Here is a 52,983-nt window from a genome sequence, read left to right as displayed (position 1 = left end):
CCCATCCCACAAGAAAAAATCACTCTTGTGGGATGGGCCGGAGAGCCCGTCCTAATTATTTTTGCAAGAGGTCTAATTATTAAGGCGGATGCTGCAAATTGGTCGCGAAGAGAAATTAAATGCGATCGTCGGCTACATTCTCACTAGCAACTACAAGATGCAGAGCCTCTGTGAAAAACTAGGATTTTAACTGAAACCAGAGCAAGGCGAAGGAATGTTGAAAGCTGTTTTTATCTACTAACAGCAAGTTTTGTTAAATAATTCTCATTCATCACAACTAAAGTCCTCACTACAAACCTATAAAGTTTGTAGTGAGGACTTTAGTCCTCAAACTCAGATGCTACTAAGCCGCAGCCAAATTTGCTGCTGCGAAATCCCAGTTAGCCAAATTATCCAAGAAATTAGTAATGTAGTCGGGACGGCGGTTTTGGAAATCCAAATAATAAGCGTGTTCCCACACATCCAAAGTCAACAACGGAGTTTGCCCGTGTGCAACCGGGGTGTCAGCGTTGGCAGTTTTGGTAACTTTCAAAGTGCCGTTGTCCACAACCAGCCAAGCCCAGCCACTACCGAACTGAGTTGTCGCAGCAGTCTTGAATTCTTCTTTGAATTTGTCGAAGCTGCCGAAGTCGGCATTGATTTTGTCAGCTAAAGCTCCTGTCGGAGTGCCGCCGCCGCCCGGTTTGAGGGAATTCCAAAAGAAATTGTGGTTCCAAACTTGACCTGCATTGTTAAAAATGCCTGCTTTGGATGGGTCTTTAGCAGATTCCTTGACAATTTCTTCAAGGGATTTGCTCGCCATTTCAGTCCCTTCAATCAGTTTATTCAGATTGGTGACGTAAGCAGCGTGGTGCTTGTCGTGGTGGAAGGAAAACGTGTTGGCCGACATATGAGCTGGCTCTAGGGCGTCAGCGGCAAAGGGTAATGGTGCGAGTTCAAATGCCATTGTGTTCAATCCTCTCTGGATTACTTTGGGTTTTTCGGCTGACTTTCTGGCTTTTGTATGATTAAAGCCGAGAGTCACTAGCTTGAGTTTATCAAGCTGTGGTAAATAATTCTTTACAATTTTCCTATTTTATAGCAGTTGCAGCATTTTAGCATTCCGACTTCTATTTTTTAGATATCAAAGCTACTTATTGCCGGATTCAATTAGCATAAAGCATCACTAAATGTCAAGCCACCTGGGAGACAAATAAAAGTGTGTGTGAAATTGTCAACCGCTCGAAATTTTATGAGACTGATAAATAGATTAAACCTGTAAATTGTCAAAGATTAACCTAAGTTCAATTAAGCTGTAAGAAAGTCAAATAAATTGCAGGAGCTGTCAATGGAAAAGCGTTTAAACAACTCGTCCAGTAACCCCGCTCAATGGTTGAATCTGCAATTAATCGTCACCGCTCTGGAAACAGTCCAAGACTTAATTGTAATTTCCCTATGTATTGGTTTGTTTTGTTTCATGGTAATCGAACTGCGAGAAATGTTCTTCTCGCTGCTACCTCCTTTGAATTTCCAGGAAGTCACTGCAGACATTCTATTTTTATTAGTTTTAGTGGAATTATTTCGGTTGCTAATTATTTACTTGCAAGAACAAAGAGTTTCGATAGGCGTAGCTGTGGAAGTTTGTATTGTATCAGTTTTGCGAGAAGTGATAGTGCGGGGAGTGCTAGAAACTCCCTGGGTTCAAATATTATCAACTGGCGCATTTTTGCTGGTTTTGGGAGTGTTGTTGGTAGTCCGAGTTTGGTTGCCACCAACCTTCGAGGGAATTGACCCGGAACGCCGCCTTACTAACAGAAATAGAAAAATTTCCGATCCGGAATCTTCTTCCGATTCTGTTGCAGTCAATAGCCAGTTTAAGTCTCACTGAGTATGGGGCGCGATTTTAGATTTTAGATTTACTATGATATTGCTTGTCACGTTACCAGCCATCATTTCCCGTAAAACTGAGATGTTGCACCATTGTCAAGAACGGGCAAGATGCCCGTTCCACAAAGAGTAGATTTTCTTGTGGGGTGGGCATCCTGCCCGCCCAAAAGATGATTATTGAGAATGGTGCAAGATGTGAGGTCAAATCAACCTGATAACGTTTGTAGTGAGGACTAAAATCCTCTGAAAATACCGAGGAATGTAGTCCTCACTACACATACAAGCTTGATCAGCCATTGCCAGTTACTCAAATCTCAAATCTCAAATCTCAAATCTCAAATGGTATTACCCGTTAGCCTGTAATTCCCCCAAACGAGCCAACACTTCTTTGGAGTGAATCGCCGGATTAATCTTCACAAAAGTTTCGCGCAAAATTCCTTCATTGTCAATAATAAAACTGTGTCGCGCCGAGATAAAACTCATCCAAGAACCGTAAGCTTTACTCACTTTACCATCCGTATCAGCTAACAGCGGAAACTTCAAACCTTCGGAATCGCAAAATTCCGCATGGGAATCGACATCATCAGCGCTAATGCCGATAATTTGAGTATTCTTTGCCAAGTATTTCGGCAAGTCTTGCTGAAATCTCCGCGCTTCGATGGTACAACCTGATGTAAAGTCTTTCGGATAAAAATAGACTACCAGCCACTTACCGCGATAATCAGACAGGGACACTTGTCCGTCGCCGCTGTTTGTCGGCAAACTAAAATCCGGTGCGGCTTGATTCACCGTCGGAAGCTTGCCACCGAGGGCAAATGCAGGTGTGGCAAAATTGAAACTTAGAAAAACTAGACAAATTGCCAATAAAGTGCTAAAAAACTTGCGACGGGACATCATAAATTTAGAAGTAGAACTGTACTTAAGACAAGTTTACAGTTTTCTGATTAAATGGGTAGGGGCAATTCGCGGATTGCTTCTAAAACCCAAAGATCACTCACTCAAATAGCAATTTACCCATGAGCGCTGCACTCCCGTTAACAGGCAAAGCTATAGTAGTCCAGGTAATTAACGGTCAACCCGTTACGATCGAAGTAGACGGCACTAATGCCCCGATTACTGGGGGAAATTTTGTTGACTTAGTTGAACGCGGCATTTACGACGGGGTGATGTTTCACCGAGTTGTGCGCCAGCCAGAGCCTTTTGTGGTGCAAGGAGGCGATCCGCGCAGCAGAGATACGACAATTCCAGCAAGTCAATTGGGAACGGGTAATTTTATTGACCCGGATACTAATCAGGGGCGTTTTATTCCTTTGGAAATTAAGCCGCAAGGCGCCGCGCAACCTGTTTACAACCAAGTTGTAACCCAGACGCCGCAGTTGCAACACACTCGCGGGGCTGTGGCAATGGCTCGTTCTAATGCTTTGAATTCGGCTTCTTCGCAGTTTTATTTTGCTTTGGATGATTTGCCATTTTTGGATGGTAATTATGCTGTTTTTGGCAACGTTATTCAAGGTTTTGAAACGGTTAATGCCGTGCAGCAGGGCGATCGCATTTCTACCGCAAAAGTCGTTCAAGGAATCGTCCCCAGTAGGGTTTCTAGCATCATTACCGATGTTAATCTCCTCAACGATTTAATTAATAGTACCAATTTCGTAAATCTATCTTTGCGATCGCTCAGATTGCCTGATGCCCCGAACAACTATCAAGTCACTCCCCAAGACTCTCAGCAAAATCCCAGCGGTGTAGTGGGAGGTAGCGGCAACGATCGCATAACTGGTTCACCGACGGATGATGCAATTAATGGCAGCCAAGGCAACGATACCATCAGTGGCGAAGCGGGTGACGACTTTTTGCGAGGTGGTAAAGGTAACGACTTAATTACGGGTGGTGTTGGTAACGATATTTTGATTGGAAATCTCGGCGACGATAATCTCGATGGCGGTGCTGGTAACGACTTTTTGCGAGGCGGCAAAGGAAATGATGTTTTAACAGGTGGTGATGGCAATGATGTTTTAGTTAACGATGATGGCAATGACACTTTCACTGGCGGTAGCGGTGCAGACACTTTTGTTGTAAGTACCTCGGACATAACTACGCTGTTGTTGCAGGATGACAACGATATAATTCTTGATTTCAAACCGGAAGAGGGCGATCGCATTGGCATTAGTGCCAGCAATTTATCAAATGTTTCATTCATTGCGTCTGGAAGCAACACTATCATTCCATTGGTAGGTGGTGGAAGGGTTGTGGTTCAAAATGTCCTCCCTGCAGTAGTTCAAAATGCTACTTTTGCAATTACGGCTAGTAATTCTTCCCCGTTTGATGGCTTGATACCAGGAGATCCCATATTGAGAATTGGCTAATTTAGCCACAATTAGCTCTCGGACTTTTTTAAGAAGTCCGGGATCTGAGGAAATTTATTACCATAACTGTTTGACTTTAGCAACTGCATCGTAATGCTCTTCTATTTTACCCTGCTGTTTAAAAAGTTCTGATGCTTTCTGAAAATCCTCAAATCCCCCTTGAACATCTCTCAACTTATATTTAGTTATACCTCGATTGAAATAAGCTTTGCCAAAGTCAGGGTTGATGCGAATAGCTGACTCAAAATCAGCCATTGCTGCCACTAAATCATCTATTTTTAAGTTGATAGTGCCACGTTTGAAGTAAGTTTTAGCTAAATTGGGGTTGAGCAGCAGTGCCGAGTTGTAATCGGCGATGGCCGCAGTATAATCTTTTAAACGAGTCAGCATAAACCCCCGATTGCTGTAATATTTGGCTCGGTAAGGATTGAGTTCGATGGCTGTAGTTAAATCTTCGATCGCCGATTGCTTGTAGCCTAATTTGTAGCGGGCAACACCGCGATCGTTGTAAGCTGACGCGAATTGCGGATTAATGTTAATTGTGGCAGTAAAATTTTTAATAGCGCCGTGCAAGTCTTGTTGTTCGAGATTTTTTAAACCCTGAGTGTAAAACTTTTTGGTACTAACTTTTAAATTTGCCTCTTGTCGGGATTCAGCTTGCTCCCCCGAAAATACGCCGGCAATATTAGTGAATCCCAAAGATTCGATCGAATTGAAAATAGTTGTGACAACTAATTGAGTTGGGAGAAGGGGGATAGTAGGCATGGGAGAAGTGCTGTTTAACTGTATGCTCTTATCTTCCTCCATAGTTGAGCTATTGACAGTGATATCCGTAGTCTCAGGAACGTGATAAGTTTGATGAGATTTGGTGATGCTGGGGCATTGACTTGTGTGATGAAAGTTCGGCTTAGTTAGTGATGACGATCGCAATTAACAAAAATTACCTCTACAACCCTTTAAATATAAGGCTTTCAGCCGAGACTAGCGGTTTCTTGATTCCCATATTGAGCAGTTTATATCAGGATTGTTTGCAGATATGCCCCTGGGGGAGCGATCGCAACTGCCTGCTGCAAGTATTACTTTGTAGCGATATTGCACTGGCAAATCCCGATCGAACTTGCGGTCATCTTATACCAGGTTTTTAGGAAAAATATTAGTTTTGCAGCGAGGCATCTGTGAAGCAACCGGGTTTCTAGCTCAAAGCGCCTCTAAGACTGGCTGAGTTAAGTTTGTGCCTGCACCAACCCTGATCAACCTTTCACTACACTAATATTTTTGAGTGATCTTGCTGAGGGAAGTTGCAGATTATTTGCTATGCTTTGATTAGACATCAATAATTTATGGCGCAAATTAGGGTCAATGAAAAGAGTTATGAGGTTGAAAACTTTCTTCGCCGCGGTGTTGGCGATCGTCCTGTTCACTCTCTACTTAACTCCTCCTGTGATGGCCGCGAATGGGGAGGATTTGAGTCACCTATTAAATGATAATTGGTGCGTCAGCTTTCTGTGGAAGCAATGCGATTTGAGCGCTGTCGATTTGCGGGGCGCTAATCTCCAAGAAGCCAATTTGAGCGGCGCTAATTTGTCCGGTGCTAATTTGTCCGGTGCTAACTTAAAAAATGCGGATCTTTCTGACGCAGACCTCACCGGCGCTAATTTAGCAAATGCTGATATTTTAGGCACGGATCTCAGTCGAGCCAATTTGACAGAAGCTAATTTCAACTCCACGAATTTGTGGGATGCTAATCTGACTTTGGCAAATCTGAGCCGCGCCAATTTACAAGATGCTAATGTCTTAGACTCTCGACTTTGGGGAAGCAATCTTACCCAAGCTAATTTAAGGGATGCGACGCTGCACGGTGCTGACTTGCAATATGCTAATTTAGCCGACACTAATTTAACAGGTGCTGACTTGCACAGCTTCTTTTTCCGAGGTTCCAAACAAGTCACAAATTTGAGCAATGCTAATTTAGAAGGCGCTATTTTAACGGGAGCAAATCTCAGAGGTGCGGTGCTGGCAGGGGCAATAATGCCGGACGGGTCTATTAATGAAGAAAGTGGCTTTAATTTAAAGTAGAGTAAAATTAAAGTCTGCTTGAATAATTTCAACAACAGCCTTTCGGGCCGATTTCGCAGTCAATGAATTATCGGGTGTAGCTGCGCCCGTTGCCAACAGCTTGTTGAGGATGCTGTCAAGATATTAATTTAAACCAGGGTGCGATCGACCTTTTAACTCCTAACCAGTAAATATTGCTAAAATCTTAAATCTCAAACCGAACCTGCCCGCATCTGTTACAATTTTCAACAAAGCCAGAACAGCCCCGAACCTGAAGTCACCTGCCTAGGGATACAAGCCCCCGACAGGAGTCGTGAAGAGCAAAAAAATTAGATATTTAGTTTAAACTCCCAGATTCATCTGTAGAGTCAATCTAAAATCTAAAATCTAAAATCTAAAATCGCTAGACTGTGGAGTCAATCTAAAATCTAAAATCTAAAATCGCTAGACTGTGGAGTCAATCTAAAATCTAAAACCTAAAATCTAAAATCTAAAATCGCTAGACTGTGGAGTCAATCTAAAATCTAAAATCTAAAATCGACTGATGGAAACCCTGCAAACTCAACTTTACGAACTCGCACAATTTGCTAATAATTTAGTAAATACTCAACTGACAAACCTCAGTTTAGTCAGCGTCGGAGTCATCTTTCTGGCAGGGTTGCTAACGAGCTTAACGCCCTGTATGCTTTCAATGTTGCCGATCACGATCGGCTACATCGGTGGATACGAAGCAAAAAGTCGCCTGCAAGCTGCAGCCCAGTCTGCGTGGTTTTCCCTGGGATTAGCCACCACCCTTGCGGGTTTAGGTATTGTAGCATCATTTGCCGGACAAGTTTACGGCAAAATTGGCCTGGGTTTGCCGATTCTTGTCAGCATTATTGCTATTCTAATGGGGCTGAATTTACTCGAAGCTTTACCCTTACAAATGCCGTCTTTCGACGCTGTGGGGTGGGTGCCGAAAGATTTGCCGGCGGGCGTGCGATCGTACTTATTGGGCTTAACTTTTGGTTTGGTAGCGTCTCCCTGCAGCACGCCGGTTTTAGCTACACTCTTAGCTTGGGTTTCCAAAACGGGAGATACAGTTTTAGGTGGTGTGTTGCTGCTGTTTTATGCTGCTGGCTACGTCGCTCCGCTGATTATAGCAGGTACTTTCACTGCTAGCATTAAAAAGTTGTTAGAATTACGTCGGTGGTCGAGTTGGATTACGCCTGTTAGCGGCGTTTTGCTAGTAGGATTTGGCGTTTTCTCTCTGCTTTCCCGCATCCTTCCCGCTTAAGTTTAGTAGTAAGGACTTCAGTCTTTATTTAAAGATATAGCAATCTCTACTGAATGCGTGAATTAAGTTGTTTTTAACGAACCGCGAAGACGCGAACAACACGAAGGAAGAAAGAAAGAAAAGAGAAAGACTTCAAAATTGATTGAGACTTTTTCAATAAAAATAATAATATTTTGTTCATCTTTTGTTTTTCCCTCCTCTTTCTTCCTTCTCCCTTCTTCCATCCGTTACATCCGTTACCGAACTTCCTTCCTTCGATCCGTTACATCCGTTACACAATCCGTTGCCGAACTTCCTTCATAATTACCAATGACATCAAAAGAAGTATTTCTATCTAAACTATCAAACTGGGCGACTGCCCCTCAAAGGTTTTTCAAGGGAGAAATCTTGCCGGTGCTAGCAGATTTGCGGCTGGCAATTATCTTGCTACTGACGATCGCATTTTTCAGCATTTCCGGCACTGTCATCGAACAAGGCCAATCAGTACCCTTTTACCAATCTAACTATCCAGAACACCCCGCTTTGTTCGGCTTCCTAACTTGGAAAGTTGTACTAATTGCAGGACTAGACCACGTATACCGCACTTGGTGGTTTTTGTCCATCCTAATTTTGTTCGGCAGCAGCTTGACGGCTTGCACTTTTACCAGACAATTTCCGGCGCTAAAAGCTGCCCGCCGCTGGAAATTTTATGAAGAACCAAAGCAGTTTGAAAAATTAGCTCTCAGTGCGGAATTAGAAACAGTTGCTTTAAGTTCGTTAGAACCACTTTTGCAGCAAAAAAACTACCGCATATTTCGAGAAGGCGAAAAAGTTTATGCCCGCAAGGGAATAATTGGCAAAATCGGCCCGATTATTGTTCACGCCAGTATGCTAATTATTTTAGCTGGGTCGATGTGGGGCGCGATGACGGGATTTCTCGGTCAAGAAATGGTTCCCAGCGGCGAAACTTTTCAGGTGCAGAATATCCTGGATGCAGGGCCTTGGGCCCGGCCGCAAATACCGAAGGATTGGTCGATGCGAGTTAATCGGTTCTGGATTGATTATACTCCCGAGGGCGGCATCGACCAATTTTACTCTGATCTGTCAGTTTTGGACAAAACAGGCCAAGAGGTCGATCGCAAAACCATTCACGTTAACGAGCCCCTGAGATACCGGGGAGTGACATTTTATCAAGCAGATTGGGCAATAGCCGCCGTGCGAGTTCGCCTCAACAAAAGCCCGGTTTTGCAACTACCAATGGCTCAGTTAGATACTCAAGGTAAAGGCCGAATTTGGGGTGCTTGGATTCCGACCAAACCAGATTTGAGTGCGGGAGTTTCTTTGCTAGCAAAAGACTTGCAAGGAACGATGTTAGTTTACGGTACGGATGGCAAATTATTAACTACAGTTCGCGCGGGCACGGCGGTGGAAGTTAACGGAGTCATGCTATCAATTGATGAACTTGTTGGCAGCACTGGCTTGCAAATTAAAGCCGATCCGGGAATTCCGCTCGTTTATACTGGCTTCGGGTTGCTAATGCTCAGCGTGCTGATGAGCTATCTGTCTCACTCGCAGATTTGGGCTTTGGAAAAGGACGGCAAACTCTATGTCGGCGGCCGCACTAATCGCGCTCAGGTGACTTTTGAAAGAGAGGTTGTCGAGATTTTGGACAAGTTGGCAGAATCGAAAACAGCAGAGGAAAAAAGTGCGATCGCCCCGACTTCTGTTGCAAGTCAAAGCTAACCGTAGGGTGCGCTAGGCGCACCTTACACCAATCGATAAATATCAAAAAGATTAGTTGAGTTTGTAGGGTGCGCCTTGCCAGATTTGTCGAACTGGTTAATTTGAACCGGAGAAAAAGCATAAAACCGCTATTTCACGTTCTAATTTTTCAAATTTCAAGCAATGAAAATTGCTATACGGAAATTGGTTTCAAAATAAAACGCTGAAACGCCTGTCAATCGGTACTCTCCGGTGGGCGACAAACTCAACCGATGCCCAGCGCACACCCTACAAACTACGAGATTTTAAGCGTTTGAGGAACTTTTTTACTACTTTGAGAGGGCTGCCCTGACGCACCCTACAATTATAGGACTTACGCAATCATCCCAGGTATGGGGGCAACCACGGGGGGTTTGCCCCTACAAAACACTATATATTGAGGCTGTGCGTAAGTCCTGAATTACTTACTAATTTTATTAACAATCCTATTTCTTAAAACTATTGTGGGGCGTTGCTCCGACGCCGCCCCACAATTAAATCTCAATGACACACCAGCTTAATACCCGCCCTACTTCTGATGCGACACCTCAATCACGGTGTGGACGTTCCCCCGCGGCGAAAAATCGCCCTTCACCGTCGCTTCCAGCGGCGCGCAAGCTGCCACAAAATCGTCTAAAATTTGATTGATAGATTCTTCGTGAGAAATGTAGCGATCGCGGTAACTATTAACGTACAGTTTCAGCGCCTTTAATTCTACCACCCGCTCGTCGGGCACATAAGTAACGTGAATTGTCGCAAAATCGGGATAGCCAGAAAATGGGCACTTGCAAGTAAACTCCGGCAAAGTAATGTTAATCGTATAGCGCCGCCCGACTCGCGGATTGGGGAATGTAATTAACTGCCCGTCCAAAATCTCGCGCTCGCCGTATTTCATTTCTTCGGTACTTGACTTTTGCGACATACTCTGTTGGGTTTGGTGGTGATTCATGGCGATCGACTAAAAATTTATAACATTTAACTAAACTCACTATTAATATTTTTAACAAATATCTTGACGAATTGTATTGCGATCGATCTAATTGCAAATACTCTCAGGCTAAACTAAAAAAAGTTCACCCTCGCCATCTACAATTATGCAAAATACTACCTTATCTGACAATACATCCCCTGAAAACTCCAATAGTTACTCTCCATCAGTACCGATTTCGCTCTATCGAGAAGTCACCGCCGAATTGCAAGCCGCCCAAGCCATGCTTGATTCCCTCAAAACCCACAATCAGCAATTAGTCCAACAAAATCAACAACTGCGACGAGAAGTAGAAACAGTAGTTCAAGTATCCCAACAGTTACAGCAAGTAGTCAACTCGGCTCAGAGCATCACCCAGACAGGGATGCCGCAAATGCCATCTGTCAAATTCAATTTCAGCGTTGAACCTCCGCCCCCACCACCTGTAACCTTGCAGACTAACTCTGCCGTACCTCAACCACCTCAGACAGTGGCTTTCCCCTTCCCACTACCGGAACCGGAGCCAACAGCCGCCTCGATGCCGCAGCCACTTCCCGAAAAATTATTTACAGAGGTGCCGGAAACTCCTTACCGTGTGCGACCTCAACTCAAAAAAACCTCAGACTTAAGTGGATTGTGGTTGGCGATCGCAATTTTTCTGATTGTGATTGCAGCTTTCGGTGCAGGTTATTTAGTTGTCCGCCCTTTATTAATGAAAAAGTAAATTCCAACAAGAATCCCACGGTTCGATCCGTGGGATTTTAAACAAAACCTAGCATAAATTGTTCAAAGTTACGCTAATTGGCTATCATCCTCTGGCGGCACTCGTTTCTACTGAACGAGGGGCATACTGCTCTTCACAAGCAGAACCTACAATGCCCACCCCTGGCTCGAAACCGCGCGTGAACTCAGTGAGTTTTACCTGTTTAGCTTCCAAAGCTGTCTGTAGCACCTTCATGGCTCGGTGAGGGTCGCCGGCTCCGCAGAAAAATAAGTCTGCAGCAAAATAACCGTGTTCAGGCCAAGTATGGATTGCTATATGAGACTCTGCCAAAGTAGCAGTAGCTGTCACTCCGTGAGGACTAAACTGGTGTACGCACAAATCGATGAGAGTAGCTCCTCCGGCTTCGATCGCATCGAGAATAGCGCGGCGGATACGTTCAGGATCGTTGAGCAGGTCTCCAGGAGACTGCCAAGCATCAGCGACCAGATGGGTTCCCAATTGTTTCATTCTGCGGGGTTTTACCTCTATTGATGTTAAGTCTCAAACCTTTTAACGTTAGCACGGTGTCAAAAATTTTGCAAGTATGTTTCACAAAGAAAGATGAAGATTAGGAGGATGGAGCCCTAAGTCGTAAATTTGGGGGTTTGGGACTTGGGCTGGCGATCGCGCGTCAAATTGTAATTGTGGAACTGCACGGCGATCGCCCTGACTGCCTATGCTGGAGACTTTAATCAGAAACAAGCTCTTGCTGCTGGGTTTCAACATCATGTTGCAAAACCTGTCGAAGCGAATTAGTTAGTCAAAGCAATGCTGAAATTGCCTCTGAGACTGCATCGCTGAGTCCGAATTTTCATAGATTGTCAATAGATTGTCGATCGCCGACAATCTTTATCAACCCGCCCCCCACAACCGATAACTGAATTCTGAATTCTGACTCCTGAATTCTTTATTGTCAAAAGTTTTGAGTTTTAAATTAAAGATTATTTAACTTAAAACTCACAACTCTTTTTCCTGAATCAACTTATCAATCCCGGCTGTGAGTAGCTCCATTCGGCAAAATCGCCCCGCCCAAAGCCGCTTCATTCAAATTATCAACATTCAAGCTCGCCCCGATCAAATTAGCCTCCGACAAATTAGTTCCTGTCAAATTCGCCCCTGTCAGAGAACTCAGCAGCAAACCCGCTCCCGACAAATTGGCGTGACTCAAATTCGCCCCCCGCAAATCCGCTTCCAGCAAGCTAGCACCTGCCAAATTTGCACCGCTCAAGTTAGCTCCCCGCAAAGAAGCTTTGTTCAAATTCGCCGCCCTCAAATCAGCATTGTGCAGAATCAAACCATTTAAATTAGCTTTACTCAAATTAGCTCCCTGCAAGTCGGCACCGCTCAAATTAGAGCCATTTAGATTGGCGGATTGCAAGTCAGCACCGCTCAAGTCAGCACCGCTCAAATTAGCAGCGCAAATAGAAGCCTCCCGCAGACTTGCTTCGCTCAAAGTAGCCCCAACCAAATTGACGCCGCTGAGATTTCCGCGATTGAGATAAGCCCGAGTTAAAGTTGCTCCGCTCAGGTTTGCCCCGGTCAAATCTACCTCGCTGAGAATCGCTCTCGTCAGATTTGCTCTGCTTAAGTCAACCCCGCTCATAATTGCTCGGCTCAGCGTCGCCCCGCTCAAATTAGCCTCAGTTAGTTTTGAGCCGCTTAGCAAACAAGCTCCTACTAAACTCGCTCCCGTCATCACAGCTTTGCTCAAGTCAGCCTGAGACAATATTGCTCCGCTGAGATTTGCCCCGCTAAAATCTGCGGCGATCGCCACAGTTCCAGTTAAACTAGAACTCCCGAGGTTAGCTTCAATTAATTTCGCCTTAGACAAATTAGCCCCGCTCAAGTCGGCGGCGTTTAAATTAGCTCCTATCAGTTTGCTTCTAATTAAGTTAGCACCTTTCAAATTAGCGTTGCTCAAATTTGTTCGACTAAGATTAGCTTCACTCAAATGAGCTGCAATGAGGTTAGCTCCTCGAAAATCTCGTTCCCCGTTTCTATGTCTAATTAAAAGTTCATCGGCACTTAAAATTTCAGTGAAATTCATAAAAAAATTGAGTGAGTTTCCTTAATTTCTCGATGTTCTATGTTGTCTGAAAGTTTGTACTATCGTGTTTGGTAGTAAGTTGTTTAAACTAATACTGCCACATTAACAATTGTCAAAACTGCTTGATTCCTACCATCACCCTGCTCACCTAGTTATAATTTACGAAAATAAACCTGGTTCTGGTATAATCTGAGGTTGGCTAGCGCGGAAGTTATGAAAAAATCGCGTTTCTCGCCGCCTGTAAGTCCTGTAAGTATTATTTTGCTAGTAATTAGTTGGCGGTTGATGTTAGTTGTTAATGGTTAGTTGTGTTTATACTAACTGCTAACCACTAAATATTACCTGCTAACTCTTTACCAAAATACCGAGAAGTTGTCGATCAATCTTGTCAAGGTTGATCGAATATTTGGGGTATTGCTGGCGGCATCCGCGCCACATTCTGACCAGAAAAATTGCTAGTACAGGCGATCGGATTTATTCGTGCAATCAAGAAACAAGATATCGGAGCTTCAACCCCTAATGCCTTCTACATAAGTGCCTTCTATCTTCGATTGCCCATGAAAGCAGAGCCCGGTCAGCTCAGCTAGTGTCACCTCCCCCCACTGTGCTCCGTGCCAGTGAAAACCAACAGGAAGGCTGTTTCCGTCGGAGTTCTGAGCGAATCGTCGGCGAAGCAAGCAATACGCTGTGCTGAGCCTGAGATTGCGCGAAAAAATGGCTCGCGAGTCGTTCCCGTATTCTCGCGCTGCTGTGCTTGCTGTTAATCTTTACTCGATCCATGAGCGCTTGCGGTTCTAATTAACAGAACACCCGACACCAGACGCGCTCCCGAACATAAAAGCTGTTCCTGGGCTTCTCAAATGCTTCTCTGAGGCATTCCCAGAAAAAGTGTATTCCTGTAGCAGGTCTTGCCAACGGCAATTGGGCTGCTACAGCCAACTAATGACCAGCCTAAGTCTTGCCGGAAGGCGACGACAATATTATTATTCTAATATTTGCCGACCACCGCAGGCTTTTCTGAGCGCGTGGGACTGGCTACTTGACCTGTATAAGTTGCTGAAATTAGCTACCCATAATTAAAGATAGTCGCTCTTTGACTAACCAGGCAATATCTGTGGTAATTTATGTCATCGAATTTGATAATACTGCGGGGTTTAAAATCGAGCAGTAGTGAGTGTTACAGACTCAAAAACCGCTGCGGATTTAGGACGTAAAAATTCAGGGAGCCGATCGATCCTCCGGCGCAAAGCCCAGCTCACGGACTGGGCCGCTAATCAAAATTAAACTTTTGACAGGTGGCTTTTTTAAGTTTCCAGAACAAAACAAAAGCCGGCTTTCAGAGAAAAAGCCGACTTTTGAGATAATTTTACCGACGAAGCGTAAAACCGCTAGCTCGCGGGTGTTGGTTGGATCACTTTCCACAATCCTAGCGCGCGAGTGCGACTACCCTGCAGAAAGTAGAAACAATACCCAAACAAAGTCTGAATTATTAAACCCGACGGTGGCCTGTCACGCCCTGATTGGGATCGTAAATATCAGCCGTAGTATCAACGCCGGGAGTGCCAGGAGCGCCGTAATCAGCCCGAGCACTATCTACGCTGGGATAGTCGTAGGTGTTCCAATGTTGAATACCTCCGCGACTCAGAATGCTTTCGGCTTGAGCGACTTCTGTTTCGCTGCCGTCAACCAGTACCAAGTAATCTCCCCTTGCCACGCGATCGTTGTATGCTCTAGCTTCCTCCTCAGGAATTCCCATACCGACTAAAGCTCCGATCAAACCGCCTGCTGCCGCACCCAAAGCCGTACCGGCGAGTGTAGTGGCGATCGCCGTAGCTGAGGCTCCTGCCAGCATAATCGGCCCGATGCCCGGAATAGCCACTAGACCCAGACCTACCAACAAACCTGTCAAACCGCCCAAAGTGCCACCTGTGAGGGCGCCCTTTGTGGCCCCTTCATCGGATTTGTTATCCGCGCTGTCGTGCACGTCAATGCCTGCGATGTCCCCTTTCGAGTCAGCATCCTTAGCGATGACCGAAACCCGATTCATGTCGAAACCGGTAGTTCTCAGTTCTCCCAGTGCGTGTTCCGTCTCGCGGCGGGTTGAAAATACTCCCACGGCGCGCTTCTGGTGGCCCCCAGCTCTGCGGCCGGTGTCTGCCGGCACATCGTAAATGCCCCAATCCTGAATGCCCCGCACGCTCATAATTCCTTCGGCTGTGGCAAGTTCGGCATCTGTTCCTTCTACGAATACCAAATATTCACCGCGCGAGACGCGATCGTTATAAGCTTTAGCTTTTGCTTCGGGAACTCCCAAGCCGACCAAACCGCCGACCAAACCGCCTGCTGCAGCCCCAATCGCGCCTCCGACTACAGTATCTGCCAGCAGAGTGGCGATCGCACCCCCCGCCATCACCGGGCCAACTCCCGGAATCGCTAGCGCTCCAATGCTTCCGAGTAACCCAATCAAACCGCCCGTCACAACTCCCGCTGTCGCGCCTGCTTTTGCGCCACCGCCCACTTTCTCGTCGGTACTCTTACCAGCGGTAGCGCCCGCAATGTCGCCGCGATCGAGATTTTCCCCAACTACCGAAACTTTATTCATCGGAAACCCGGTACTTTGCAGCTCAATCAGGGCTAGTTCCGTATCTCGGTAATTAGAAAATGCTCCTACAGCTCGCTTGTGTTGACCTAAAGACATTTTTTTTCTCCTCGAAAATATACTACTTTTACACAATCACAGAATTTATGCTCTGCCATCAATCACATTTAGTCATTTTTTCCCAACAATTTTCATCGGTCGCTGGGAATAACTTCCCGCTCTATCTTCAGGTTGGTTTCCAACTAATTCTCCGGGATGGAAAATCGGAAATGGGGAAGGGGAAATTGCAGGTATTGCGGGAGTTTTGACTGCGTGAATTTAAAATTAAATTTAAACTCTTTAACTTAAAACCCCGATCTCCCTAGAGAGTCACCTAAGCGTTGCACTCCGCTCCGCAAGCAATCTTACCATGCCAAACTTTACCCTCTTCCCTCAGACTTCTCTCCTAGATAACTACATCCTTCTCCCTTCTTTCCCTCGGACTTTTCCCTTCTAATTTATTGACTGCTGCTAGGCGATGCGGGTGCAGCGGGGGCGACAACAGCAGTAACATTCACCTGTTTGACACCCTTAATCTCTTTAGCTAGTGGCTCAATTTTAGCTAAATCAGTTTGATTGGGAACTGTGCCGCCTACGGTGACAAGCCCATCTTTTGCGTCAACAGTTAGCTGACCTTTAGTGATGTTTACTTCTAACTTGGAGCGCACTTCACTTTGGAGGTCGCCGTCGGCTCTTATGGCATCACCGCCCGTCACATTGTTGCGCTGTTCTCTGGCCCTGATATCAGAATTTGCTTGGTTTTTGCGAATATCGCTCGTTGCGTCACCCTGAGTTTTTTGAACTGTCTCGGCTGGGGGCGGGCTAGTAGTATTTCCTGTGGCAGAATTAGGAGCATCAGCGCTAGTTTTAGCCCCGTCGCTGCAAGCAGCACCTCCAAATAATAGGATGCCGCTGAGGAGAATTGGTGTTAGTTTGTTCATAATAGGTTAATACCCTCCGGGTAAGCTTTCAATGAGGCTGACTTGGTTGAGCCAGATGGGAGCCAGATGGAGCAAGACAGCATCTTTAGTTTGTGCTTTCTGGTTTGTGCTTTCTGCGATTTAAAAATCCTTATATTAAATATATAAACTGGAGCAAGTATCTACATCGCTCCACGGGTGTAAAATTCATCTATGTCGTTAGATAGAGTACAAAAATCAAATAAAGTCTTAAGTCAAATTGAGCGTAATTGAGTTTTGACCACATTATTACTCAAAAACCCGGTTGATGGCGACCTTTTTTGTTGCCAAAGCCAATATTTTCCTAAACACCCAGTTGCCAAGCGTAAGTTTTATTAATAAATTCGATCCCCACTCCCAACTAATTTTTCTCTCTTCCCTGCAACCTCTGACTTATTCCCTCAAGCTCTCTCCGTTAAATCTGTTAAATCTCCTACACTACTCATTGCCAAACTTCCTGCTTCAAAACAAACGAAAAGAGTCGAGAAATTTTTGAGCATTTTCTGGTTCTGGGGTAGTGGCAACCAGGCCGTAAACGCGCGTTTCCACCAAAAAAACTTGACCTACACCTACAGGTTCAGTCGGGGAAAGCGACTGAAAACTCAAATTCTTTTCCGGGATAGCCTCCGAGGGAAATATCCCGCACTTGCAAGACGTTAGCATTCGCTGCCACGACGAAAAAATCAACGGCATTATTTAAAGTAATTCTGATATTATTTATATTATTGTTCCTCATCCGAAAATCAAGGTCAAAATATTGAAGCAAATAAGTTTCTTTATTTTTTAAGTTCGATCCGTATGTGTGAGCAATAATTTGATTTGAAAAAGTTTCTGAATTAATTTTGGGATTTGCCGGCATATCGATCGCAAACTGACCCATCGCCGAGCAAAATGGCTGCCACTCTGGCGTCTGAATGGCTATCCGCAGCGGGGCTGGTTGAGATGCAGCGGGACGGGCCAACTTGACAGGGTATGAAAGTAATGTAGCAATAACTAAAAGTATATACAGAAATTTCATTTGGGTAAAAATTATATATGCCCGATCGATCTGCGCTAGCCTAGAAATATATCCGCAAAGGGGGGATTTATGCTGAATATTATATTTACTCAACGGCGAGGCAACTCTCAAGGACGATCTAAAATCACTAAAACCAATAAAACCAATATACTCGTTGCTGTAAATACTTGGCTGGCTGTGTGTCTGCTGGCTGCTGTCACAGCTTGTGCAAACAGCCCCAACAGCAAGGCCCTCGAAGAATCTTTAGCCGCCGATCCCAAATTAAAACAAAACCCAGTAGTTTTCTCTTCCCCGCCACCAGCGAAAGCAATTGAGACAAACTCTACCGCCAAACTTCCTCCCGATTTCCCTACAGAGATTCCACTCTATCCTAATGCTGAGTTAATCGAAGTTGGTGGGCAAACCGATCCGTCGCAAAAAAATGTGCGGCTGCGCTGGGAAAGCACAGATCCTGTTAATTCGGTTCAGAACTTTTACTCCACAGAGTTTGGGCGTCGCAACTGGGAAATAGTCAGCCGCCCCACCGCCGAGGGACAAGGTTCTTTGGTAGCAACGCGAGATAATTTGCGGGTAACTGTGTCGCTTTCTCCTACTCAGAAAGTAGGAGGTTCTACAGAATTTGCGATCGACTACAGCAAAGAAAGCCCCGAAATTGCCGCCAGTCCCCAACCTAATAATTCCGAGTCTAGCGCATCTCCAACCGCTTCACCAACTCCATCTAATTCAGAGGGAACTACTCCAACGCCATCCGCCTCGCCAAAATCAGCAAAAGTTAGCGAAGAAGAAAGCCAAATTCCTCAACAGTTGCGGCAGTATGTGGCTGATTTAACTCAGTTGGAAGTGCTGAAAGTGCGAGCAACAGAAAGTGCTAATTTAGAAACAGCCAGCACTTTGCCCAAACCCAACAAAATTGTCACTCGGCGCGAATACGCCCGCTGGTTAGTAGCAGCTAACAATCAGATTTATGCTAGCCGTCAAGCCAAACAAATTAGATTAGCAGTAGACTCTAGCGAACCAGCCTTTTCTGACGTACCCAAAACAGACCCGGATTTTTCAGCAATTCAAGGTTTAGCAGAAGCCGGTGTAATTCCGAGTTCGCTTTCGGGAGAAAGTAAAGATGTGAAATTTCGCCCGGATGCACCTTTAACTCGCGAAACAATGATTCTTTGGAAAGTGCCTTTAGATAGTCGTCAAGTTTTACCGACAGCTAACATTGACGGAGTGAAAGAAAAATGGGGTTTTCAAGATGCTTCTAAGATTGATTCCCAGGCATCGCGGGCAGTTTTAGCTGATTTTAACAATGGAGACTTAGCGAATATTCGCCGCGTTTTTGGTTTTACTACTCTGTTTCAGCCGAAGAAGTCGGTGACTCGGGCCGAAGCTGCTGCTAGTTTGTGGTATTTTGGCGTTCAAGATCAGGGATTGTCTGCTAAAGATGCCCTGGAAGCAAAGTCTCCACCTGCTGAGTAGAGTTGTTTGGGGTGGTTAAAAGTTTTGAAGACAGCATCTACTTACCAATACCCAAGAAACCGGGTTTTTTCTCTGTAAGCAAACCCGGTTTCTGCGTCCAAGACTGACAAAATTGTACCAATTTTTGATCAATCGGCGTGCGATCGCCCGCCACAAAAATAGCAGCTTGAGTTTCTAGGATTTCGGTGAATATGGCTTACCGAGAAACCGACTTTTATCTACGAAAATGCCCTGTAAAACGCGAGGCATATCCGGTGAAAAACCCCGTTTCTTTAATTCCTCTGGGGGAGTTCTCGTAAAAAATTATTTTATAAATTGTACATCGGCTTTTCTGTCCCTGTGACCTACCCTAGGGAATAGACTTTTTTTGCTTTAATCTTAATTTCTGTATCCTGCCATACAACCACTGCATTTGGCGGGCAAATGTTCTCCATATTTTCACTAACACTTTGTTCAAAACTCTCAGTAGGATTCCGGATGCGTTAGCGACCTTAACGATAAATGGAAAAGAGTGTTTGAGTTCTGGGAGAGCGTTTTTGAATGTACGATATTACCTTATTTACCCCGCAAGACATGGCTAAATGCAGCTTAGTCCTGCGCCACTTAGGCAGAAATACTGCTAGTATGGAAGCCAGCAGCCAGAAAATTGTTAACTATATTTACCAACATTTTTGCGACTCGCAAACAGGAGAAAATACCTGTGCCTTAGTGCGTTTGTTCAAAACTCATCCCTACGGGGAATTAGAAGACTCATTGCAACAATCCGCCCGCCGCTTGATGAAGGGCAATTCTCCCGCCGCCGACATGAAATGTTGGACTCTGCTAGCAGCCGCAGGCACACAACCGCAGTGGAATTCTCGGCACACAGCAGTAGAAAATACAGCTATTCCATTAGTTAGCACAAAATTAGTGGCTCAAATGCCGGCGATTTCGGAAATAATCAGGCAGTTCGGTTTAGACATTCCTACATTCCTCGGAATTGAGCCAGAAAGGTTCCTGCAATTAGAGCCCGCAGTATTAAATATTTTTCACGTATCAGAAGCAAAAGGCAGCCGCTTTATTCCTGAGCAAAATTCCTTAATTATCCCCTACCAAGTCAAGTCTGTCTTGGGATTTGGGGGACTTCTGCCGTCAGGAAGTTTGTTTGCGGTAGTGATGTTCCTGAAAGTTAAAATTCCCCCAAGCACGGCTGAAATGTTTAAATATTTGGCACTTAGTGTCAAAACAGCATTGTCCATCCCCGACGAACAAAGTGTTTTTGAATATTCAGAAAATTCTAAAAGTTTTGTTAATAATAACAATTTTGCCGAAACCCAGTTACTGGAACATCAAGTTGCCAATTTGATTCAATTGCTGGATTTTTCAGAACAAGAAATGCTCAGACAAGCCACTCGCTTTCAACAGACTATTGACAATTTACAGCGCGAACTTGCCGAACACAAAAATAAGGAACAAGCTTTGAAAGTAAGCCAAAATTCATTTACAGGCATCCTCAATATTCCCAAAGATGCTATTGTACGCGTAGAGGAAAATGAAGGAATTCAGCGTTTTAATCAAGGGGAAGAACAGATTTAAACTAAGCTCTGTGTTTAGCAACCCGGTTTATCAAAGAAACCGGGTTGTTGCGATGTTTATTGAGTCAATAGGAATTTTTGACAGCAACAACGCGAATTCGGCGATAATCTGCAATCCAATTACCATCGCGGTACAGCGCCGATCGCAAACGCTCTTCAACGGAGTTAATTACCTGCGATTCCCTACGGGATAGCTTCGCTTCACGCACATCATCAGACAACCCCGACAAAAACCCGCCAGCAAACATCTCAATCCAATTTACCATACCCGCGCTGCCACCTTCTAGGGGAGTCGGTCGATCGAACAAAACCGCATAACCCACATCAAATCCCTGCTTTTCCAAAAGCCCAGCATACTCGCCAATACTCGGAAAATACCAAGGATTAAGCGCTTCAGGCTCCTGGCAGCCAATTTCCGACAAAACACTCAAAAGCGCCCGGACGATCGCCCCCACATTCCCCTTACCGCCAAACTCAGCCACAAAACGCCCTCCAGGCTTCAGCGCTTTTTCCACGCAATTAATCGCAGCATCCGGTTGTTTTATCCAGTGCAAAACAGCATTAGAAAACACAGCATCTAACGGCTCTTCTACTTGAAAATCCCTAGCATCCGCAGCCACAAAGTTAATGTGAGGATAGTTAAATTTTGCCGTGGAAATCATCGACAAAGATGAATCAATACCTTGCACTAAAGTACCATTTTCAGCAATCTTTGCAGTTAACTGTCCCGTACCGCAGCCCAAATCCAGAATTCGTTCTCCCGCCTTCGGAGCGAGTAACTCCAAAAGCGATTCACCGTACTGCCAAATAAAAGCATGATTTTTCTCGTAAAGAGATGTATTCCAAGAATATTGTGACATTTGAAATTCCTCAAATTGTAAATTACACAGGGCGGTTGAAACCGCTTATATACAAGCAAAACCCTGATGGTGCGCGGGTTGAAGAGTGTAGCGATCAACCGTGTTTCTGAGACGAACACGCGGTTCGTTATTAAATTATTTGCCAGCAAGCAGACCAATTCCATCCCCATCAATACGGCAAACTCTAATATTTTTCAAAATCCGCGCTCCCTGCTTTTCATAAAAAGCAATTCCCGGCGCATTATTAGCATTAACAGTCCATTCAATCCGCCCGCAATTTGTTGACTTAGCAATTTTTGCCAAATACTTTAACAGCGCTGTACCGACTCCCATACCGCGCACGGGAGCTTGCACAAATAAATCATCAAGCCACAGACAAGGCTGCGTCAACAAACTTGAATAGGTAGCATAAAACATAGCAAATCCTACCGCAGTTCCTTCAATTTCTGCCAACAATACCCGCACTAGCGGAGGTTGACTAAATAAAGCTTGCTGCAATTGCTCTGCGGTTGCTGCTAACAAAGTTTTCGCTCCATCGAACTCGCTTTTTTGCGCGATAAAAGTCAGAATAGTTTCCAAGTCAGCAAGTTCTGCTTCTCTAATTTTGATATCCAAATTAGCCATTGTTTAATTCTCAACTTCGCCTATTAATCACTGTATGAAATGTCTTCATAAATGTCCAATATATGTTTAACTAACCACTTATACTTTTAAAGTATTAATGATTGGGGAGCTATGGAACTTCGGCATTTGCGTTATTTCATTGCCGTTGCAGAGGAATTGAATTTCACTCGCGCAGCGGAAAAACTGCATATTGCCCAACCTCCGCTGAGCCAACAAATCCAGCATTTGGAGGCAGAGTTGGGATTTCAATTGTTTCGACGCACGAAGCGGACGGTTGTGCTCACGGAAGCGGGACAGCTTTTTTTTGAGGAATCACAGAAAATTCTGCAGCAAGTCGATCGAGCAATTCAACTCGGCCGACAGACAAGTCGGGGCGAACTCGGCCAACTGACGATCGGCTTTGTGAGTTCTGCAGCACACAACGTGGTTCCAGCGATTTTGCAGGCGTTTCGCACTCGGTGTCCCGCCGTCAAGCTGGAACTGCACGAATTGACGACAAACGAACAGTTGCAGCGGCTGCGAGAAGGGCGCATTGATATCGGCTTCGTGCGCCCTCCCGTTGAGGAAGACGGGATAAATTCTGAAATCGTTTTTCGAGAACCGCTGATCGTGGCACTGCCAGAAACGCATCCGGCGGCCGATCGCGCGCAGGTAGAATTACGCGAACTCTCTACCGAACCGTTCATTTTATTTCCGCGATCCCAGGCTCCGGGATTGTACGATGCGATCGTCAGTCTTTGTCAGCAAGCCGGTTTTAGCCCGATCGCAGCTCAAGAAGCCATTCAAATGCAAACCATTGTGAGTCTGGTAGCTGCCGAGATGGGGGTGGCGATCGTCCCCGCATCGATGCAAAATTTCCAGCGCAGCGGGGTTGTTTACAAATCTTTGCCAGAATCAACCTGCATTGTGGCGATCGCCCTAATTTGGCGCAGCGATCCAACGGCGGCGGTGCAGCGGTTCTTGGAAGTCGCCCGACAAATCAGCGGATTTCATATTTGAGATTGTAAATTTTAGATTGACTGGTAATTTGACAAAGTTATCAAAACTCAAAGATTTTCTGTGCAACAACACCCGTAGAATGATTAATTGATGCTCGGAGTTCGAGCAACTACTGCCGTAAAAGTCGGCACGATGCGACCTGAACGGCTCAGAATATCCCATATAACTATTCAGTACAAGAGAGCAAGGGATGGTATTGGCAACAGAAATGGGTTCGTCCCAACCGGAATCCTCTTTCGATTTATCTACTTATCTAGTAAAGCGAAAAGAGGCGATCGAGGTAGCTCTCGACAGTGCACTCCCGGTCATCTACCCAGAAAAAATTTACGAAGCAATGCGCTACTCGCTGCTAGCGGGGGGCAAGCGCCTGCGTCCGATCCTGTGTCTGGCTAGCTGCGAACTGGCCGGCGGCACTACATCTATGGCAATTCCGACAGCTTGCGCTTTGGAAATGATCCACACGATGTCGCTGATTCACGACGATTTGCCGGCAATGGACAATGACGACTACCGGCGTGGCAAACTGACGAACCACAAAGTCTACGGCGAGGATATTGCCATTTTGGCTGGCGATGGTTTGTTGACCTATGCTTTTGAATTTATCGCCACTAAAACTCAGAACGTACCCCCCCAGCAGGTGTTGCAGACGATCGCCCATTTGGCGCGGGCATCCGGCGCTGCAGGACTCGTAGGCGGCCAGGTGGTTGATTTGGAATCGGAAGGAAAGACAGATGTTTCTCTGGAAACTTTGAATTACATTCACGCTCACAAAACTGGCGCGCTGTTAGAAGCCTGCGTAGTTTGTGGGGCAATTCTGGCTGGGGCGTCTGCTGCGGATTTGCAGCGGCTGTCTCGTTTCGCTCAAAATATTGGGCTGGCTTTCCAGATCATTGACGACATTCTGGATATTACTGCTACCCAAGAAGAACTGGGCAAAACTGCTGGCAAAGATGTTCAAGCAGGAAAAGTCACTTATCCGAGTTTGTGGGGAATTGAGGAGTCTCGGCGCCAAGCTTCGCAGCTTGTTGCTGATGCTAAGGCTCAATTGGCAGTGTTTGGGAGCAAAGCTCTACCGCTGCTGGCGATCGCCGATTTTATTACCAGCCGCAGTAACTAGAAATACCAAACACTATGCAGGAAATTTGCAGCGGCATATTAAACAATCATGTACTCGTGGTTGCTTTGCTCGCTTGTCTGGCGGCTCAGATCATGAAGCTGCCGATCGAGTTGGTCAAAAATCGCAAGTTTAATCTTCGGTATTTGGTAACAACGGGGGGAATGCCCAGCGCTCACTCGTCTTTTGTGGGCGCTTTGGCTGCGGGAGTGGGACAAACTATGGGATGGGAAAGTCCAGATTTTGCGATCGCTGCGATCTTTGCAATTATTGTGATGTACGACGCAGCAGGCGTCCGCCAAGCAGCAGGCAAGCAAGCTCGCATCCTCAACCAAATTATTGACGAGTTTTTTGAGGAAGATCACAACCTGAATGAGGCTCGCCTGAAGGAGTTGCTGGGACACACTCCTTTTCAAGTGCTTGTCGGTTTGGGGCTGGGAATCACTATTGCTTGGATCGCAGGGCCTGCATATTAGTTAACTGTTAACTGTTGACTGTTGACTGCTGACTAATGACTGCTGACTAATGACTGTTGACTAATGACTGTTGACTGTTGACTGCTGACTGCTGACTGCTGACTAATGACTAATGACTAATGACTAATGACTAATGACTAATGACTAATGACTAATGACCGAATTCTGCTTGCAGAATATCGTCGTTGTCATCGGCGATCGTGGCGACAATAGTAATCACCCGAGAAATTTCTCCGGTCGAGATTTCGGCGATCGTCCGAGTCGATATTACCGCAACTTGATTGTCAACAATGGCAAAATGAGATTCCAAAGTAGACAGCCAATTCATTTCTAGAAGTTTCCGCATTAATTGAGCTTCATTCTTCGCCGGCAACTGCAGTACAAAAGCCCAAACAGTCAAAGTATCATCTTCGGTTTCGCCCGTGAGTTGCACGAACACTTCAACACTGCCGTACTTAAACTTCCAAAGATGTCCGCCAGCTTCATTTTGACCGACCATCACTTTTTGGTCTACAGCCATGCTGGCGATGACAGTTTCAATTTCTTCTGCATAGGTGACGGCTGTGGCTTTTTCGACCTGCTCAGAGGCGATCGCGCTTTCCCTCGATAGGCTTTCTGCGGAAGCTGTTTGTATGTTCGGCTCGCTGGTAGTCATGATTATATTTAGACGGAAAACTATTCCAATAATCAGTTTACCGAAAACTTGGGTAAAAGCCCCGTCCTTTTAGGACGGCTTTCCTAAAACTTGTGCTGTAATAGAAGTGGTCTAAACAACCCACCCAACTTTGCAGTCGATATTGCTGAAAATTAGTAGGCAAGAAACCGAGCCTGAAGTAGATCCGGGGAAGCAGATGTAGGGCAATGGTGGAATCCAACCTTGAATGCACTGATACATTTTCAATTTCAACAATTGAAAGATTTTGATAGTCGCCATAGGGCATTGGGAGACTTTAAACGGGCGCCCAGAGACAGTAAGTCTAGTCCGCTAGCAAGTTTCGATGAAGTGTCAAGAATCACCGCACCTGATAGTCGGTGAGTATGTCAATTGCTCAAGCTTAAAATGATGACTTTAAATAACTGGTTCCGAGGCATAGCCTCGGAACCAGTTAATCTCGCTTGTTTGCGGAGGCAGACGCAAGTTTGACTGGCAAAGCGGTTTCAACCAGGTGCGCGAGTTTTTAAGCCTTGGGCTTAGTCGCCGGCTTCTTCTCAATGGTATTCAAGCCGTTGAGGAACATCGGCACAAATTTCTCCACAAATGCCTGCGGGTCGCGGTTCCAGGCGCGCTGAGCTACATCGACCCTGGTCATTTGCAAGTCGGGGGCGAGCAGGGTTGCTGGCAAGCGCTCCATCAAATATTGCGGGCGTTCCCACATCGGCATCGTGTTGGCAATGTCTACCAAGCGGGTGACGCGGCGGAGTTCTGCCCCCAGCATGATATCCATTCCCGATTCAAATGCTGCTTGTTCGATCGCCACATACTTGCGTTTTGCCTGTTCCACCTTCTGGCGGTGTTCCGGGCTTTTAGCAGCAATTGCGCCCAGCCAGCGATTCCCCCAGCGGACGTGACCAGCTTCTTCGGGAAAAATCTTTTCGATGGTTTCGCGGATTTTGACGTTTTCGTCGGTTTGGGGAGCCTTTTTGAGGGCGTGGATGTGCGCTGAGAAGTATTCGCATCCCCGCTTCTCGGTGACGTTAATCGCGGCGAGGGAAGAAATTACAAAATCTTCGCGGTCTTTGGTGGGGTCTTGTTGTTCGCTGTCATACAACCTTTCAAATTCGTCTATGTAGGAAACTCCCGGCGGCTTTCCCACATTTTGGCCGATGTCTACCAGCAAATCTGTCAGCCACATGGCGTGCCGCGCTTCGTCGGAGATGTGCCGGGAAAGGTCGCGCACGAGTTCTGCCGGTTCGCCGTCTAGCTGTTCGATCAAGTCGGTGAGGTCTTTGCAACTGCGCTGTTCGCTGAAGCGGTAGCGGTTGAGGGTGATCAGGTGGATTTCGCGATCGCGCACTACTTGAGCTAAAATTTCGCGCGCTCCCATAGCGTTGCGAAGCTTGTGGGGATAGGCAACAGTCATGCTTTTATGTTGTTTTGTAAAGATACTTGTATAAGTGTAACGCAGTTTTTTCGACAACCAATTACCTCGCAAGACGGAAGTTTTTGTGTAGCAAGCAGAGGAAATTTTATACAGAGAAATTTTGTTTGCTGGCATTTCTACAGACGAGCAATTGCATAAATCTTCGATCGATACAGAAACCGCAGATAATGGCAGATGCAACGCAGATCAACGCAGATAATTTTCAGGTGCTTTTCGACTGAATGCATGATGTCTAATAGTTTTGAGTTGCTAGCCCCGCAAGTGCTGTGCTTTCCCAAGCAATGGTAGCGCCATCAAAACTTTTCAGGTTCCATAAACTCTGAAGCCTCAACACTAGCAGGCTCTTGTTGAAATTTTCGCGCCTCTTCTACTTCCAACCTAGCCAGCGTTGTCGCGGCATCCGCTAACTGCAAAGCCAGATTCATCCGACAAACCGGGTTTTTCTCATTCCAAAGGTCTTTTGCCAAGAAATGCACTCGATAGCGAAACATTTTAATTGATTGTGATGGAATAACTTTAGCTGTCATGCTCATAACCTCTCTTCCACTGAAGCTAGAATGCGAAGCAGAACCCGTTCGGGCTCTAAGTAAACAAATGTCAGCATGATCACTCGATCTTCACTGCTGATAGTTACATCCCAGGTGGCAGATCGCGGTTCAACCAGTTCATGCCTGACAACTACAGTATAGTGTCCTGTTGGCAAGTCATCAAACCCCGCATCTGCCTCAATCAAGGCAACCGTCTCTTCGGCCAATACCCGTCCGTCCCGAGTGAGTAAAGTAATAAAGGCAATGCCTTCAACGGAAGTCATAGCATTATTACTCTGATTGCGGATCATCACAAAAATATCGGACATCGTTTGGTCATTGGTAATTGCTAATTGCTACTTTATACTGAGAGCAGCACCTGACAAACAAATAAGCATGAAAACTGTGCATTATTTCAAGCCTTTGCTAATTTTGACGGCTTTTGCAGCGGTTCTAGGTTTGGGCAAAAGTGGGCGCTAGCTGCTGCCTCGAATATTTCTGAGACCGAGCATTCTTTACAGTTTCGCAGCGCGCAAATAGCAGAAAAGAGCATCGCAATTTAAGTAACTCGAAAGGTACATTAAAAGAAGGCAGTGCCCTCTCTATCGATCCTGATGAAGTTACGGGCATACCAAAAGCTGAGGCGCGGACACGTTTCATTCTGAATAAGATATATCGGGTTCAGGAAGGCACTACCGCTGACGATTTGTTTATTAGACCTCTTGCATTCATTCGCAGACTATATTGAATTATCTGCGTTGCATCTGTGTTTATCCGCTTAAAATCTGCGGTTAACCCATTAATCAAATATTTAGGCAAAAGGTCTATTGTGGATGAGAAAGCAAACAAATGAGCTGTAGAGAATGTCTCGGAGGCTATAATGGGCGCTACTACTCACAGTGTCGCCCAGATAGTGTCTGGTAACGGGAGAATCTGGGCCCCAATCCTGAAGTTTTAAACCGCAAAAAAACGCCACTTTTAAGGGCGGCGTTCTTCTCAATTAAAAATCAAAGATTAAAAATGGTATAATTCCCATTTTCAATTTTGTATTCTTAATTTTCTAACAGTCGTAATAGAGAGCAAACTCGTAGGGGTGAGGACGCAGCCGCATCGGGTTGACTTCATTATCTAGTTTGTAGGAAATCCAGGTTTGGATGAAGTCTTCGGTAAATACGCCGGTTTCTGTTAAGAAACTGTGGTCTTTTTCTAAAGCTTCTAAAGCGCCTTCCAAGGAACCGGGAGTCGAAGGAATTTTGCTCAATTCTTCAGGGGAAAGGTCGTAGATATCCACGTCCAAAGGTTCGCCCGGATCGATTTGATTCTTGATGCCATCTAGGCCGGCGCACAGCATGGCTGCAAATGCTAAATAGGGGTTGGATGTGGCATCGGGACAGCGGAATTCTAACCGCTTGGCTTTGGGGTTGGTTCCCGACAACGGAATCCGCACTGATGCCGATCGATTACCTTGAGAGTAAGCTAAGTTTACAGGTGCTTCAAAGCCCGGAACTAAACGCTTGTAGGAATTAGTCGTCGGGTTGGTGAGTGCCAAAAGTGCCGGTGCGTGCTTGAGAATGCCGCCGATGTAATGCAGTCCCATTTGACTGAAACCTGCATATTGATCGCCTGCAAATAACGGTTTGCCGTCTTGCCAAATCGACTGGTGAACGTGCATCCCGGAACCGTTGTCGTTAAACAGCGGTTTGGGCATGAAGGTGATGGTTTTGCCGTATTTTTTGCCGACGTTTTTGATGACGTATTTGTATGTCATCAAGTAGTCGGCGGCTTGTACTAATGTGGCAAAGCGGAAACCGAGTTCGCATTGACCGCCGGTGGCGACTTCGTGGTGGTGCTTTTCGATGGGTACGCCGCATTTTGCCATTGTCAGCAGCATTTCCGTTCTCATGTCTTGAGAGGTATCGGTTGGTGCTACTGGGAAATAACCTTCTTTGTAACGCGGTTTGTAGCCGAGGTTGCCGCCTGCTTCTTCTTTGCCGGAATTCCAGCGACCTTCGATCGAATCTACGTAATAGTAGCCGGAATTTTGGGTTTGGTCGAAGCGAACGTCGTCAAAAATGAAGAATTCTGCTTCCGGGCCGAAGAATGCTGTATCGCCGAGACCGGTCGTAAGCAGGTAGTCTATGGCTTTTTGGGCAATGGTGCGGGGACAGCGGCTGTACGGTTCGCCGGTGCGGGGCTCTTTGATGCTGCAAATGAAGCTGATGGTGGGTTCTGCCATGAACGGGTCGATCCACGCGGTGGTAGGATCGATGACCATTGTCATGTCTGATTCGTTGATGGCTTTCCAGCCCCGAATGCTGGAACCGTCGAAGGGTACGCCCTCTGTGAAGGCGGTTTCGTCGATTTGGTCGTGGTACAGCGAAAGGTGTTGCCAGATCCCCGGCATATCGATGAATTTCAGGTCAACGATCTGGATTTTATTTTCTTTTATGTAGTTTAAGGCTTCTTGGGGTGTCTGGAACATGACTTACTCCTGATATTGGTTTGGTCTTGGCGATCCTCTTCGAGGGCTTCGCTAACGGCAGATTTCAGACTGTTTGGGCGATCGTAGGCCTTCAGTATCCACTATTTTGTATCTAGGGCTACAAAATTTTGAAATAGGGGCCGAGTGCGGCCGGGCAGTTCGTGATTCTTGCCCTGTCGATTTTTCGGCTGAAGATACAAGGCAAACGGCTGAATTTTACGACAGTTTGCCGCGGATAGACTACCCTTCGTGAAAATCCTATCTCAAATCTTAATCAAACGCCGATTTGTAGTAGTCTACAATAGGCGGTCTGTCTCAGATAGCAAAGTATTGATAAAGATTTTTGGGAGAGAAACTTATGCGCGATGCAGTGACGAGCCTGATTGAAAATTATGATGTTGCTGGTAGGTATTTAGACCGAGATGGTATCGATCGGTTGAAATCTTATTTTGCAACAGGCACGGCACGGGTACAGGCTGCGGCGGCGATTAACAGCAATGCTGCGACAATTGTCAAGCAAGCTGGTATTCAGCTATTTGCCGAACAGCCGGAATTGATCCGTCCGGGCGGAAATGCCTACACGACTCGCCGTTACGCGGCTTGTCTGCGGGATATGGACTACTACTTGCGCTATGCTACTTACGCCTTGGTGGCTGGAAGTACCGACGTGCTAGACGAGCGCGTGCTGCAAGGTTTGCGCGAAACTTACAATTCTCTAAGCGTTCCCATTGGCCCGACGGTGATGGGGATTGGCATTATGAAGGAGATGGTTAAGGCTCAGGTGGAAGCTGCTGGCTTGTCTGTGGGGCCTTTTTTGGAGCAGCCTTTTGATTACTTGATTCGCGAATTGAGCGAACAAGATATTTAAGTCAATTTGCTAGTTCTTTTAGCCGCAAATTGCATTTGTGGCTGGCAGTTAGCAGCAGTTGGATCGATCGCTTTTTTTGGCCTCACAGCCTCCAAGCGATCTTTTTTTATGGGTTATACAATTTTAGATTAAAGATTTCAGATTAAAAATTATAGATTAAAAATTTGAATAATTGGGAATGACTGATGAATTAAGGGTTTGGAGCTTCCCTATAATTGCATTCTTGTTTGAAACTAATGTTAAAAATCGTCAACACATCCCCAGACGAGGCATTTGTCCAGGGGATTTTTGGTTTGGCGCAGCTCGATTTGTGCGACGGTTGTTGCTTCTACTTCGCCGTTGGGGTAAAGAATATGGATGATGTCACCGCTGACGAAGGCGAGGGGATTTTCTTGACAAGTGCCAGGATTTCTGATAGGAAAGTTAATTGTTTTCATTGTCGATCGCCCTGGTGATAGTTGTAGTGCTTTTAGCTGCATATAAATCATCCGCTAGTCACAAAAATTATTGTGTGATTCTATGAATGTTTATCTGTGATAAAAATACACAATCAGAGCGATCTCAGTCACATCATGTCAGGTGGGGCGATCGCCCCGCGACAATCGCAAAACCAAAATAATCGCCAAAAATTAGCAGTGGGGCTTGTGCGTAAGTGCTAATCTGGTACTGTTCTTAACCCTATCCGTACAGATTAAAAACCTTGGCTAAACAGCGACTAGACACATTATTGGTCAGCCTAGATTTGTGCAGTTCCAGACAGCAAGCTCAGGCCTTGATTCGGACTGGGAAAGTCTCTATCAACCAGCAGGTAGTTGACAAACCGGGCACTGAGGTTGACATTGCAGCAAAAATTAAGATTAAAGAGCGATCGCGCTACGTTTCTAGAGGCGGCGACAAACTAGCCAAAGCTTTAGAAGTTTTTGCAATTCCCGTTGCAGGCAGAATTTGTCTCGACGGCGGCATCTCCACAGGCGGTTTTACCGACTGTCTGCTGCAAGCCGGCGCGGCCCTAGTCTACGGCATAGATGTTGGCTACGGTCAAGCAGATTGGGGCTTGAGGAATGATCCGAGGGTAATTTTGAAAGAACGCACCAATTTGCGGTACATGACTGCTGCTGAGCTTTACGGGAATTCACCCCCCCCAGCCCCCCCTTCTCAAGGGGGGGAACAAGATTCGTTGCCCATAGGGGTTTATGCAGATTTGGCGGTAGTAGATGTGTCGTTTATTTCCCTGGATAAGATTTTACCGGCGCTGTGGGAATTGTTGGTATCACCGCGAGAAGCGGTGTTGCTGGTAAAGCCGCAGTTTGAGGTAGGGCGCGAGAGAGTCGGGAAAAAAGGCGTAGTGCGAGACTCAGCAACTCAAGCTGATGCGATTTTTCAAGTGTGGAAGGCAGCCACAGCTTTAGGATGGCAGGAAAAAGGCTTAACGTGGTCGCCTTTACTTGGCCCGGCCGGTAATATCGAGTATCTTTTATGGTTGGGGATCGATCGCGAACAAGAAACAGACCAAAGGGCGATCGAAGAGGATGTTGTGAAAGAACGGATCGCACAAGTCACCAAAGCGGCGGCGCGGGAACTTGTCGATCGATTGTAGATTGTAGATTTTAGATTGATTTCAAGATGTCAAACTAATCTCTTTTCAAAATCAAATTTGGAACTCCAGATTGCTCAAAAATTTCAAAATTTTTTTTCAATCAGACTCCTAAACTTTCACTTAGTGAATAATTCCATGCAATCATTAAAACAAGCCGGTTCAATTTTACTTTACGTTCTAGGTGGCATCGGGTATGTGGCAATTGTAGCTACTATTGTAGGCGTTTCAATGCTCATCAAGTGGGCAGCTTTGCTACTGGCAGACAAATTATTATATACAATTCTGATTATCGGCGATTTGTTGAGGGGCATCGAAATTATTGAACTGTTAAATATATTGATATTTGCATTTATCGGTATGGGAGTGGGTGTGGCGACAAATCTTCTACACCCTAAATACGGTCGCAAAATTAGTGCAGCTTTGTTGATAGTTATAGTTCCCTTAGTTTTCATGATTACGCCAGCCATCAGATATAATTCTTGGCTGGAAAAAGTAGGAGAATCCGATAAATTATCGCCTCCGCAAACTGCAACATTAACTAACTCATTTTTGAATAGAAAAGTAGGATTGCCTGGTTTTATCGGTTATTACGTATATACTGGTCAGTTTCCGGTTATTCCGACGAAACAATCGGAGATGAAAGACCTTGACAGCTTTGAAAAAAAAGTTAATTCCAGATTTGTACAGTTCACAGGAATTGCTCCGACTATTGTTTCTTGGTCAATGCGGGTGTGTTTTTGGCTGATTAGAATATTTTACTTTTCTATAGCGGTAATTGCGACGATCGCCCATTTTAGGGAAGGTGTTAGAATTGCCAGACGATAATAAGCTGTTGTGTATTTAGATTAAACTTTTCGGGCGGGCTAGGAGCAACCGCCCACAATGGTTTTTATGAAAATAAGTGCACAAAATAAATGCGCGACAACTTATACTCAACTGCGATTTTTATGGCTGAGCAATCAGTTGACCAATTTTTATCAAGACTTGAAGAACCGTATAAAGTTCGTTCATTAGAGGAAGCGGTGAAAATATTCTTGATAAGTCATATTTAGGCGGATTCTGAAAGTCTAGCTTGACGAATACAATTTCACTGCCATTTGTCATCGCAGCAAAACTCGGTCTATCCTTGCGGGGATTGGCGGTCATGTATGCTAGTGTTTGGGGAAGTGCAGACATTACTGAAATGGTGGTGCGCTTCGACTCTAAGAGTGTCACCCAAAACTGATTTTGCATCACTAAAACATCAATCCTTCCCTTGAGAGTTTCTACTTCATCATCCTCGTCATCTAAAACAATTTGTACAGATTTTTCAGCCATCATTTTAAAAGGTGGATCGTAAAAACCCGCTCGTTCCAATAGAGGCGAACCCATAATTAGCGTAACGGTTCCTTTTGTAAGGCTTCCATCATTTAAATGATAGAGATATCGCCGCCGAATTAAATTGAGAGCGGCTTTATCGACTTCTGTAATTTCGGGTAAATCTGCATACCATTCTGGGAAAAATCCCTCCGATTCAGTTCGCGTAATATTGAATCGAGATTCAACATCTGCTAAAGTTTGGATAATTTCAGTAATGGCTGTTGTTTGTGTCATATTTTAAACTCTTGCACTCATTCCCAAACTATCTTGAAACTATCTGCGTTTATCTGTGTTTATCTGCCTGACATCTGCGGTTGCAGGATCGAGATCGGATTTATGCAAGAGGTCTTTTAAACTCTTGCTGGAGGCGATCGATAATTGTATTACGCTCGATAGTGGCGAGAATTTCTTGAATTACTGTATCTTGTCCCAGGGGGCCCCAGGTGCAGCCTTTTTCTAAATAAACTTGGGCGGCGCGACCGACAGCATAGGTTCCGTAAGCTGCTAAACTAGCTTGAGTGACAGCAACTCCGGCAAAAGTAGAAAAGCCAATGTGCGGGGCCGCAGCAGCCGCACTTTTGCCAAATCCCAACAGAAAACTGCTACCCAATTCTCCCAAAAGTACGCCGCCAGCACTGGAGAAAATAGTCTGCCAAAGTTTCCCCGCTTCGTAACCAGTCATGGGTAAACCGTAAAGTCTGGATAAAGAGCGAATTAAGGCTAAATCGGCGACAGTTGCTCCCATTACATCCAAGAAGGCCACTGGATTTAAACCGACAGCCAAAGCTTTATATTTGGCAAATTGCCAGATTAAATCTTCGGCTTCTGTTTGTCGCAATTTGAGAACGTGACGGGCAATGTTTGCTTCGGCATCTCTAGCTTCAACTAAAGCATTTAGAGCGAGTAGCGATCGACCTTCTCTGTTAAGAATTGTGAGAATTTTATGTTTGAGTTCGTCTATCTGCGGGGGTGGCGACTCCCATTGGTTAGTTACTCTTCCGTCGGACCATTCCACCCGCACTTGCACCGGCGCGGGTTCGGCGGCTACCATGACTATTTCTAATGATTTGGAAGTTTTAGGCGGTGATTTTGCAGTAGATTTATCGGAGGAGTTGTTTGGGGGATCGGACAAATTTTCGCTATCTGTTTCCTCTGTTAGCGCAGCGGCTGCTAACTGTTCTGAATTTCCCAGCGCTTGCAAACTTTGGTAAATAGCTTTTCTGTCTAATTCTGGATAAAGGTCAATTTTATTAAAAACTAAAATCAGCGGTTTTTGCGCTGTTTGCAATTCGCACAGTGCTTGATATTCTGTTCGGGTGATATCCCCTGCAACGACAAACAGAATTAAGTCAGCTTGGCGAGTTACTTGTTTCGCCATTTCGCCGCGCACTTCGCCGCCAACTTCATCAAGTCCGGGAGTATCGATTAATTCTACTTGCACCCCTCCTTTCCCCCCTTTGCCAGGGGGGGTTTGGGGGGATTCGTCGCTGTCAAGGAAGGATAAGGGCACACTCCAGCGCACGGAACGCGGCCACTGAGTCACGCCGTTGAGAGGGCCTGTTTGCAGAATTTTGTGACCTAAAAGCGCGTTTAATACGGCTGACTTGCCACGGCTGACTAAGCCGAAAGTAGCAATGCGAATGACGTTGTGGTCTAGTTTTTCGGAGGTGGAAGTTAAGATATCTAACTGATATTGCAGCGCTGCTTCTAATTCTGTATTATTCGAGTTTTTTTTCCCTTGGCGCAGGTGGGAATAGCGCGCCAGGGATTCGCGCAAACTGGCGCGGGCAAGGGATAAGCGATTTTCTTGAAGGGAATTGTCAGCCATTGGCGATCGGCTTTTTTAAGCAAGAATAATTGAGCGTCGAACTATAACATTCTATTTCTTATTTTAATACAATTTTTGATAATTTTCTAGTTTTTTATTTGGGAATTAGGTAGGGACACGGCACTGTCAAGGCGTGTTAACAACCGCGTCAAACCATTTATATCTGTCGTTTACCCCCGAGGCCAGATCCCCCTAAATCCCCCTTAAGAAGGGGGACTTTGAGAATTCTCTTGTCCCCCCCTTTTTAAGGGGGGTTAGGGGGGATCTAGACCTAATCGTCAGACAAACCATACCCGGTTTCTGGTTGCCCGTGCCTCAGTCCTATTTAATTGGAGGCCGAATTAACAGCCTGCGGCCCAGATACCTGAGATGAAAGGCGACTCGCCACTTGGTTGACGAAAGATTGCAAGAAGGAAACTTGCTGATTTTGCATAAATACTGCTTGCAAAGTTTTAGTCAACTGGTCGAGATTGAAAATGCCTTTGGCAGCATTTTCCAATTCTTGAGTTGAGAAATATTCAATTAAACTCAGTCCTGCTATTCTGGTGAAGTAGGCTGCACTAATTCCCTGCACCGCGCCTCCTGCTGCATAGGTGACGGCATTGCTTTTCAGCAGTCCAGTAATAGTTTGGGTAGACAGTTCTACTAATCCCAGTTTGAACATTTGGGTTGCTAAAGTTCCCGCTACTGTTTTAGCTTGGTCTAAGGAAAACTTTTGCTGGTAGATAGCGCCGAGATCGATGACGAGTTGGGTGCTGATGGCGGTTGTTGCTAGCAAGTCTAAGGCGGGAACTGGGTTAGCAAAAACGGCGGCGGCGGCGATGTACTGATATTGTTCGATGATGGGAATCGATCGATCGCGCCTGACTGCATTTAATAAGGTTTTTGCCTCTAATTTGATACTTGCAGCCTCGCGCACTGCACTCGCCCAGACCAACTGTTGCCGTTCTTCCGTTAAGATTTTAGTCAATCTTTCCGTCAGTGGCTCAAGTTGAGAGACTTGATTTTCGATGCGTTCTTTAAATGTGCCGTCCGCTTGGTGCTGCCGCACTTTAATAGAATTCGGGGAAGCTGCGATCGCAATTATATCTTCTGTCCCCAATATTCCTTGCATTTTCTGCTGCAAAGAGTTCAAAACCTGCGACTGCTGTTCTGGCAAATATTGGTCTAGTTTGTTCCAGATTAGCAGCACACGCTGACCTGCTGCAGCTAGCTGAGATAATGTTTTAAATTCGGAATCTGTGATGTCGCCCGCTGTCACAAACAGCACTAAATCACCGCCGATTTTGGCATCGGTATTTGTATTAGCAAATAGCGGTGCTGTTTCTGGAAAACTCAGCTTTTGCGGGTGTTGAGATGCCCAATTAGAATTTAAAACTTGAATTAAGGCAGTTTTGCCGACAGCTTTGCCGCCAGTTACGGTAATCCGCAAATCTTGTCTGTCTAATTCGGTTCTGAGCCGATCGAGCTTTGCTGTTAGATTAGGCGGATTTGCCGAGTTTTGAGCTTCCTGAGCTAGCAAATTAATGGCTGCGGATGCCGTGGCGATCGCTTTTTCGGCTGCTTCCCGGTTCGCCAGGGGTTCCGGGAGTACGAGTTCGAGTTTGGGGGATTGTTGCTTCCACCACCAATACCCCGCACCGGCAGCCGCCAAGCCGATGAGTGCCGTTTCGCCCATTTCTGAACCCGAATGCTGTAGAGTTTCCAGCAGCCACAGCGCTGCTGAAAGTCCTATTCCGCCTATTAAAATCGGTCGCCGCAAGTTAAGTGTCATTTTTACCTTCCTGTGGGTATTATTGCCAAGCTTAACCTTAACGGGCTTGGTCTTTGTCCCTATATTCCATCGTACCCCTGCGATATCGAAACTGGCAGGCGGGCTACCCGTGCGGATTACACCCTCAAGTTTTTTGACAAGTGCCAAATCTACTTTCTGCATAAATCACAGGATCGCAGGTGTCAAGTCGATCGACACAAATAAACGCCGATGATTTTCTGATGGGAAAGTGAAAAACATGGGGCCAGAAACCGGGTTTTTTAACTAAATACTAGCCCAAAACCCTCTATCACCAAAAAACCCGGTTTCTTTCCTTCTTGTTACTCTTTGAGAACTAGGACGAATAATTGTCTAATCTCCCAAGCAAATTCCCAAACCGCGGGCCGTTTTAACCAGAGTACCGTTGAAGTCTACAGGTCTGTATTTGGCGATCGCATCTTCCAATGGAACGCTGACAACTTCTCGCTGTTGCCAAGATACCATCTGGTCAAATTTCTCTTCGGCAACTAAATCAACTGCTGCGACACCAAAAGCAGAAGCAATTAATCTTTCTAGCGAAGAAGGTGTTCCCCCGCGTTGAGTGTGTCCCAAAACGGTGACGCGGGTTTCTGCACCGCTACATTCAGAAATTGTATCAGCTAAATACTGACCGATTCCGCCTAATCGACTTTGACCTAAGCGATTTGTGTGCATTACTAATTCGCCTGCTTCTGTGCGAACTGCCTCCGCTACTACAATTAAACAGTAGGTTTTCCCACGGTCTTGGCGTTCTTTGATTTTGGCACAAATTTGGGAAATTTTGTAAGGAATTTCGGGAATCAGAATTATATCAGCTCCCCCAGCTATTCCGGCACTAATTGCAATATGTCCGGCATCGCGTCCCATGACTTCAACAATTATCACGCGGCTGTGACTGGCCGCAGTAAAATGCAAGCGGTCTAGTGCTTCTGTGGCAATATTGACAGCAGTATCAAAACCGATCGAACGCTCGGTAATTCCGACATCATTATCAATAGTTTTAGGAATAGCAACTAAATTCAAATTGCCTTGTTTGGCAATCTTCCTGAGAATGGCGAGACTGCCATCGCCACCTATGACAATTAAGGCATCCAAACCCAGTTGATGATAGCCTTCGATAATGTCATCAGAGCGATCGCGCACAGTCCCGTCAGCCATCGGGAAAGCAAAAGGGTTGCCCTTATTTGTCGTGCCCAGCATTGTACCGCCAATGGTGAGCCAAGAGTCTACTTTTTCAATATTCAAGGGAATTGCTTCCGGGGGACGACTCATCAATCCGTTGGTGGCTTGACGAATTCCCATTACTTTCCAATTGTAAGTTCCCGTTGCGCGGTAGACAACGGCTCGTATCACTGCATTTAAGCCTGCACAATCACCTCCGCTAGTGAGAATGCCGATACACTTTTGTTCTCCCATAATTTATGCCAGACTTTTGTTACTCAGAACATGAGTTGATATTTTTAGATCCAGATCGTCCAATCCTTATTTGCGACGTAATTTAGTGGCTCTAGCCTCCCAAATCACCGTCTCAAATACAACATAAATCCTACTTGGGATTGAGGCGTTTAGAAACTTGGTTAATGATGCCACTGAGAATTGCACCGCCCATGAGAATTCCTAGAGCGGGATTAAATACGGGCTGCCACAGACTGTACCATAAATCGAAACCGAGATTCACTCCGGTCGATCGCCCAACTACGGCGATCATAAACCACGCAAAAATAGCAAAGACGAAAAACACATCCGCTACTAGAATCAAGTTGAGGAAGTTAAGAATTTTATCTTTCATGGTCGAGGGTTCCTTTTGAGTGTATATTTGTAAATTTTTGGCAAGCGGTTGTTCATTCAGTTGACAGTTGACAGTTGACAGCTTGGCCTGAGCGAAGCCGAGGGGAGCAGGTCGTTGGGTTGACAGCACTTGACAAAAGAAGTCCGAGGATTGGAGTAATCAATAGTCTGATTTTAATCTCTCCCTACAAGGGTTCAGGCTTTAAACCAATTCTTTCTGGTAATGGGGCGGATGGATAGCTGCAACAGGCGATCGAATCAAGATAAAATATCATTCAATTGTTTTCGCATACTTGTGGTCAAAATATGGTTCGTTATACACTTCCTCAAAGCCCCGAAATTATTTTAACTGTCAAAGGGAAAGATTCAGCGAAAGCCCGCGAAGAAGCGATGGATCGGCTGATGCTGCTGATGGATGAAGGTAAGCTACCTACAGAGCTCGCAGAAGGATTTGGGCCCAAGCAGTTTGTTGAAGTGATCGAAGATGCTTCTGTGTCTGACGGTGAGGACGCAATTACTGAAGCAGTGCAGATTTTGAGCAATTTGGCAAGTCTCAAATTGAAGGTGATGGAATCCCGCGAAGAAGCCCTAAAAATCCGGGAGGCGATCGATATTTTGTTTACAGATGAGGCTGTGACTGCCGAGGAAATTGGTCGTCTCAAAGACGGTTTCAAGGTTCTCAAAAATTTCGCTCAAGCTAATGTCCGCTATCGAGAAGCTAGGGGAAAAGCTGAAGAAGCACGGGTAATTCTTGACGAAGCTTTGCAATTAGTAGAATCGGAAAAAAAGGCGCAGAAGTCGGCGAAATAGTAGCAGGTTAGGTTGAGAAATAAACCCTACCGTTCGCCCAATTTCTAACACATTTCATTTATTGTATCGCAGCTTCATCCGTCATTGCGAGGAACGAAGCAATCGCAGATGATTGCGATTGCTTCGTTCCTCGCAATGACATATAATAATTTTGCTGCCAGACGTAATATTAAGTTAATCCATCTTATTAAAATCAGGATAAAAATTGTGAGCGAACAACAAACAGGAATTATCAGAAACTCCATGTCAGGCAGCTTGCTGCTGGCTAAACAGTTAGGTTTTGAACCCAAAACTGTGATTGATGTCGGCGCAGCATTGGGAACTTTTAACCTTTACGAAACTTTCCCCAATTCGCGACATTTGCTAATTGAACCCATCGCCTAAAATGAACCTTATCTCGCCAAAATTTGCCGCAAACTCAAAAGTGCAGAATACATTATTGCAGCAGCGAGCAAAGAAGCGGGAGTTTTCACGCTTAACGTCAGTCCCTCTATGTTGCATTCTTCAATTTCTGAACATCGCGTTAATGACAGCAGCGATCCTTATTTGAGAAACATACCAGCAATTACCCTGGATGGAATATGCAGGGAAAGAAATTTGCCAAGCCCGTATTTAATTAAAGTTGATGTAGACGGACAGGAATTAGATGTTTTAGCGGGAGCAACTGAGATTTTGCAGCAGACTGAATATGTAATTGTAGAAGTTACTTTGTTCGGTCAGATGTATGATGTAATTGCGGCGGCATCGGAGCAAAGACCCACAAGAGTTTGATTATTTGTTGACGTGCAATTTAAATACTGATCTATAGCAATCCTTCCAGGAGTCGTAAACTTTTTACCCCACCCCAACCCTCCCCTTACCAAGGGGAGGGAGTAAGAAATTCACAAATGATGCGAGGATTGCTATAGCTTATGATGTTCAGTACAACACCCCCTATAAGTTCGTAGTGAGGAATTCAATCATCATAAAATTATGAGGAATAAAGTCCTCACTACAAACCAAAACTTAGCAACTTAAAAAAGGCACGTTTACTACTTCCCCGGTCATTTCTCCTACCTGCACTTTCAGTCCTTCGCCGCCCGCTTTTGTGCGGATGTAAGCAAGACCAAAAAAGCCGAATTCAGTTTCCGTAAAACTGGTGAGTTTGCCGACTTTTTCTTCTCCGATTGTGACTGCTGTTCCGGGTTCAACCGCACCGCTCAACTGCACGCCCCAAAGTTGCTGTTTTACTCCTTTGTAGGTGTTCAAACGGGCAATTGTTTCTTGACCGATGTAGCAGCCTTTTTCATAGGTAATCGTGTGTAAAAGACGGGCTTCTAGGGGGTTGTAATCGTCTGTGAGTTCAAAATCGGGTGCGGGGCGTCCTTGTTCTATTCGCAGTTGTTCCCAAACTCGATCGCCCATCGGTACGGCCCCAGCTTTGACTAATTCCTGCCATAACTGGGCTGCATCGCTTGCTGGCGCAATTAAGGTGTATCCAGGAGTGGCTAAACCACTACCAACCGCAACTCGAACCCCCCCTTGGTAAGGGGGGGAAAGAGGGGGGGTTTTTATCAATTTGTGAGTAGCGTAAGGTTGATTTTCAAGTTCGGTAACTCCGAGTTTTTCTAGTAAGCTACTGCTTTCCGAGCCGAGGAGACTGAAAGCAACTGTTGTATCGGTTAGATCTGTTAATTCTACGCGATCCATTGGGAAAATATAGCGATCGAGCAATTCCAGCAGTTGGCGGCGGCGGTTGGCTGAAACTAGCAGCAGTACGGCATCTTCTGTAGCATAAGCGGTGGCGAGGTCGATCGTCCGGGCGGTGGATGTGACGAAAACGGTGTCGCAGCCTTGACCGGGTTTGAGTATATTGAAGTTATTGGTACTTTGATTGTGCAAGAACCGCAGGCGATCACTATCTGAGATTTGAATGCGTCCCCAGTGAGTGCGATCGAACAAAGCCGCACCTTTTTTAGTTGCTGCGATCGCTTCTGCGTCGTTACCAAAACTGACTGGCACAATTTCTTTGGTTGTTAACTCTGCAAAAGTAGCACCCGCCGCTGCTTGAATGTCGTGCAATTCCTGAATCACCATAAAATTTTGTTGACTGTTGACTGTTGACTGTTGACTGTTGACTACTGCTTTCCTGAAAACTGACAACTGACTATTTGTCCAAATTAGCGAATATTTCTTGGATTAATTGGCTGGCTTTAGCATCAAGACGATTCCAATCTACATCGCCAGTCTCATCATCAATCAAGCTAGTATCAATTACAACTTCTTGGCTTTGGATTTGAGTGTGAGCTGGCTGGTAGTTGACAAAGCAGACTCGATAGCAAAGTTCCCAAATATCGACACATCTTTGCTCGCCTTGAAGCTCTAAAAGTAGTTGATAGCCAGGAATGGGAATCTGCACTTCTTGATAAGTACCCGTCCAAACTGACTCCTCTAGTTGTTTGCGGATGTTGTCGAGCACTCGGATCATCGCGGGCTGCATCAGCAGTTCAGCTTGTTTCCAGGCGATCAGGCTGGTTATTTTAGGCTTCATATACACGGTTCTAAAAAAGAAAATCAATAAATTAATTTTCTAGCATTGGGTGCCAACTTATGAGACATCCGCCACAGAATGTTAAATTTAGTCGTCACCAAATTCACAAGTCAACCGTCAACAGTCACAGTTAAAGCCGTTCTCGGCTTGACGGCTAAAAACGGCTGAAACTGTTGATATTGAGTTATCGGATGGGTAATGTAGGATTTGAACCTACGGCATCCTGCGTGTAAAGCAGGCGCTCTACCACTGAGCTAATCACCCAATTGCACTCACAGGGATTTATCATATCACAGTAACTCAGAAAGATCAAGTAAAAAAAATCATAAACTTTAAATGCCCTCTGGCCGCACCCACGATCGAATAACCCTATGGTGTTTGCCCCTAGTGGCAGGCGTCACCTTTGGCCATACTCAGAGCAGCAAGCTGACTTTGCTCGTTTCCGGCAGCTTCTTAGTCGGCGGGCTGATGTTTGGCCCGGATTTAGATATCTACTCCTGCCAGTATCAGCGCTGGGGATGGTTCAAATTTATTTGGCTCCCCTACCAAAAAAGCCTGCGCCATCGCTCTGTCTGGTCTCACGGCCCTCTGATTGGCACTGCTTTGCGAATCTTGTACCTCGCTACCTGGATCGCGGTTGTGGGAGTGTTGGGATTGACGATCGCCGAAAAAATTGGCAACTTAGCCGGTAATTGGCAGGATGCGGTTTTGGGTTACGGTCGATCAATCTTGGAACACTACATCGAATTGTTAGCCATTTACATCGGCCTCGAATTGGGCGCGATGAGCCACTATTTGAGCGATTGGGGAGGCTCGGCTTACAAAAGATTCAAAAAGAAAGGATTGAGCGGGTTGCGCCCTCCTCAGACAATTAAGAGGCGCAAAATCAAAGCTCCCCGCCGCACGTCTACCAAATCTAATAGGTGAATTCCGATGTCAAATTCTCACAGTCGATCGCTCGCTGCACTCGAAAACTTGATAGAAGTTGTAGCTAAATTGCGATCGCCCGACGGCGGATGTCCTTGGGATTTAGCCCAAACTCCCGAAACCCTAATTCCTCACATCATCGAAGAAGCTTATGAAACCGCCGACGCCATTCGCAAAGGAGATCGAGAGGCGATCGTCGAAGAATTGGGCGACTTGCTGTTGCAGGTAATTCTGCAAGCTCAAATTGCCAGCGAATCCCATCAATTTACCTTCGCCGAAATCGCTGGGGGCATTACCGAAAAACTGATTCGGCGACATCCCCACGTTTTCGGGGATGTAGAAGTTAACAGCGTGGATGAAGTTAACGAAAACTGGGAAAAAATCAAAGCAGTAGAAAAAGGCCTAACTGCTGAAAAGCCGCCAACTTTAGCCTCAAAAATGAGCCGTTATGCCAGCACTTTGCCTCCCATCGCCGCCGCCGCAAAAATCTCTCAAAAAGCTGCGGAAGTGAGTTTTGATTGGGACAATGTAGAGGGCGTTTGGGATAAATTTCATGAAGAAATGGCGGAATTTGAACACGCTCTAAAACACGAGGATCGGGCGGCGCAGGAGTCGGAATTGGGAGATATTATGTTTGTGTTGATTCAATTGGCTCGCTGGCACAATTTAGATGCGTCGGCTGCTTTGCACGGAACGAGCGATCGCTTCGTGCAGCGGTTTGCTAAAGTTGAGGCTGCGTGCGATCGACCTTTATCGGATTATCCACCCGAAGAGTTAGATGCTTTGTGGCAGCAAGCTAAGGCTTTACTGGCGAAACAAAAGGGCGAGGGGTCATCAATCACCGCAGATAAACACAGATAAAGTCAGGAACCTCAGCGTTCATCAGCGTTCATCAGCGTTCATCCGCTAATATCTGCGGTTCAAAACTCCCCATCTCAATAATTTGGTTGCATCAGTTCAGATGTCAGCAATCAACTACTCGTAAAGCTTTGCGTCATTGTACGGCGGATGTTCGCACGCAATGTAAAGCGCGTTTGTGGGTTCTAGCGCTTCCGCTGTCACCGGATCGATCGGCTTGAGGACAAAGCATAGCAGAGAGAGCGATCGCCAATCCAAATTATCCAGCTTCCCGCGTTCGTAGCGGTTGACTGTGGCGGCACTGATACCGACATCTTTGGGTACGGGTTGATTTGTAGCTGTGAACAGCGCCTCTTCATATCCCTTTGTTTTAAATTCTGTTTCGCTGACAGACCAGCCTGTTGTCTGTCTTGCTGCTTTTAAAATCTTCCCCAAACGCATCCGCCCCGTCTCGGTGAAGCGAACGGGGCGCAATTCCTGCTCTTTGTCTACCACAGCTTTGTTAGAGAGTCCTGACATTTTTCCCACCTACGTTAACTCTCAAACTAGCACAGCATCAATGATTGAGGGTTGCACGAGCAACATCTGAGCTTAAGAAGTTTAAATTAAGTTGCCTTGCACTTGTGCAATAAGAGTCTGATAGAGTAATATGTAATTGACTCTAAACAGAATTTGCCTCTCAAGCCCTGAGTATACAGCCATGACAGCACTGTTTCGCCGCATCCAACCCTCGAAAAAGCTCCGCATCACCGTCAGGTCGATCGCCCAATTCCTGAAAATCAGCCAAAATCTGATTAAGCGAGTCGAATCCTGGGCTTATGTGGTGTTTGTGCACCGGCGAGACAAAGGCGGACTATTTATTTCGTACCGCAGGCTGGAAGAATGGCAAAATGCGATCGCCCACCACATCCAAACTTGCCCCACCCTTAGAGAACTGTCGCAACTCAAAACATCAATTCACTACGACAGCCGGAAATTTAAAAAACAATATCTCCCAAAAATCCTTGACTTTTTGAATCAAATGTGCATCGAGAGACAAGACTTTCTCGAAATTTGGGAAAGCTCAAACTGCATAGCTTCGTAGCAAAAACTCAGCAGATTTCCTAACTAGATAAACCGCACCAGACAGTGAGGAAGCTGTTAATTGCTCAAACCCTTGCCTTAGATTCTATCAACTGTCAACTATCAACTGTCAACTGTCAACTGTCAACTCTTCCTTCTTCAAAAACAAAAGCGAAACATTTGCGAGCAATTGCGAGATAAAATCACCCCAAAAATCACCCGCAAACGATCCGCTACATCGATCGCGATTTCGATCGCCAAAGCAATTAAGACATCGCTTGAGCGATATAATCAAAATAAGGAGCAGCTTCCTTAGCATCATCCTGATTTAGCAAAGCCAAAGAAGCTTCCTTCAAACAGCGGATAGCTTCCACCATGCCAGGAACAGGAACGCCCAGAGAATTGTACATTTCCCGAACGCCAATCAAACCGATACTTTCGATCGGCTCTTTGTCACCGGCCAAGATACCGTAGGTAATCAGGCGCAAGTACCAGCCGTAGTCGCGCAGACACAAAGCCCGTTCGCGCTGGCCGTAAGCATTACCTCCGGGGGAGATAAAGTCAGGGCGTTTTTTCCAGAGTTTTTTGCTAGCTTCTTCAACAATTTTTTTCTCACTGTCAGACAGCGCAGTAGCAATACGCACCCGCTGTTCTCCGGTTTTAAAAAAATCTTTGATGCTTTGAAGTTCGCCGGTACTGGGATAGCGAAGTTCGTCGTCGGCTTGGAGAATAAATTGGCTAACTACGCTCATTGTTATTCAAATTTGAGGATATTTGAGGAAAAGATTCATGGACATTCCCATCTTTTTAAGATGAAATTCCTGCTGAGACGACTTACCTTGCTGCTAACATTAATCAATCTTAGAAGCAGGCGGTCAACCTCCGCAAGCGTTATGCTTAGTGACTAAGCCAGTTTCCTTGTGTCCCAAGGTACTGTGGGAAAAATTAAAAAACTGCGATTGAGAGTTTGAATGCCGGCAGACATTTAAACTGTTTGACGAGTTTTGGCTGCTTTGCCCTACATAGCATATCGCACAGGTTCGATCGAGGGCAATCTACCCGGTTGCAGCAGCCGGCTGTAGCAGCCGGGGCTCGGAAGCAGGAATACACTCTGCAATTGAGCTTGAGTGCGATGGCTTACGCCCCGCTTCGCTACGACTTACTTCAATCTGAAACAGCGATCGTGCGTTACTATCTGAAATTTTACCACGACTGCTTCTAACGGCTTCCAAAACTACTCAGGTATTTGTTAATGACCAAATCTAAAGTTCCCACCCGCAACTCGACGAAAGTGGCCAACCCTTGTCAGCAAGGTCAACTGGTTGAGATAGAAATTACCGACTTGACAGACACCGGCGACGGCGTTGGCCGCTTTGGCGAACTCGTGGTGTTCGTGCCCGATACCGTGACGGGCGATCGCATCCTCGCGCGCCTCGTACAAGTCAAATCCACCTATGCTACAGGTAAGCTGGACACACTTCTGGAAGCATCCGAACACCGCATCCGACCCAACTGCATTGTCGCCGACAAGTGCGGCGGCTGTCAGTGGCAGCACGTAGACTATGAATACCAGCTTGCAGCCAAGCAAAATCAAATTATTCAAGCCTTAGAACGGATTGGCGGATTTAGCAACCTGCAAGTCGATGAAATATTAACGGGAAAAATAGAAGGATTTTCCCAATTTTTGGGATACCGCAACAAAGCAACTTATCCGGTGGCAATTTCTGCCACAGGTCAAGTGCAAGCAGGTTACTATCAAAAAAGCACCCACAAATTAGTCAATCTCAATCAATGTCCGGTGCAAGACCCGCGCCTCAATCCGTTATTAAAAGAAGTCAAAGAAGACATACACTGGAGAGATTGGCCAGTCTACGACGAAAAGAAACATACAGGAGAATTGCGTCATTTGTCCTTGCGAATCGGACGGCGCACCGGGGAAATGCTGCTAACTTTAATAGTTCGCACGGGAGAGTTGCCGGGAATTGAAGCACAAGCGGCTGAGTGGCTAAAACAGTATCCTCAACTTGTAGGTGTTTGTTTGAATGTGAATTCAGCTCAAACTAATGTAATTTTTGGTGCGGAAACTCGCTGCATTGCCGGTCGTTCTTATCTGCGAGAAAAATTTGCTGGTTTGAATTTTCAGTTAAGGGCAGATACTTTTTTCCAGGTAAATACAGAGGCCGCTGAAGCTTTATTGGAGGTGATTGTCGGGGAATTGAATTTGCAGGGAAATGAGGTTTTGGTTGACGCTTACTGCGGAATTGGGACTTTTACTTTACCGTTGGCAAAACAAGTCAAAATAGCGATCGGTTTAGAAGTGCAACCTGCGGCGATCGAGCAAGCTAAGTTAAATGCTGAATTAAATGATGTGAAAAATGTCGATTTTCAGGTGGGAACTGTAGAGGATTTGCTGCCTGCTTTGGGATTGACACCGGATATTGTGTTGTTAGATCCGCCGCGTAAAGGGTGCGATCGCGCGGTTTTGGAAACAATTAAGGAAATCAAGCCAAATCGGATTGTTTATGTTAGCTGCAAGCCTGCGACTTTGGCTCGTGACTTGAAGATTTTGTGCGAAAATGGAGATTATAAGTTAGCGCGGGTGCAGCCGGCGGATTTCTTTCCTCAGACTTCTCATGTGGAGTGTGTGGCGTTTTTGGTGAAGGTACTTGCTGATGATTCGGCGATTGAAATCGCGTAAGCGTCAAACGAAGTCTGCCTTCGCAGACTAAGAGGAGGTAAGTTTTTTATGCCGATCGTTCGGGTTAAATAGAATTAATTATCTCGCAGTCCAGTTTCTTGTAAAAGTTGGCTTGCCCAAACCAGATGTTGTTCTGACAGAGACGGTATTGGATCTCGATCGTAATCAATTCGATAATCGTAGCCCGCGCGATCGTAAACACCTGCAAACAATTCTGGTAAGTTAACAATGGGTTCTACATCTTCCTCGCGCAAGGGAAGTAGAAATACAGGTAGAGAATCGCTCAGATTAAAAGCATAAAGTTCGGCCATAGGACGGCGATTGCTGCGACTGACTAAAACGCGATAATCGCTTTGAATGGAATTGTTAAGTACGGGCATGAGTTCGCCTTTTCGCAGCAAGTCGATTTCAACTAAATGGGTTAGGCTACCTAAAATATTTTGGCGTTTTTTGAGGTAAGTAATTCTGCCATCTCCACTGCGTTTGTTGACTGGAGAAAGAATTTCAATTGCGGTGACAACTTGTCTAGTTGCCATTTCTCGTACTTCTAGGTAAGTCTGTTTAATCTTTTCGGGGGCTGGCACTTTGACGGTAGTGGGAACTGTTAGGGTGGCAATGGCAATTGAACGGGTAGGAATATCGGGGGTATTGGGTTGACGTTTGATTGCTACATCGGGGATGCCGACTAAAAGCGAGTCCTCGTTATTGTCATTGGTGTCGTTAATTTGATAGATGCGTTTTTCAATGGCGATTTCATATTTGGGGCGAATTTGGGGGACTAAGGATTCTGCAATCAGGGAAATTAACCAATGGTGAGTTTCCTGCCAGAAATCGAGGTTTTCTAAGTAGGGATCCATTCCGGGAAAGGGTGAGGGCATAGGACTTTATTACGATTTGTTGATTTTAAAATCATTTTAGCACTGGGTTAATTTTGCGACAAGGGCGATCGCGCTAAGCTGCCTTGGGGCAAATTTCGAGTTTGACAGTCATGCCTGCTTGGTTGAGCATTACAATCAGAATGTCAACTGAAAAATGCCCAATTTTACCTTCAGTTAGAGCTTGGATTTGGTCGCTTGACTGTCTGAGGTGTTGAGCCGTTTGCTCGATCGTCCAACCGTGATGTTTAATCTGATTTTGCAGGGCCAGCATTAATTGCGATCTAATCAGTAAGTTATCAGCTTCTTCTGCTGAAAACCCCAGATCGAGAAAGATATTATCGGCAGCTTGGGTAATAGTATTTTCGCTCATTGTTCCGGTTCTATTGAAGTCCAACGATTTTGTAAAAGATGAAGATTAGGTCAGGACTTACGCACGCGCCCGGCCAGAAACCGGGTTTCTTCCTAGATATTTAGCGAGGAACCAACGATTTTTCATAGAAACCCGGTTTCTTTGCGTAAGTCCTATAGGTATCTGTGGTTTGTGTTAGGGGCAATTCTCTACGGGATAGCTCTGCTAGCGCGTACTTTAGTTAGATTGGTGGGTGGAAGGGCGATCGCGCCGCAGTTACCGTTATATAATTATCAATACCGTTAACGGCGAAGCCAATGCGTTTTGATACCTACATCCAATCAATTCAGAACAATCTCCAGCGGGGCAGCGAGCGCACCCATTACCCAACAATCAAGAATTTACTCGACAACCAGACTGCTAGTCTCGAAGCAATCATAGAAGAAAAAGGTAATAAAGCAGGCGTTCCCGATTTTACGATCAGACGGCGCGATTTGCTTGTCGGTTATGTGGAAGCTAAGGATGTTGGATTAGATTTGAATCCCGTTGAAAAAACAGAACAGTTGCAGCGATATCGAGAATCTCTAAACGGTAACTTAATTCTAACCAATTATCTAGAGTTTCGCTGGTATGTTGAGGGCAAAGTCAGATTGACCGCAGTTTTAGCCGAAAGAACAGGCAACGACATTACACTCTGCAAGCCTGACAAAACGATTGAATTGCTGGAGGGATTTCTTAACTACAGCGGTGCTGCAATTAACAGTCCCGAAGACTTAGCAAAACAGATGGCGCGATTAACCAAATCAATTCGACTTGCTACAGAATCAGCTTTGAAAATAGAAAATGAAACCGGAGAATTACATCAACTAAAACGCGGTTTTAATGAAATATTGCTGCCCGATCTCAACGATGCAGCTTTTGCAGATATGTATGCTCAAACTATTTCCTACGGTTTATTTGCGGCGCGAGTTGGTCACGCTCAAAATCCCGGAAATCAAGTTTTCGATCGCCGGACAGCGGGCACATACATCCCAGCCACCAATCCGTTTTTGCGACGGTTATTTAACAGCATTATCGAAACAGATTTACTCGGTAAAATCAACTGGGCAATTGACGATTTAGTCGAGTTACTAGGGCGAGTTGACATGACTGTTATTCTCGAAAACTTTGGTCGCCGCACTCGCCAATCCGATCCAGTCGTTCATTTTTACGAAACGTTTCTAGCAGCTTACAATCCAGCTTTGCGGAAAAGTCGGGGCGTTTACTACACTCCTGAACCCGTCGTCTCATTTATTGTTCGCTCAGTCGATTCTATACTCAAAAACCGTTTTAATTTGCCTTTAGGATTAGCCGACAATACAAAAAATCCAGACACGCAAAAGCCGCGAGTGCAAATTTTAGATCCGGCAACTGGTACGGGTACTTTCCTTTACGGAGTTGTCGATCGCATTTATCAAAATCTGGAAGATATGGGAATATCTGGGAGTTGGAATCAATACGTGCAGGAGAATTTGTTAAACCGATTGTTTGGTTTTGAGTTGTTAATGGCTCCCTATGCGATCGCACATCTCAAACTCGGTTTGCAACTCCAAAATCTTGGCTATGAGTTTAGCAGCAAGCAGCGTTTAGGAGTTTATCTTACGAATACTTTAGATGAAGCTTTGAAACAATCGGAGGTTTTGTTTGCTCAATTTGTGGCACAAGAAGCTAATGAAGCTTCAGCAATTAAGCGGGATTTTCCGGTAATGGTTGTGTTGGGCAATCCGCCTTATTCTGGACATTCTGCTAATAAGAGTGAATGGATAGCAGGATTAGTAAAAGATTACTATTATGTTGATGGTGTCCCGCTCAAAGAGCGCAATCCTAAATGGCTGCAAGATGATTATGTAAAGTTTATTCGTTTCGGACAGTGGCGCATTAGTCAAACAGGGTTTGGTGTGTTGGCTTTTGTGACTAATCACGGCTATCTCGACAATCCTACTTTTCGGGGAATGCGTCAAAATTTGATGCAGACTTTCACGGATATCTATGTTTTAGATTTGCACGGTAATTCTAAAAAGAAAGAAGTTTCTCCTGATGGTTTGCCCGACCAAAATGTGTTTGATATTCAGCAGGGAGTGAGTATTGGTATTTTTATCAAAGAGCCTGGTAAGTCTACTCCTGCAAAAGTTCATCATGGGGAATTGTGGGGTAGTCGAACTTCTAAATATGAAGCTTTAAATTTGCTAGATATTGATTCTATTGAATGGAAAAACTTTCAGCCTCAATCACCTTTCTATTTATTGCTTCCGCAAAATCGAGATTTACTTACTGAGTATAACGAAGGCTGGAAAATCACAGACATCATGCCTGTTCATTCTGTTGGTATTGTAACTGCTAGGGATTCCCTGACAATCAAATTTTCAGGTCAGGAAGTAAAAGACACAATTAAAGATTTTGTATCACTTCCTGTTGAGGAAGCTCGTAATAAATATGATTTGGGGAAAGATTCGCGAGATTGGCAAGTGTCACTTGCTCAAGATGATTTACGCAGAAATAACCTTGACGACTCTAAGATTGTCCCTATCTTATACCGTCCTTTTGACAAACGCTACACCTACTATACAGGAAAGACGAGAGGCTTTTTGTGTATGCCTCGCTTTGAAGTAATGCGTCATATGCTGACAGGTGAAAACTTAGGAATGTATACGTGCCGTCAGATCGTAAGCGAATCATGGCAGCATTCTTTAGTAACGAATAATTTTACTGATGATTGTTACGTTTCTAATAAGAGCCGAGAGCGCGGTTATCTGTTTCCTCTTTATCTTTACCCTGATACTGAAAACGAACAGGGTAATTTATTCACCGATCGCACTCCCAATCTATCCCAAAATTTCCTGATGGCGATTCGGGAAAAACTCGGCTATACACCAACTCCCGAAGCAATTTTTTATTACGCATATTCTGTCTTTCACAGTCCTACTTACCGCCAGCGTTATGCAGAATTTCTGAAAATAGACTTTCCCCGCTTACCCTTAACTCGCGACAATGAAATTTTCACAGCATTAGCTAAAAAAGGTGAGGAATTGGTAGCACTGCACTTGATGAAATCGAAAAAAATAAATAAAGTCATTACTAAATATCCTGTAAGTGGTGATAATGCTGTTAGTGAAGTTACTTACAAGGAATCTGAGCGGCGAGTTTATATTAACAAACAGCAATACTTTGAAGGTATTCCTACAGAAGTGTGGGCTTTTAAAGTGGGCGGATATCAAGTATTGGATAAATGGCTAAAAGACCGCAAAAAAGCCAGCCAAAGTTTATCTTTTGATGATGTATTGCACTATCAGCGCGTTGTGGTTGCTTTGAAAGAGACAATGCAAATTATGGCTGAAATTGATGAAGTGATACCGGGTTTTCCTTGGGAATAAATGTCTAGATGTGGCTGCGAAATAAGCTGTACAGCATTTAGTTTGTGGCTTTGGGTGATGCTCTGAGCAACGCCCCCACGAGAGTTTTAATCGAAATAGCTATCCCGACCGGATTCGCCCCTAAAAATTCAACTACTAACCAATAGTATTAACCGAACTGTAATTGACTGTAGTTTAGACTAACCAAAGATGAGAACGGTGGCAAAAGAAGAACTAGAGCCACCGCGCTAGAAGAGAATGAGGGTGAAAAATAAAACCTATCCACTCCTTAAATGAACAGTGAACGATTAAAGGACTTTCGTCAAGCAG

General features: G+C 45.3%; 52 protein-coding genes and 1 tRNA gene. 23 read left to right on the top strand and 30 right to left on the bottom strand.

Translation table 11 applies throughout. The features are described 5' to 3' along the window. Positions 1 to 343: 343 nt before the first annotated feature. On the bottom strand, positions 344 to 946 hold the full coding sequence (locus QUA44_RS22510) for a superoxide dismutase (RefSeq protein ID WP_333063623.1): 603 nt from the start codon (positions 944 to 946) through the stop codon (positions 344 to 346). A gap of 381 nt (positions 947 to 1,327) precedes the next feature. On the opposite strand from QUA44_RS22510, the gene QUA44_RS22505 reads away from it, so the two are divergent. Further along, positions 1,328 to 1,867 carry a phosphate-starvation-inducible PsiE family protein gene (locus tag QUA44_RS22505; RefSeq protein ID WP_333254522.1) on the top strand — a complete coding sequence of 180 codons (540 nt, stop codon included), beginning with the start codon at positions 1,328 to 1,330 and terminating at the stop codon, positions 1,865 to 1,867. Between the two features lie 344 nt (positions 1,868 to 2,211). Here QUA44_RS22505 and QUA44_RS22500 read toward each other — a convergent pair whose 3' ends face one another. Continuing rightward, positions 2,212 to 2,763, bottom strand: a complete 552-nt coding sequence (locus QUA44_RS22500; protein ID WP_333254520.1) for a peroxiredoxin — start codon at positions 2,761 to 2,763, stop codon at positions 2,212 to 2,214. Between the two features lie 119 nt (positions 2,764 to 2,882). Here QUA44_RS22500 and QUA44_RS22495 point away from each other — a divergent pair, with 119 nt between their 5' ends. After that, a complete protein-coding gene (locus tag QUA44_RS22495) occupies positions 2,883 to 4,229 on the top strand; it encodes a peptidylprolyl isomerase (protein ID WP_333254517.1) in 1,347 nt (448 codons plus the stop codon). 57 nt (positions 4,230 to 4,286) lie between these two features. On the opposite strand, the gene QUA44_RS22490 is transcribed toward QUA44_RS22495, so the two are convergent. Then, a complete protein-coding gene (locus QUA44_RS22490) occupies positions 4,287 to 4,994 on the bottom strand; it encodes a tetratricopeptide repeat protein (RefSeq protein ID WP_333254515.1) in 708 nt (235 codons plus the stop codon). A 594-nt stretch (positions 4,995 to 5,588) separates the two neighbouring features. Here QUA44_RS22490 and QUA44_RS22485 point away from each other — a divergent pair. The 3 genes from QUA44_RS22485 (at position 5,589) to QUA44_RS22475 (ending at position 9,282) form a co-directional block, all read left to right on the top strand. Beyond that, positions 5,589 to 6,305: a pentapeptide repeat-containing protein gene (locus tag QUA44_RS22485; protein ID WP_333254513.1), complete on the top strand. Its 717-nt coding sequence runs from the start codon at positions 5,589 to 5,591 to the stop codon at positions 6,303 to 6,305. A 523-nt stretch (positions 6,306 to 6,828) separates the two neighbouring features. After that, positions 6,829 to 7,560, top strand: coding sequence for a cytochrome c biogenesis protein CcdA (locus QUA44_RS22480; protein ID WP_333233091.1), 732 nt, complete (start codon positions 6,829 to 6,831; stop codon positions 7,558 to 7,560). A 309-nt stretch (positions 7,561 to 7,869) separates the two neighbouring features. Beyond that, positions 7,870 to 9,282 carry a cytochrome c biogenesis protein gene (locus QUA44_RS22475; protein ID WP_333254511.1) on the top strand — a complete coding sequence of 471 codons (1,413 nt, stop codon included), beginning with the start codon at positions 7,870 to 7,872 and terminating at the stop codon, positions 9,280 to 9,282. Between the two features lie 547 nt (positions 9,283 to 9,829). Here QUA44_RS22475 and queF read toward each other — a convergent pair. Next, positions 9,830 to 10,249, bottom strand: a complete 420-nt coding sequence (gene queF, locus QUA44_RS22470) for a preQ(1) synthase (protein WP_333254509.1) — start codon at positions 10,247 to 10,249, stop codon at positions 9,830 to 9,832. A 145-nt stretch (positions 10,250 to 10,394) separates the two neighbouring features. Between queF and QUA44_RS22465 the strand changes: the two genes are divergently transcribed. Further along, entirely contained in the window at positions 10,395 to 10,991 is a 597-nt protein-coding gene (locus QUA44_RS22465; RefSeq protein WP_333254507.1) for a hypothetical protein, read from the top strand. 84 nt (positions 10,992 to 11,075) lie between these two features. Here QUA44_RS22465 and speD read toward each other — a convergent pair whose 3' ends face one another. The 6 genes from speD to QUA44_RS22435 form a co-directional block, all read right to left on the bottom strand. Beyond that, the gene (speD, locus tag QUA44_RS22460; protein ID WP_006633984.1) at positions 11,076 to 11,498 is read right to left on the bottom strand and encodes an adenosylmethionine decarboxylase; all 423 of its coding nucleotides are present in this window, start codon (positions 11,496 to 11,498) and stop codon (positions 11,076 to 11,078) included. 81 nt (positions 11,499 to 11,579) lie between these two features. Further along, entirely contained in the window at positions 11,580 to 11,759 is a 180-nt protein-coding gene (locus QUA44_RS22455; RefSeq protein WP_333254505.1) for a hypothetical protein, read from the bottom strand. 256 nt (positions 11,760 to 12,015) lie between these two features. Continuing rightward, positions 12,016 to 13,077: a pentapeptide repeat-containing protein gene (locus QUA44_RS22450; RefSeq protein ID WP_333254503.1), complete on the bottom strand. Its 1,062-nt coding sequence runs from the start codon at positions 13,075 to 13,077 to the stop codon at positions 12,016 to 12,018. A gap of 1,489 nt (positions 13,078 to 14,566) precedes the next feature. Next, positions 14,567 to 15,775, bottom strand: coding sequence for a histidine kinase (locus tag QUA44_RS22445; RefSeq protein ID WP_333254501.1), 1,209 nt, complete (start codon positions 15,773 to 15,775; stop codon positions 14,567 to 14,569). A gap of 398 nt (positions 15,776 to 16,173) precedes the next feature. Next, positions 16,174 to 16,656, bottom strand: coding sequence for a BON domain-containing protein (locus QUA44_RS22440; RefSeq protein ID WP_333254499.1), 483 nt, complete (start codon positions 16,654 to 16,656; stop codon positions 16,174 to 16,176). A gap of 595 nt (positions 16,657 to 17,251) precedes the next feature. After that, positions 17,252 to 17,692, bottom strand: a complete 441-nt coding sequence (locus QUA44_RS22435; RefSeq protein ID WP_333254497.1) for a hypothetical protein — start codon at positions 17,690 to 17,692, stop codon at positions 17,252 to 17,254. A 69-nt stretch (positions 17,693 to 17,761) separates the two neighbouring features. Between QUA44_RS22435 and QUA44_RS22430 the strand changes: the two genes are divergently transcribed. Together QUA44_RS22430 and QUA44_RS22425 are read left to right on the top strand one after the other, a co-directional pair. Further along, complete coding sequence (locus QUA44_RS22430; RefSeq protein WP_333254496.1) at positions 17,762 to 19,162, top strand: S-layer homology domain-containing protein; 1,401 nt, start codon at positions 17,762 to 17,764, stop codon at positions 19,160 to 19,162. A gap of 540 nt (positions 19,163 to 19,702) precedes the next feature. After that, complete coding sequence (locus QUA44_RS22425) at positions 19,703 to 20,737, top strand: histidine kinase (RefSeq protein WP_333254494.1); 1,035 nt, start codon at positions 19,703 to 19,705, stop codon at positions 20,735 to 20,737. Between the two features lie 64 nt (positions 20,738 to 20,801). Here the strand turns inward: QUA44_RS22425 and QUA44_RS22420 are convergent, their stop codons facing one another. After that, positions 20,802 to 21,596, bottom strand: coding sequence for a methyltransferase domain-containing protein (locus QUA44_RS22420; protein ID WP_333254492.1), 795 nt, complete (start codon positions 21,594 to 21,596; stop codon positions 20,802 to 20,804). Positions 21,597 to 21,731: 135 nt separating this feature from the next. Next, positions 21,732 to 22,220 carry a GNAT family N-acetyltransferase gene (locus QUA44_RS22415; protein ID WP_333254491.1) on the bottom strand — a complete coding sequence of 163 codons (489 nt, stop codon included), beginning with the start codon at positions 22,218 to 22,220 and terminating at the stop codon, positions 21,732 to 21,734. Between the two features lie 111 nt (positions 22,221 to 22,331). Between QUA44_RS22415 and QUA44_RS22410 the strand changes: the two genes are divergently transcribed. From QUA44_RS22410 to QUA44_RS22400, 3 genes are all read left to right on the top strand, one after another. Beyond that, on the top strand, positions 22,332 to 23,219 hold the full coding sequence (locus QUA44_RS22410) for a LysR family transcriptional regulator (protein WP_333254489.1): 888 nt from the start codon (positions 22,332 to 22,334) through the stop codon (positions 23,217 to 23,219). Between the two features lie 190 nt (positions 23,220 to 23,409). Next, positions 23,410 to 24,336, top strand: coding sequence for a geranylgeranyl diphosphate synthase CrtE (crtE, locus tag QUA44_RS22405; RefSeq protein ID WP_333036045.1), 927 nt, complete (start codon positions 23,410 to 23,412; stop codon positions 24,334 to 24,336). 14 nt (positions 24,337 to 24,350) lie between these two features. Next, on the top strand, positions 24,351 to 24,809 hold the full coding sequence (locus QUA44_RS22400) for a divergent PAP2 family protein (RefSeq protein ID WP_242722198.1): 459 nt from the start codon (positions 24,351 to 24,353) through the stop codon (positions 24,807 to 24,809). Between the two features lie 151 nt (positions 24,810 to 24,960). Here QUA44_RS22400 and QUA44_RS22395 read toward each other — a convergent pair whose 3' ends face one another. The 5 genes from QUA44_RS22395 to glnA form a co-directional block, all read right to left on the bottom strand. After that, the gene (locus tag QUA44_RS22395; RefSeq protein WP_333254487.1) at positions 24,961 to 25,464 is read right to left on the bottom strand and encodes a YbjN domain-containing protein; all 504 of its coding nucleotides are present in this window, start codon (positions 25,462 to 25,464) and stop codon (positions 24,961 to 24,963) included. A gap of 523 nt (positions 25,465 to 25,987) precedes the next feature. Further along, positions 25,988 to 26,890, bottom strand: coding sequence for a ferritin-like domain-containing protein (locus tag QUA44_RS22390; RefSeq protein WP_333254485.1), 903 nt, complete (start codon positions 26,888 to 26,890; stop codon positions 25,988 to 25,990). A 314-nt stretch (positions 26,891 to 27,204) separates the two neighbouring features. Then, the gene (locus QUA44_RS22385; RefSeq protein WP_333254483.1) at positions 27,205 to 27,438 is read right to left on the bottom strand and encodes a hypothetical protein; all 234 of its coding nucleotides are present in this window, start codon (positions 27,436 to 27,438) and stop codon (positions 27,205 to 27,207) included. Positions 27,439 to 27,440: 2 nt separating this feature from the next. After that, the gene (locus QUA44_RS22380) at positions 27,441 to 27,722 is read right to left on the bottom strand and encodes a hypothetical protein (RefSeq protein ID WP_333254481.1); all 282 of its coding nucleotides are present in this window, start codon (positions 27,720 to 27,722) and stop codon (positions 27,441 to 27,443) included. 776 nt (positions 27,723 to 28,498) lie between these two features. Further along, the gene (gene glnA / locus QUA44_RS22375; RefSeq protein ID WP_333254479.1) at positions 28,499 to 29,920 is read right to left on the bottom strand and encodes a type I glutamate--ammonia ligase; all 1,422 of its coding nucleotides are present in this window, start codon (positions 29,918 to 29,920) and stop codon (positions 28,499 to 28,501) included. Between the two features lie 358 nt (positions 29,921 to 30,278). On the opposite strand from glnA, the gene apcB reads away from it, so the two are divergent. Continuing rightward, on the top strand, positions 30,279 to 30,788 hold the full coding sequence (gene apcB / locus QUA44_RS22370; RefSeq protein ID WP_333242076.1) for an allophycocyanin subunit beta: 510 nt from the start codon (positions 30,279 to 30,281) through the stop codon (positions 30,786 to 30,788). Between the two features lie 239 nt (positions 30,789 to 31,027). Here the strand turns inward: apcB and QUA44_RS22365 are convergent, their stop codons facing one another. Beyond that, on the bottom strand, positions 31,028 to 31,267 hold the full coding sequence (locus tag QUA44_RS22365) for a hypothetical protein (protein ID WP_333254477.1): 240 nt from the start codon (positions 31,265 to 31,267) through the stop codon (positions 31,028 to 31,030). Between the two features lie 221 nt (positions 31,268 to 31,488). Here QUA44_RS22365 and QUA44_RS22360 point away from each other — a divergent pair, with 221 nt between their 5' ends. Further along, positions 31,489 to 32,385, top strand: coding sequence for a TlyA family RNA methyltransferase (locus QUA44_RS22360; protein ID WP_333254476.1), 897 nt, complete (start codon positions 31,489 to 31,491; stop codon positions 32,383 to 32,385). 135 nt (positions 32,386 to 32,520) lie between these two features. After that, a complete protein-coding gene (locus QUA44_RS22355) occupies positions 32,521 to 33,210 on the top strand; it encodes a hypothetical protein (RefSeq protein WP_333254473.1) in 690 nt (229 codons plus the stop codon). Between the two features lie 120 nt (positions 33,211 to 33,330). Here QUA44_RS22355 and QUA44_RS22350 read toward each other — a convergent pair whose 3' ends face one another. The 5 genes from QUA44_RS22350 to QUA44_RS22330 all read right to left on the bottom strand — a co-directional run bounded on the left by QUA44_RS22350 (position 33,331) and on the right by QUA44_RS22330 (position 39,153). Next, a complete protein-coding gene (locus tag QUA44_RS22350) occupies positions 33,331 to 33,978 on the bottom strand; it encodes a type I restriction endonuclease subunit R (protein ID WP_333254470.1) in 648 nt (215 codons plus the stop codon). A gap of 100 nt (positions 33,979 to 34,078) precedes the next feature. Continuing rightward, complete coding sequence (locus QUA44_RS22345; RefSeq protein WP_333254468.1) at positions 34,079 to 35,572, bottom strand: DUF697 domain-containing protein; 1,494 nt, start codon at positions 35,570 to 35,572, stop codon at positions 34,079 to 34,081. A gap of 325 nt (positions 35,573 to 35,897) precedes the next feature. Then, positions 35,898 to 37,346, bottom strand: coding sequence for a slr1306 family protein (locus QUA44_RS22340; protein ID WP_333254466.1), 1,449 nt, complete (start codon positions 37,344 to 37,346; stop codon positions 35,898 to 35,900). Positions 37,347 to 37,697: 351 nt separating this feature from the next. After that, the gene (locus tag QUA44_RS22335; protein WP_333254464.1) at positions 37,698 to 38,780 is read right to left on the bottom strand and encodes an ATP-dependent 6-phosphofructokinase; all 1,083 of its coding nucleotides are present in this window, start codon (positions 38,778 to 38,780) and stop codon (positions 37,698 to 37,700) included. Positions 38,781 to 38,910: 130 nt separating this feature from the next. After that, a complete protein-coding gene (locus QUA44_RS22330) occupies positions 38,911 to 39,153 on the bottom strand; it encodes a hypothetical protein (protein ID WP_333254462.1) in 243 nt (80 codons plus the stop codon). 305 nt (positions 39,154 to 39,458) lie between these two features. On the opposite strand from QUA44_RS22330, the gene QUA44_RS22325 reads away from it, so the two are divergent. The 3 genes from QUA44_RS22325 (at position 39,459) to QUA44_RS22315 (ending at position 40,733) form a co-directional block, all read left to right on the top strand. Next, positions 39,459 to 39,962 carry a hypothetical protein gene (locus QUA44_RS22325; protein WP_333254460.1) on the top strand — a complete coding sequence of 168 codons (504 nt, stop codon included), beginning with the start codon at positions 39,459 to 39,461 and terminating at the stop codon, positions 39,960 to 39,962. Between the two features lie 207 nt (positions 39,963 to 40,169). After that, the gene (locus tag QUA44_RS22320; RefSeq protein WP_333254458.1) at positions 40,170 to 40,346 is read left to right on the top strand and encodes a hypothetical protein; all 177 of its coding nucleotides are present in this window, start codon (positions 40,170 to 40,172) and stop codon (positions 40,344 to 40,346) included. A 21-nt stretch (positions 40,347 to 40,367) separates the two neighbouring features. After that, entirely contained in the window at positions 40,368 to 40,733 is a 366-nt protein-coding gene (locus QUA44_RS22315) for an FkbM family methyltransferase (RefSeq protein ID WP_333254526.1), read from the top strand. Positions 40,734 to 40,967: 234 nt separating this feature from the next. On the opposite strand, the gene ygfZ is transcribed toward QUA44_RS22315, so the two are convergent. The 3 genes from ygfZ to QUA44_RS22300 form a co-directional block, all read right to left on the bottom strand. Further along, the gene (gene ygfZ, locus QUA44_RS22310) at positions 40,968 to 42,035 is read right to left on the bottom strand and encodes a CAF17-like 4Fe-4S cluster assembly/insertion protein YgfZ (protein WP_333254524.1); all 1,068 of its coding nucleotides are present in this window, start codon (positions 42,033 to 42,035) and stop codon (positions 40,968 to 40,970) included. 73 nt (positions 42,036 to 42,108) lie between these two features. Further along, positions 42,109 to 42,492: a hypothetical protein gene (locus tag QUA44_RS22305; RefSeq protein ID WP_333254456.1), complete on the bottom strand. Its 384-nt coding sequence runs from the start codon at positions 42,490 to 42,492 to the stop codon at positions 42,109 to 42,111. A 192-nt stretch (positions 42,493 to 42,684) separates the two neighbouring features. Beyond that, positions 42,685 to 42,756, bottom strand: a tRNA-Val gene (locus QUA44_RS22300). A 72-nt stretch (positions 42,757 to 42,828) separates the two neighbouring features. Here QUA44_RS22300 and QUA44_RS22295 point away from each other — a divergent pair. Together QUA44_RS22295 and mazG are read left to right on the top strand one after the other, a co-directional pair. Continuing rightward, the gene (locus QUA44_RS22295; protein WP_333254453.1) at positions 42,829 to 43,419 is read left to right on the top strand and encodes a metal-binding protein; all 591 of its coding nucleotides are present in this window, start codon (positions 42,829 to 42,831) and stop codon (positions 43,417 to 43,419) included. A gap of 6 nt (positions 43,420 to 43,425) precedes the next feature. Then, a complete protein-coding gene (gene mazG, locus QUA44_RS22290; protein ID WP_333254452.1) occupies positions 43,426 to 44,280 on the top strand; it encodes a nucleoside triphosphate pyrophosphohydrolase in 855 nt (284 codons plus the stop codon). 114 nt (positions 44,281 to 44,394) lie between these two features. Here mazG and QUA44_RS22285 read toward each other — a convergent pair whose 3' ends face one another. Further along, positions 44,395 to 44,796: a helix-turn-helix transcriptional regulator gene (locus QUA44_RS22285; RefSeq protein ID WP_333254450.1), complete on the bottom strand. Its 402-nt coding sequence runs from the start codon at positions 44,794 to 44,796 to the stop codon at positions 44,395 to 44,397. Between the two features lie 181 nt (positions 44,797 to 44,977). Between QUA44_RS22285 and QUA44_RS22280 the strand changes: the two genes are divergently transcribed. Further along, a complete protein-coding gene (locus tag QUA44_RS22280) occupies positions 44,978 to 45,361 on the top strand; it encodes a hypothetical protein (RefSeq protein ID WP_333254448.1) in 384 nt (127 codons plus the stop codon). A 244-nt stretch (positions 45,362 to 45,605) separates the two neighbouring features. On the opposite strand, the gene QUA44_RS22275 is transcribed toward QUA44_RS22280, so the two are convergent. Continuing rightward, positions 45,606 to 46,091, bottom strand: a complete 486-nt coding sequence (locus QUA44_RS22275) for an allophycocyanin subunit alpha-B (protein ID WP_333254446.1) — start codon at positions 46,089 to 46,091, stop codon at positions 45,606 to 45,608. 215 nt (positions 46,092 to 46,306) lie between these two features. Between QUA44_RS22275 and QUA44_RS22270 the strand changes: the two genes are divergently transcribed. Both QUA44_RS22270 and rlmD read left to right on the top strand, forming a co-directional pair. Next, positions 46,307 to 46,561, top strand: coding sequence for a hypothetical protein (locus tag QUA44_RS22270; RefSeq protein WP_333254444.1), 255 nt, complete (start codon positions 46,307 to 46,309; stop codon positions 46,559 to 46,561). Positions 46,562 to 46,591: 30 nt separating this feature from the next. Continuing rightward, on the top strand, positions 46,592 to 48,037 hold the full coding sequence (rlmD, locus tag QUA44_RS22265; protein ID WP_333254442.1) for a 23S rRNA (uracil(1939)-C(5))-methyltransferase RlmD: 1,446 nt from the start codon (positions 46,592 to 46,594) through the stop codon (positions 48,035 to 48,037). 74 nt (positions 48,038 to 48,111) lie between these two features. Here the strand turns inward: rlmD and QUA44_RS22260 are convergent, their stop codons facing one another. Together QUA44_RS22260 and QUA44_RS22255 are read right to left on the bottom strand one after the other, a co-directional pair. Continuing rightward, positions 48,112 to 48,915 carry a DUF4058 family protein gene (locus QUA44_RS22260; protein WP_333254440.1) on the bottom strand — a complete coding sequence of 268 codons (804 nt, stop codon included), beginning with the start codon at positions 48,913 to 48,915 and terminating at the stop codon, positions 48,112 to 48,114. A gap of 73 nt (positions 48,916 to 48,988) precedes the next feature. Further along, positions 48,989 to 49,285, bottom strand: a complete 297-nt coding sequence (locus QUA44_RS22255) for an XRE family transcriptional regulator (protein ID WP_333254439.1) — start codon at positions 49,283 to 49,285, stop codon at positions 48,989 to 48,991. 296 nt (positions 49,286 to 49,581) lie between these two features. Between QUA44_RS22255 and QUA44_RS22250 the strand changes: the two genes are divergently transcribed. Then, the gene (locus QUA44_RS22250; RefSeq protein ID WP_333254437.1) at positions 49,582 to 52,674 is read left to right on the top strand and encodes a type ISP restriction/modification enzyme; all 3,093 of its coding nucleotides are present in this window, start codon (positions 49,582 to 49,584) and stop codon (positions 52,672 to 52,674) included. The last annotated feature ends 309 nt before the right edge of the window (positions 52,675 to 52,983 follow it).

It is taken from the genome of Microcoleus sp. N9_A2 (assembly GCF_036701775.1).
Lineage (GTDB): Bacteria > Cyanobacteriota > Cyanobacteriia > Cyanobacteriales > Microcoleaceae > Microcoleus.
Note: the sequence above shows the minus strand (reverse complement) of the source record. Positions and strands in the feature narration are given on the sequence as shown.

Coding starts and splice junctions, on each gene's coding strand:
- QUA44_RS22480 (WP_333233091.1), top strand. CDS start 6,829: ATGGAAACCCTGCAAACTCAACTTTACGAACTCGCACAATTTGCTAAT.
- QUA44_RS22390 (WP_333254485.1), bottom strand. CDS start 26,890: ATGACTGTTGCCTATCCCCACAAGCTTCGCAACGCTATGGGAGCGCGC.
- queF (WP_333254509.1), bottom strand. CDS start 10,249: ATGAATCACCACCAAACCCAACAGAGTATGTCGCAAAAGTCAAGTACC.
- rlmD (WP_333254442.1), top strand. CDS start 46,592: ATGACCAAATCTAAAGTTCCCACCCGCAACTCGACGAAAGTGGCCAAC.
- QUA44_RS22275 (WP_333254446.1), bottom strand. CDS start 46,091: ATGAGCGTAGTTAGCCAATTTATTCTCCAAGCCGACGACGAACTTCGC.
- QUA44_RS22440 (WP_333254499.1), bottom strand. CDS start 16,656: ATGAACAAACTAACACCAATTCTCCTCAGCGGCATCCTATTATTTGGA.
- QUA44_RS22295 (WP_333254453.1), top strand. CDS start 42,829: ATGCCCTCTGGCCGCACCCACGATCGAATAACCCTATGGTGTTTGCCC.
- QUA44_RS22435 (WP_333254497.1), bottom strand. CDS start 17,692: ATGAAATTTCTGTATATACTTTTAGTTATTGCTACATTACTTTCATAC.
- QUA44_RS22430 (WP_333254496.1), top strand. CDS start 17,762: ATGCTGAATATTATATTTACTCAACGGCGAGGCAACTCTCAAGGACGA.
- QUA44_RS22505 (WP_333254522.1), top strand. CDS start 1,328: ATGGAAAAGCGTTTAAACAACTCGTCCAGTAACCCCGCTCAATGGTTG.
- QUA44_RS22325 (WP_333254460.1), top strand. CDS start 39,459: ATGGTTCGTTATACACTTCCTCAAAGCCCCGAAATTATTTTAACTGTC.
- apcB (WP_333242076.1), top strand. CDS start 30,279: ATGCGCGATGCAGTGACGAGCCTGATTGAAAATTATGATGTTGCTGGT.
- QUA44_RS22380 (WP_333254481.1), bottom strand. CDS start 27,722: ATGACTTCCGTTGAAGGCATTGCCTTTATTACTTTACTCACTCGGGAC.
- QUA44_RS22500 (WP_333254520.1), bottom strand. CDS start 2,763: ATGATGTCCCGTCGCAAGTTTTTTAGCACTTTATTGGCAATTTGTCTA.
- QUA44_RS22415 (WP_333254491.1), bottom strand. CDS start 22,220: ATGGCTAATTTGGATATCAAAATTAGAGAAGCAGAACTTGCTGACTTG.
- crtE (WP_333036045.1), top strand. CDS start 23,410: ATGGTATTGGCAACAGAAATGGGTTCGTCCCAACCGGAATCCTCTTTC.
- QUA44_RS22355 (WP_333254473.1), top strand. CDS start 32,521: ATGCAATCATTAAAACAAGCCGGTTCAATTTTACTTTACGTTCTAGGT.
- QUA44_RS22490 (WP_333254515.1), bottom strand. CDS start 4,994: ATGCCTACTATCCCCCTTCTCCCAACTCAATTAGTTGTCACAACTATT.
- QUA44_RS22340 (WP_333254466.1), bottom strand. CDS start 37,346: ATGACACTTAACTTGCGGCGACCGATTTTAATAGGCGGAATAGGACTT.
- glnA (WP_333254479.1), bottom strand. CDS start 29,920: ATGTTCCAGACACCCCAAGAAGCCTTAAACTACATAAAAGAAAATAAA.
- mazG (WP_333254452.1), top strand. CDS start 43,426: ATGTCAAATTCTCACAGTCGATCGCTCGCTGCACTCGAAAACTTGATA.
- QUA44_RS22485 (WP_333254513.1), top strand. CDS start 5,589: ATGAAAAGAGTTATGAGGTTGAAAACTTTCTTCGCCGCGGTGTTGGCG.
- speD (WP_006633984.1), bottom strand. CDS start 11,498: ATGAAACAATTGGGAACCCATCTGGTCGCTGATGCTTGGCAGTCTCCT.
- QUA44_RS22255 (WP_333254439.1), bottom strand. CDS start 49,285: ATGAGCGAAAATACTATTACCCAAGCTGCCGATAATATCTTTCTCGAT.
- QUA44_RS22350 (WP_333254470.1), bottom strand. CDS start 33,978: ATGACACAAACAACAGCCATTACTGAAATTATCCAAACTTTAGCAGAT.
- QUA44_RS22425 (WP_333254494.1), top strand. CDS start 19,703: ATGTACGATATTACCTTATTTACCCCGCAAGACATGGCTAAATGCAGC.
- QUA44_RS22420 (WP_333254492.1), bottom strand. CDS start 21,596: ATGTCACAATATTCTTGGAATACATCTCTTTACGAGAAAAATCATGCT.
- QUA44_RS22365 (WP_333254477.1), bottom strand. CDS start 31,267: ATGCAGCTAAAAGCACTACAACTATCACCAGGGCGATCGACAATGAAA.
- QUA44_RS22465 (WP_333254507.1), top strand. CDS start 10,395: ATGCAAAATACTACCTTATCTGACAATACATCCCCTGAAAACTCCAAT.
- QUA44_RS22335 (WP_333254464.1), bottom strand. CDS start 38,780: ATGGGAGAACAAAAGTGTATCGGCATTCTCACTAGCGGAGGTGATTGT.
- QUA44_RS22450 (WP_333254503.1), bottom strand. CDS start 13,077: ATGAATTTCACTGAAATTTTAAGTGCCGATGAACTTTTAATTAGACAT.
- QUA44_RS22510 (WP_333063623.1), bottom strand. CDS start 946: ATGGCATTTGAACTCGCACCATTACCCTTTGCCGCTGACGCCCTAGAG.
- QUA44_RS22280 (WP_333254448.1), top strand. CDS start 44,978: ATGACAGCACTGTTTCGCCGCATCCAACCCTCGAAAAAGCTCCGCATC.
- QUA44_RS22385 (WP_333254483.1), bottom strand. CDS start 27,438: ATGACAGCTAAAGTTATTCCATCACAATCAATTAAAATGTTTCGCTAT.
- QUA44_RS22305 (WP_333254456.1), bottom strand. CDS start 42,492: ATGAAGCCTAAAATAACCAGCCTGATCGCCTGGAAACAAGCTGAACTG.
- QUA44_RS22250 (WP_333254437.1), top strand. CDS start 49,582: ATGCGTTTTGATACCTACATCCAATCAATTCAGAACAATCTCCAGCGG.
- QUA44_RS22400 (WP_242722198.1), top strand. CDS start 24,351: ATGCAGGAAATTTGCAGCGGCATATTAAACAATCATGTACTCGTGGTT.
- QUA44_RS22395 (WP_333254487.1), bottom strand. CDS start 25,464: ATGACTACCAGCGAGCCGAACATACAAACAGCTTCCGCAGAAAGCCTA.
- QUA44_RS22260 (WP_333254440.1), bottom strand. CDS start 48,915: ATGCCCTCACCCTTTCCCGGAATGGATCCCTACTTAGAAAACCTCGAT.
- QUA44_RS22495 (WP_333254517.1), top strand. CDS start 2,883: ATGAGCGCTGCACTCCCGTTAACAGGCAAAGCTATAGTAGTCCAGGTA.
- QUA44_RS22345 (WP_333254468.1), bottom strand. CDS start 35,572: ATGGCTGACAATTCCCTTCAAGAAAATCGCTTATCCCTTGCCCGCGCC.
- QUA44_RS22475 (WP_333254511.1), top strand. CDS start 7,870: ATGACATCAAAAGAAGTATTTCTATCTAAACTATCAAACTGGGCGACT.
- QUA44_RS22445 (WP_333254501.1), bottom strand. CDS start 15,775: ATGTCTTTAGGTCAACACAAGCGAGCTGTAGGAGCATTTTCTAATTAC.
- QUA44_RS22330 (WP_333254462.1), bottom strand. CDS start 39,153: ATGAAAGATAAAATTCTTAACTTCCTCAACTTGATTCTAGTAGCGGAT.
- QUA44_RS22410 (WP_333254489.1), top strand. CDS start 22,332: ATGGAACTTCGGCATTTGCGTTATTTCATTGCCGTTGCAGAGGAATTG.
- QUA44_RS22285 (WP_333254450.1), bottom strand. CDS start 44,796: ATGTCAGGACTCTCTAACAAAGCTGTGGTAGACAAAGAGCAGGAATTG.
- QUA44_RS22455 (WP_333254505.1), bottom strand. CDS start 11,759: ATGATGTTGAAACCCAGCAGCAAGAGCTTGTTTCTGATTAAAGTCTCC.